Origin of the sequence: Verrucosispora sioxanthis, assembly GCF_010560025.1 — a bacterium.
Taxonomy (GTDB): Bacteria; Actinomycetota; Actinomycetes; order Mycobacteriales; family Micromonosporaceae; genus Micromonospora; species Micromonospora palythoicola.
Map to the genome: position 1 here is coordinate 171455 of NZ_SAIY01000004.1, position 56607 is coordinate 228061.

53 protein-coding genes and 3 pseudogenes (2 of these 56 only partly in view) are annotated in these 56607 nt (G+C 71.2%); 29 read left to right on the forward strand and 27 right to left on the reverse strand.

Translation table 11 applies throughout. The features are described from left to right. From ENC19_RS31410 to ENC19_RS13565, 3 genes and pseudogenes are all read left to right on the forward strand, one after another. Positions 1–744, forward strand: a pseudogene (locus tag ENC19_RS31410) (hypothetical protein); it begins 511 nt to the left of the window's first position. After that, positions 717–1430, forward strand: coding sequence for a response regulator transcription factor (locus ENC19_RS13560; protein WP_164447556.1), 714 nt, complete (start codon positions 717–719; stop codon positions 1428–1430). Before ENC19_RS31410 ends, ENC19_RS13560 begins: the two are co-directional and overlap by 28 nt. A 74-nt stretch (positions 1431–1504) precedes the next feature. Then, positions 1505–2206, forward strand: a complete 702-nt coding sequence (locus ENC19_RS13565; RefSeq protein WP_164447557.1) for a hypothetical protein — start codon at positions 1505–1507, stop codon at positions 2204–2206. A 27-nt stretch (positions 2207–2233) separates the two neighbouring features. Here ENC19_RS13565 and ENC19_RS13570 read toward each other — a convergent pair whose 3' ends face one another. The 8 genes from ENC19_RS13570 to ENC19_RS13605 form a co-directional block, all read right to left on the reverse strand. Next, positions 2234–2983 (reverse strand): lysophospholipid acyltransferase family protein, encoded by a 750-nt coding sequence (locus tag ENC19_RS13570; protein ID WP_164447558.1) that lies wholly within the window; start codon positions 2981–2983, stop codon positions 2234–2236. A gap of 112 nt (positions 2984–3095) precedes the next feature. Further along, positions 3096–5156: an amylo-alpha-1,6-glucosidase gene (locus tag ENC19_RS13575; RefSeq protein ID WP_164447559.1), complete on the reverse strand. Its 2061-nt coding sequence runs from the start codon at positions 5154–5156 to the stop codon at positions 3096–3098. Next, a complete protein-coding gene (locus ENC19_RS13580; protein ID WP_164447560.1) occupies positions 5156–5524 on the reverse strand; it encodes an SCP2 sterol-binding domain-containing protein in 369 nt (122 codons plus the stop codon). The genes ENC19_RS13575 and ENC19_RS13580 overlap by 1 nt, the downstream gene beginning before the upstream one ends. Positions 5525–5723: 199 nt before the next feature. After that, a complete protein-coding gene (locus ENC19_RS13585; RefSeq protein WP_093410484.1) occupies positions 5724–6140 on the reverse strand; it encodes a CBS domain-containing protein in 417 nt (138 codons plus the stop codon). Positions 6141–6207: 67 nt separating this feature from the next. After that, positions 6208–6648, reverse strand: coding sequence for a PPOX class F420-dependent oxidoreductase (locus ENC19_RS13590; protein ID WP_164447561.1), 441 nt, complete (start codon positions 6646–6648; stop codon positions 6208–6210). Between the two features lie 28 nt (positions 6649–6676). Then, positions 6677–7699 carry an aspartate-semialdehyde dehydrogenase gene (locus ENC19_RS13595; RefSeq protein WP_164447562.1) on the reverse strand — a complete coding sequence of 341 codons (1023 nt, stop codon included), beginning with the start codon at positions 7697–7699 and terminating at the stop codon, positions 6677–6679. 219 nt (positions 7700–7918) lie between these two features. Beyond that, entirely contained in the window at positions 7919–9271 is a 1353-nt protein-coding gene (locus ENC19_RS13600) for a M16 family metallopeptidase (RefSeq protein WP_164447563.1), read from the reverse strand. An 85-nt stretch (positions 9272–9356) separates the two neighbouring features. Next, the gene (locus tag ENC19_RS13605) at positions 9357–10649 is read right to left on the reverse strand and encodes a M16 family metallopeptidase (RefSeq protein ID WP_164447564.1); all 1293 of its coding nucleotides are present in this window, start codon (positions 10647–10649) and stop codon (positions 9357–9359) included. Positions 10650–10775: 126 nt separating this feature from the next. Here ENC19_RS13605 and ENC19_RS13610 point away from each other — a divergent pair, with 126 nt between their 5' ends. Then, positions 10776–11510, forward strand: a complete 735-nt coding sequence (locus tag ENC19_RS13610; protein WP_235944780.1) for a phosphodiesterase — start codon at positions 10776–10778, stop codon at positions 11508–11510. On the opposite strand, the gene ENC19_RS13615 is transcribed toward ENC19_RS13610, so the two are convergent. Together ENC19_RS13615 and ENC19_RS13620 are read right to left on the reverse strand one after the other, a co-directional pair. Beyond that, positions 11477–11692: a hypothetical protein gene (locus ENC19_RS13615; protein ID WP_164447565.1), complete on the reverse strand. Its 216-nt coding sequence runs from the start codon at positions 11690–11692 to the stop codon at positions 11477–11479. The genes ENC19_RS13610 and ENC19_RS13615 overlap by 34 nt on opposite strands. Positions 11693–11790: 98 nt before the next feature. Next, complete coding sequence (locus ENC19_RS13620) at positions 11791–12942, reverse strand: alkaline phosphatase PhoX (protein ID WP_164447566.1); 1152 nt, start codon at positions 12940–12942, stop codon at positions 11791–11793. 300 nt (positions 12943–13242) lie between these two features. Between ENC19_RS13620 and ENC19_RS13625 the strand changes: the two genes are divergently transcribed. The 3 genes from ENC19_RS13625 to ENC19_RS13635 all read left to right on the forward strand — a co-directional run bounded on the left by ENC19_RS13625 (position 13243) and on the right by ENC19_RS13635 (position 15086). Further along, positions 13243–14346, forward strand: coding sequence for a 3-deoxy-7-phosphoheptulonate synthase (locus ENC19_RS13625; RefSeq protein WP_164447567.1), 1104 nt, complete (start codon positions 13243–13245; stop codon positions 14344–14346). Positions 14347–14608: 262 nt separating this feature from the next. After that, complete coding sequence (locus ENC19_RS13630; protein WP_166458610.1) at positions 14609–14851, forward strand: hypothetical protein; 243 nt, start codon at positions 14609–14611, stop codon at positions 14849–14851. A 37-nt stretch (positions 14852–14888) separates the two neighbouring features. Beyond that, a complete protein-coding gene (locus tag ENC19_RS13635) occupies positions 14889–15086 on the forward strand; it encodes a hypothetical protein (RefSeq protein ID WP_164447568.1) in 198 nt (65 codons plus the stop codon). A gap of 93 nt (positions 15087–15179) precedes the next feature. On the opposite strand, the gene ENC19_RS13640 is transcribed toward ENC19_RS13635, so the two are convergent. From ENC19_RS13640 to ENC19_RS13650, 3 genes are all read right to left on the reverse strand, one after another. Continuing rightward, positions 15180–15713, reverse strand: coding sequence for a DUF1360 domain-containing protein (locus ENC19_RS13640; RefSeq protein WP_164447569.1), 534 nt, complete (start codon positions 15711–15713; stop codon positions 15180–15182). A gap of 61 nt (positions 15714–15774) precedes the next feature. Continuing rightward, complete coding sequence (locus ENC19_RS13645) at positions 15775–16098, reverse strand: SRPBCC family protein (protein WP_164447570.1); 324 nt, start codon at positions 16096–16098, stop codon at positions 15775–15777. Continuing rightward, positions 16098–16421 (reverse strand): DUF6158 family protein, encoded by a 324-nt coding sequence (locus tag ENC19_RS13650; RefSeq protein ID WP_164447571.1) that lies wholly within the window; start codon positions 16419–16421, stop codon positions 16098–16100. The genes ENC19_RS13645 and ENC19_RS13650 overlap by 1 nt, the downstream gene beginning before the upstream one ends. A gap of 120 nt (positions 16422–16541) precedes the next feature. Between ENC19_RS13650 and ENC19_RS13655 the strand changes: the two genes are divergently transcribed. Together ENC19_RS13655 and ENC19_RS13660 are read left to right on the forward strand one after the other, a co-directional pair. Next, on the forward strand, positions 16542–17003 hold the full coding sequence (locus ENC19_RS13655; protein WP_164447572.1) for a hypothetical protein: 462 nt from the start codon (positions 16542–16544) through the stop codon (positions 17001–17003). A 26-nt stretch (positions 17004–17029) separates the two neighbouring features. Continuing rightward, positions 17030–17365, forward strand: coding sequence for a DUF3817 domain-containing protein (locus tag ENC19_RS13660; RefSeq protein WP_164447573.1), 336 nt, complete (start codon positions 17030–17032; stop codon positions 17363–17365). A gap of 10 nt (positions 17366–17375) precedes the next feature. Here ENC19_RS13660 and ENC19_RS13665 read toward each other — a convergent pair whose 3' ends face one another. Beyond that, a complete protein-coding gene (locus ENC19_RS13665; RefSeq protein WP_281603173.1) occupies positions 17376–17903 on the reverse strand; it encodes a DUF6232 family protein in 528 nt (175 codons plus the stop codon). A 456-nt stretch (positions 17904–18359) separates the two neighbouring features. Here ENC19_RS13665 and ENC19_RS13670 point away from each other — a divergent pair, with 456 nt between their 5' ends. Then, positions 18360–19331, forward strand: coding sequence for a C40 family peptidase (locus ENC19_RS13670; protein ID WP_373688936.1), 972 nt, complete (start codon positions 18360–18362; stop codon positions 19329–19331). 111 nt (positions 19332–19442) lie between these two features. Here ENC19_RS13670 and ENC19_RS13675 read toward each other — a convergent pair whose 3' ends face one another. Next, positions 19443–20432, reverse strand: coding sequence for a sigma-70 family RNA polymerase sigma factor (locus ENC19_RS13675; RefSeq protein ID WP_208020903.1), 990 nt, complete (start codon positions 20430–20432; stop codon positions 19443–19445). Between the two features lie 571 nt (positions 20433–21003). Here ENC19_RS13675 and ENC19_RS13680 point away from each other — a divergent pair. Further along, positions 21004–21699 (forward strand): SDR family NAD(P)-dependent oxidoreductase, encoded by a 696-nt coding sequence (locus ENC19_RS13680; protein WP_164447576.1) that lies wholly within the window; start codon positions 21004–21006, stop codon positions 21697–21699. Here ENC19_RS13680 and ENC19_RS13685 read toward each other — a convergent pair. Further along, a complete protein-coding gene (locus ENC19_RS13685; protein ID WP_164447911.1) occupies positions 21684–22349 on the reverse strand; it encodes a dTMP kinase in 666 nt (221 codons plus the stop codon). The genes ENC19_RS13680 and ENC19_RS13685 overlap by 16 nt on opposite strands. Before the next feature lie 231 nt (positions 22350–22580). On the opposite strand from ENC19_RS13685, the gene ENC19_RS13690 reads away from it, so the two are divergent. Genes ENC19_RS13690 through ENC19_RS29310 form a run of 4 tightly spaced genes read left to right on the forward strand, consistent with a single transcriptional unit; the run spans position 22581 to position 24357 of the window. Beyond that, positions 22581–23165, forward strand: coding sequence for a nucleotidyltransferase (locus tag ENC19_RS13690; RefSeq protein ID WP_164447577.1), 585 nt, complete (start codon positions 22581–22583; stop codon positions 23163–23165). Further along, the gene (locus tag ENC19_RS13695; RefSeq protein ID WP_164447578.1) at positions 23162–23437 is read left to right on the forward strand and encodes a hypothetical protein; all 276 of its coding nucleotides are present in this window, start codon (positions 23162–23164) and stop codon (positions 23435–23437) included. Before ENC19_RS13690 ends, ENC19_RS13695 begins: the two co-directional genes overlap by 4 nt. A 9-nt stretch (positions 23438–23446) precedes the next feature. Beyond that, entirely contained in the window at positions 23447–24223 is a 777-nt protein-coding gene (locus tag ENC19_RS13700; protein WP_164447579.1) for a metallophosphoesterase family protein, read from the forward strand. Continuing rightward, entirely contained in the window at positions 24214–24357 is a 144-nt protein-coding gene (locus tag ENC19_RS29310; protein WP_018786997.1) for a GPGG-motif small membrane protein, read from the forward strand. The genes ENC19_RS13700 and ENC19_RS29310 overlap by 10 nt, the downstream gene beginning before the upstream one ends. A 189-nt stretch (positions 24358–24546) precedes the next feature. Here the strand turns inward: ENC19_RS29310 and ENC19_RS13705 are convergent, their stop codons facing one another. Further along, the gene (locus ENC19_RS13705) at positions 24547–25233 is read right to left on the reverse strand and encodes an SDR family NAD(P)-dependent oxidoreductase (protein WP_164447580.1); all 687 of its coding nucleotides are present in this window, start codon (positions 25231–25233) and stop codon (positions 24547–24549) included. A 139-nt stretch (positions 25234–25372) separates the two neighbouring features. On the opposite strand from ENC19_RS13705, the gene ENC19_RS13710 reads away from it, so the two are divergent. Next, on the forward strand, positions 25373–26221 hold the full coding sequence (locus ENC19_RS13710; RefSeq protein ID WP_164447581.1) for a helix-turn-helix domain-containing protein: 849 nt from the start codon (positions 25373–25375) through the stop codon (positions 26219–26221). A 113-nt stretch (positions 26222–26334) separates the two neighbouring features. Next, entirely contained in the window at positions 26335–26829 is a 495-nt protein-coding gene (locus ENC19_RS13715) for a TspO/MBR family protein (protein WP_164447582.1), read from the forward strand. 292 nt (positions 26830–27121) lie between these two features. On the opposite strand, the gene ENC19_RS13720 is transcribed toward ENC19_RS13715, so the two are convergent. Further along, positions 27122–27400 carry a hypothetical protein gene (locus tag ENC19_RS13720; RefSeq protein ID WP_164447583.1) on the reverse strand — a complete coding sequence of 93 codons (279 nt, stop codon included), beginning with the start codon at positions 27398–27400 and terminating at the stop codon, positions 27122–27124. Positions 27401–27436: 36 nt separating this feature from the next. Here ENC19_RS13720 and ENC19_RS13725 point away from each other — a divergent pair, with 36 nt between their 5' ends. Further along, entirely contained in the window at positions 27437–29473 is a 2037-nt protein-coding gene (locus ENC19_RS13725; protein WP_164447584.1) for a helix-turn-helix transcriptional regulator, read from the forward strand. On the opposite strand, the gene ENC19_RS13730 is transcribed toward ENC19_RS13725, so the two are convergent. Further along, positions 29450–30145 (reverse strand): isochorismatase family protein, encoded by a 696-nt coding sequence (locus tag ENC19_RS13730; RefSeq protein WP_164447912.1) that lies wholly within the window; start codon positions 30143–30145, stop codon positions 29450–29452. The two genes, ENC19_RS13725 and ENC19_RS13730, sit on opposite strands and share 24 nt — an antisense overlap. Before the next feature lie 2 nt (positions 30146–30147). Beyond that, positions 30148–31368, reverse strand: a complete 1221-nt coding sequence (locus tag ENC19_RS13735; protein ID WP_164447585.1) for a 3-deoxy-7-phosphoheptulonate synthase — start codon at positions 31366–31368, stop codon at positions 30148–30150. Between the two features lie 223 nt (positions 31369–31591). On the opposite strand from ENC19_RS13735, the gene ENC19_RS13740 reads away from it, so the two are divergent. The 8 genes from ENC19_RS13740 (at position 31592) to ENC19_RS13775 (ending at position 42837) form a co-directional block, all read left to right on the forward strand. After that, positions 31592–33511: an anthranilate synthase family protein gene (locus ENC19_RS13740; RefSeq protein ID WP_164447586.1), complete on the forward strand. Its 1920-nt coding sequence runs from the start codon at positions 31592–31594 to the stop codon at positions 33509–33511. Between the two features lie 17 nt (positions 33512–33528). Continuing rightward, the gene (locus tag ENC19_RS13745; protein WP_164447587.1) at positions 33529–34851 is read left to right on the forward strand and encodes a preATP grasp domain-containing protein; all 1323 of its coding nucleotides are present in this window, start codon (positions 33529–33531) and stop codon (positions 34849–34851) included. Between the two features lie 22 nt (positions 34852–34873). Then, positions 34874–36364, forward strand: coding sequence for an MFS transporter (locus ENC19_RS13750; RefSeq protein WP_164447588.1), 1491 nt, complete (start codon positions 34874–34876; stop codon positions 36362–36364). Between the two features lie 233 nt (positions 36365–36597). Beyond that, positions 36598–37947, forward strand: a complete 1350-nt coding sequence (locus ENC19_RS13755; RefSeq protein ID WP_164447589.1) for an ABC transporter substrate-binding protein — start codon at positions 36598–36600, stop codon at positions 37945–37947. 69 nt (positions 37948–38016) lie between these two features. Beyond that, on the forward strand, positions 38017–39069 hold the full coding sequence (locus ENC19_RS13760; RefSeq protein WP_164447590.1) for a carbohydrate ABC transporter permease: 1053 nt from the start codon (positions 38017–38019) through the stop codon (positions 39067–39069). Between the two features lies 1 nt (position 39070). Next, positions 39071–40036: a carbohydrate ABC transporter permease gene (locus ENC19_RS13765; protein ID WP_164447591.1), complete on the forward strand. Its 966-nt coding sequence runs from the start codon at positions 39071–39073 to the stop codon at positions 40034–40036. A 60-nt stretch (positions 40037–40096) separates the two neighbouring features. Then, positions 40097–41131, forward strand: a complete 1035-nt coding sequence (locus tag ENC19_RS13770) for a LacI family DNA-binding transcriptional regulator (RefSeq protein WP_164447592.1) — start codon at positions 40097–40099, stop codon at positions 41129–41131. 62 nt (positions 41132–41193) lie between these two features. Further along, complete coding sequence (locus ENC19_RS13775; protein WP_164447913.1) at positions 41194–42837, forward strand: glycoside hydrolase family 13 protein; 1644 nt, start codon at positions 41194–41196, stop codon at positions 42835–42837. Between the two features lie 24 nt (positions 42838–42861). On the opposite strand, the gene ENC19_RS13780 is transcribed toward ENC19_RS13775, so the two are convergent. The 3 genes and pseudogenes from ENC19_RS13780 to xylA all read right to left on the reverse strand — a co-directional run bounded on the left by ENC19_RS13780 (position 42862) and on the right by xylA (position 47086). Beyond that, positions 42862–44307 carry an MFS transporter gene (locus ENC19_RS13780; protein ID WP_164447593.1) on the reverse strand — a complete coding sequence of 482 codons (1446 nt, stop codon included), beginning with the start codon at positions 44305–44307 and terminating at the stop codon, positions 42862–42864. 132 nt (positions 44308–44439) lie between these two features. Next, positions 44440–45888 (reverse strand): annotated as a pseudogene (locus ENC19_RS13785) (xylulokinase). A gap of 10 nt (positions 45889–45898) precedes the next feature. After that, on the reverse strand, positions 45899–47086 hold the full coding sequence (gene xylA, locus ENC19_RS13790; protein ID WP_164447594.1) for a xylose isomerase: 1188 nt from the start codon (positions 47084–47086) through the stop codon (positions 45899–45901). A 49-nt stretch (positions 47087–47135) separates the two neighbouring features. Here xylA and ENC19_RS13795 point away from each other — a divergent pair, with 49 nt between their 5' ends. Beyond that, the gene (locus ENC19_RS13795; protein WP_164447595.1) at positions 47136–48395 is read left to right on the forward strand and encodes an ROK family protein; all 1260 of its coding nucleotides are present in this window, start codon (positions 47136–47138) and stop codon (positions 48393–48395) included. 128 nt (positions 48396–48523) lie between these two features. Beyond that, positions 48524–50185, forward strand: a complete 1662-nt coding sequence (locus ENC19_RS13800; RefSeq protein WP_208020896.1) for a PP2C family protein-serine/threonine phosphatase — start codon at positions 48524–48526, stop codon at positions 50183–50185. 33 nt (positions 50186–50218) lie between these two features. On the opposite strand, the gene ENC19_RS13805 is transcribed toward ENC19_RS13800, so the two are convergent. Continuing rightward, entirely contained in the window at positions 50219–50770 is a 552-nt protein-coding gene (locus ENC19_RS13805; RefSeq protein WP_235944782.1) for a MarR family winged helix-turn-helix transcriptional regulator, read from the reverse strand. Between the two features lie 350 nt (positions 50771–51120). Here ENC19_RS13805 and ENC19_RS30990 point away from each other — a divergent pair. Then, positions 51121–51957, forward strand: a pseudogene (locus ENC19_RS30990) (PP2C family protein-serine/threonine phosphatase); the annotation flags it as partial. Positions 51958–52002: 45 nt separating this feature from the next. On the opposite strand, the gene ENC19_RS13815 reads toward ENC19_RS30990, so the two are convergent. The 3 genes from ENC19_RS13815 to ENC19_RS13825 form a co-directional block, all read right to left on the reverse strand. Next, positions 52003–53487 (reverse strand): sugar transferase, encoded by a 1485-nt coding sequence (locus ENC19_RS13815; RefSeq protein ID WP_164447596.1) that lies wholly within the window; start codon positions 53485–53487, stop codon positions 52003–52005. Between the two features lie 206 nt (positions 53488–53693). After that, entirely contained in the window at positions 53694–55457 is a 1764-nt protein-coding gene (locus ENC19_RS13820) for a substrate-binding domain-containing protein (protein WP_164447597.1), read from the reverse strand. Positions 55458–55602: 145 nt separating this feature from the next. Continuing rightward, positions 55603–56607, reverse strand: the 3' portion of a protein-coding gene (locus ENC19_RS13825) for a lactonase family protein (protein ID WP_164447598.1). It continues 30 nt past the right edge of the window; the window shows 1005 of its 1035 coding nt (coding positions 31–1035); the start codon falls outside the window, past its right edge; the stop codon is at positions 55603–55605.

Genomic DNA, 56607 nt, shown 5'->3' on the forward strand with positions numbered 1-56607 from the left:
GGCCGGCTGCTGGTCCTGCTGGCCGCGCACGCGGCCACCGCGCTGACCGCCGTCGTGCTGCACGGCGCGACGCACGCCGCCGATCTGGCCCGGGCCACGATGGCTCTCTACGGCACGTCGTCGTTGCCGGTGGCGGTCTTCGCCGGGGCGGCGGCGCTCGCCGCGCTGTCCCGGCAGCGGGCCGCCACGGCGGCGACCACGAACGCGATGGTGGCCGAGCGGGAAGCCGCCGAACGCGCCCGGCACGAGCGGGGCGAGCGGCTGAACCTGGTCAGTCGCGCCGCCAGCGAGGTGCTCACCGAGTTGGCCCGCGGGCAGGCCGATCCGGCCGACCCGGAGGTCCAGCGCCGCTGCGTACGCGCTGCCGCTCGGCTGCGTCGCCTGATCGCCGAGTCCGACGACGTGCCCCACCCGCTGCTGCACGAACTGCGCGCCGCAGCCGATCTGGCCGAGCGCAACGGCCTGCCGATCGACCTGGTCACAATTGGTTCACCGCCACCGTTGCCGGTGCGGATCCGCCGGAGCCTGGCGGATCCGCTCACCGCCGGGCTCGCGGACGCACGGGACTGGGCCCGGCTGACCGTCGTCTCCAGCCCGGACGAGGTGGTGGTCAGCCTCGTCACCCCCGACCGGGAGGGCCCGGACGACCCCGGGCATCCGGTGCAGGACGACGACGGGCAGGTGGAGCACCTCTACGAACGGGACGGGAAGATCAGATGGACGCAGACGAGCTGGCACCGGTGACGCCGGGACGGCCCGTCGGTGTGGCGATCGTGGACGACCACCCGGTGGTCATCGACGGGGTGCGCGCCTGGCTCGCCACCGAGCCCCGACTGACCGTGCTGGCCACCGGTGACGATCCGGACGAGGTGTTGCGAGCGGCACCGCAGGCCGACGTGATCCTCCTCGACCTGCGATTACACGGACGGTTGGTGCTGGACAAGCTCGCCGAGCTGAGTTCCGCCGGACGGCGGGTGGTGGTCTACTCCGAACACTCCGACCCGGCGACGATGCTCGCCGCGTTGGACGCCGGGGCGGTGGCGTTCCTCGCCAAGCACGAAGGACGGGAACACTGCGTGGCGACCGTGCTGGACGCGGCGAGCGATCGGCCGTACGTCGCGCCGGCGTTGGCCGGCGCGATGGTCGGCGATCCGCGACCGGACCGGCCGGTGCTGTCCGACAAGGAACGTGAGGCGCTGCTGCTGTGGTTCCAGTCGATGTCCAAGGCGTCGGTGGCCCGGCGGATGCGGATCAGCGAGCACACCGTCAAGCAGTACGTCGACCGGGCGCGGATCAAGTACACGCGGGCCGGCCGCCCGGCCGCCACGAAGGCGGCGCTGCTCGCCCGGGCGATCGAGGACGGACTCGTCCGACCGGAGGAAATTGGTATCTACCGGTCGCGGGCGTCGACCGATCGGCCGACCCCCTAACGGGCGTCATGACAGCGGCGGACGTCTCGGCGAGGCTCATGCGTAGCAGCCGTCCGCACCGGAGGTTTCCGACGATGCACGATGACGCGTCTCCGTTCTTCATCGCGCCGCATCGGTTCGACGCGGTGGACGACGGTACCGGCCCGGTGCTGGACCGGCGGCACGAGCTGGTCCCGGCGAGCGGCGAGCACGTGCTCGACCGCCACCGGGTGGACGTGGCCGGGTATCTGCTCGGTCCCAGCGACGCCTACCGCGCCTGGTCGTTGCCCGCTCCGGTGGCGCTCACCGTCACCGACCACCGGCTGACGTACGTCGGCGGGGACCGGCAGCGCACCGACCTGGGTGCCAGGCGGCGCGGGACAGCCCGCCTGCCCGCACTGGTCAGCGGACAGATCCGCTGGCAGTGGCCGTCCCGGCTGGAGTTGGCGCCCGCCACCGGCGGCAACCCGGCGACGTTGCTGGTGGTCTGTGACGCGCTGCGGACGATCCGGCAGCCGGCGCTCGCCCTGGTCGGTCCCGGCGACCGGATCGGCGAACTCGCCCGGCAGCTGCGCCACGCGATCGCCACGTTCCGGCTGGTCCGGCCGGAGCTGGTGGACCTGTCCCCGCCGGAGCGGGACGCGCTGGCCCGGCTGACCCGGACCGCGTCGCTCAGCGGCACGGGCCGGGTGCTGCTGCCCGGTGCCCTGCCGGTGGAGTTCCACTCCCGCGAGGACTACTACCGGCCGAGGCACGCCGACGCGCAGCCGTACGACGCGGCGTCCGGCCAGCGGTAGGCCGCCGGCCCCGCAGGCTCGACCTGTTCAGCGGGGCGCGGAGCGCCGGTCGGCGGCGTCGAGCGCCGCCGCCTCCTGCGGGGTCGGCGCGCTGCCGCCGAGGTGCGCCGGCAACCACCACCGGTCCGCCGGTGCGGCCGGCTGGTCCGGGTACTCCCGCTGTGCCCGGTCGACAAGCGCGCTCAGCCGGGTACGCAGTTCCTCTGTCATCGTGGCGGGGTCCGGGTAGCCGGACGGGTCCATCGGCTCGCCGACCAGGATGGTGATCGGGGTGTGCCGGCGGGTGAGCGTACGCGGACGTCCCTTCGTCCACAGCCGCTGAGTGCCCCAGAGCGCGACCGGCAGCACCGGTACCTGCGCCTCGCGGGCCATCCGGGTGGCTCCGCTCTTGAGCTCCTTGACGGTGAAGGAGCGGCTGATCGTCGCCTCGGGAAACACGCCGACCACCTCACCCGAGCGCAGCGCGGCGACCGCGGCGGCGTACGAGTCGGCGCCGGCGCGCCGGTCCACCGGGATGTGCCGCATGCCGCGCATCAACGGCCCGGACACCCGGTGCCGGAACACCGACTCCTTGGCCATGAACCGGACGAGTCGCCGTGACTCGAGGGCACCAAGTCCGCAGAAGATGAAATCCAGGTAGCTGACGTGGTTGCTGGCCAGCACCGCCCCGCCGGTACGGGGAACGTGGTGGTCGCCCTCGACGGTGAGCCTGAGGTCGAGGACCCGGAACATCGTCTTGGCGGCGGCGATAACGGGCGGGTACACGAGTTCCGGCATTCCGGAACTTTACCCCGAGTAGGTTACGCACCGGTAGGGACGGTGGTCGCCGTGGTCCGCCGGAACGTGGCCGGATCACCCGTCGCCCGGTCGGGCGACCCGGCCACGCCGGTCACCCGCCGCGCGAGTGCAGGTCCACCCGGCCACGGGCGAAGGCGTCCACCCGCCCCCAGCGACCGGGGATGTCCAACACCTCGATCCGACCCATGCCGACCGGCAGCCGCGGCTCGACCGCCAGGTGCCCCTCGTGCGGCTCCAGACCGAGCATCGTACGCAGCAACAGCAGCGGGGCCCCCGTCGACCACGCCTGCGGACTGCACGCCGTCGGGTACTCCACCGGGAACTTCGTCTGCTCACGCGGGTAACCGCCGAACGCCTCGGGCAGCCGTCCGTCGAAGTACCGGGCCGCGTCCAGGATGCCGTTGGCGATCATGGCGGCCTCCTCGGCGAAGCCGTACCGGCGCAGACCCCAGGCGCAGAACGAGGTGTCGAAGGGCCAGACGGTGCCGTTGTGGTAGCCGATGGGGTTGTAACGCACCTCGCCCTCGGCCAGGGTCCGCACCCCCCAGCCGCTCCACAGCCGTGGCCCGACCAGGTGGTGGGCGATCTGCTCGGCCCGCTCGTCGTCGACGATCCCGCTCCAGAGCAGGTGGCCGATGTTGGAGCTGAGCACGTCGCACTGTCGTCCGTCCGGGTCCAGCGCGAGCGCGTAGTAGCCGCCGTCCTCGACCCACCAGTCCCGGTTGAACCGCTCCTTCAGGGCCGCGGCCTCCCGCTCCAACTGGTCGGCGTACGCCGGGTCGTCCCAGAACTCGCGGGCCAGCCGCGCGCCGCGCATCTTCGCGTCGTACGCGTACCCCTGCACCTCGCAGGTGGCCCGGGGGAACGGCGGCAGGGTGCCGTCGCGGTAGGAGATGGAGTCCCAGGAGTCCTTCCAGCACTGGTTCTCCAGGCCGGTGTCGGTGTTCCGCCGCTCGTACCAGATGTAGCCGTTGCCGACCAGATCGGCGTAGTCGTCGATCCACTTGAAGGCCCGGCGGCACTCCTGCTCCAACTCCTTGACCAGCGCGGCGTCTCCGCTCCACTGCTCGTACTCGTCGAGCAGCACCACGAACAGCGGCGTCGAGTCGACCGCGCCGTAGTACGGCGAGTGCGGTTGCTCCTCGAACGCGGCGCTCTCGCCGTACCGCATCTCGTGCAGGATCCGCCCGGGGTCCTCCTCCCGGAAGTCGTCGAACCGGGTGCCCTGCAGCGCCGCGAGGATCCGCAGCGTGGTCGCGCTCAGCTGCGGGGTGAACGGCAGCGTCTGCAGACAGGTCAGGATGCTGTCCCGGCCGAACATGGTCATGAACCACGGCAGGCCGGCGGCGGGCAGGGTCTGACCACCCAGCGACAGCGGCGAGAAGCGCAACGCGGCCAGGTCGACGATGCACTTGCGGTACGTGGCTGCCAACCGGTCGTGCTCGCTGTTCACCGTCGGCGCCTTGGCGATCCACTCCTCCAGGTCGTGTTGCAGGGCAAGCCGCTCGGTGCCGTGCGCCTGCAACCCGAGACGCAGATCCCGACCGCCCGGGCCGACCGCCAGGGTCTGCACGTCGATGTGGGTGTCCCACTGCTCGTTCGGTTCCAGGTGGATGGAGTACGCGAAGCCGTTGCGGTCGTACCGGGCCGGCGCGGAGGACGAGATGATCGTCTCGCGCTTGAAGTTGCCGCGCCGGTAGCCCAGGCGCAGCCGGTCCGGCTCGGCCTCGGAGTAGATCTCGCCCTTCTTGTTGAGAATCTCGTCCTTGACCTCGAACAGGTCGGCGAAGTCACAGGCGGCGTCCATCCGGATCTCCAGGTCGACCGCCTTCTCATCGTGGTTGAGGATGGTGATGTCCTCCCGGAAGCTCCCACCGACCGCCCGCTCCCGGATGATCGACAGTTTCGCGTCGACGTAGTGGGTGGCCAGCCCGGGCACCAGGAAGAAGCGCGACTCGTAGTACTGGAGGTCGTCGTAGGAGAGGGCGTTCAGCCGCTCGCCGTTGACCGTGAGCACCCACTTGGAGAGGAAGCGGGTGTCGATGGAGAACAGTCCCGTCGGTTCGGTCGGTGTCGCCTCGATGTCCCCGGTCGCCTCGCTGACGACGAAGTTGTTGCCGTCGAGGATCCGTACGGTGTGGCTGGGCGCCATCACTGCACCCCCTTCCGGTAGCGCTGCGGTCCCCGGGCGTACGGCGACCCGGGGAAGATCCGTTCGACCTGCACCACCAGGCGGGCGTCACCGGTGACCGTCATGTCCCCCCGCAGCAGCGCCGCCAGCCCGTTCTCCCGGCCGGTGACCAGTTCCTCGAACAGCGCGGGGCTGGTACCGACCACCGTGTCGGCCTCCACGTCCTGCCGGCTGACCTGGACGTTGCCCCGGTCGATCCGCATCAGCCAGTGCGTGGTCTGCGGCCCCTCGTGCAGGTCGAAGCGCAGGGATCCGGAGGTCTTCGCCAGCAGAGGCTCGTACCCCTGCTGGTCGAGGTCCTCGAAAAACCGCGTGGTCGCGTCCGCCATCGGGCCCCTCCTCCCAGTCGCTCATGTTCCGCAGGAGGGGTCCCCGAGGCCCGGTCGCTCAACCTCACCCGCTTGGGGTGAGGCCCGAGGATCGGGTCACCGGCGGTGACGACGGGCGACCGACGCTCGAGCGGCACGAAGCCGGCTCCCGACGGCTCGGGAACCGGCTTCGTCTCGACCTTCGCCTCGACGGAGGCGGTCAGTTGTTGGGGTCGTCCGCGCTGATGTCGGCCAGCACCGACTGGGGCTCGCGCTCGACCGCCAGATCGCCCATGGACACCAGGCCGATCAGTCGGCCGTCCTCCACCACGGGCAACCGCCGCACGGCGTACGTCCGCATCAGGTCGGCGGCGGCGACGGCGTCGTCGTACTGGCTCACCGTCACCACGTCCTTGGTGGTGATCTGGTTCAGTCGGGTGGTGTCCGGGTCCATGCTCTCCGCCACGCCTCGGACCGTGATGTCCCGGTCCGTGACGATGCCGACCACGTTGTCACCGTCGGTCACCACCACGTCACCGATCGCGGAGTCGCGCATCTCCTGGGCCGCCGCGACGAGCGTGGCGTTGCCGTCCATGGTCACCAACCGGGTCGTCATGAACTCTCCGACCGTTGTCATGGCGCCTCCCTCTGGGTGTCGGGCAACCAGGGGTCTACCCGACCACCGCGGGCAGTAACGTGACCGGTCAGCCGCGCGGCGGGATGCCGTACAGGCGCTCCACGCGCAGCCGCAGCACCAGCCGCCCCTCGGCCACCATGGCCCGGCGGTAGTCGTCCCAGTCCGGATGTTCCCCCCGCACCGCCCGGTAGAGATCGACCAGCTCGGCGACGGTGTCGTCGCCGGGCTCCGCCGCGACCGGGGTCAGCTCGGCCCGCACCTCCGCCACCGCGTACGACCAGCCGTCGTCGCTGGACACGTGGAAGCTGGCCCGGGGGTCGCGACGCAGGTTGGCGGTCTTCGCCCGCCCGTCGGTGACCGACACCCGGATCAGCCCGTTCGGACGGTCATAGGCGTAGACCACATTCGACAGCTGTGGCCGCCCGTCGCGTCTGATGGTCGCCAGCACCCCCAGCGACCGACTCGCGACGAGGTCACTGAGGGCGTTCCGGACGTGCTCGTCGGTCACAACCTTCTCCGATCGGTCGGACAGTGGTTCATCCCTCGGCCGCGACCAGCTCGGCCAGCTGCACGGCGTTGAGCGCGGCGCCCTTGCGCAGGTTGTCGCCGGAACAGAAGAGCGCCAGACCGTGCTCGACCGTCTCGTCGGCCCGGATCCGGCCGACGAACGTCGGGTCCTGGCCGGCCGCCTGCAACGGGGTCGGCACGTCGGAGAGCGCGACACCCGGCGCGTCGGCGAGCAGCTCGTACGCCCGCTGCGGGCTGATCGGCCGGGCGAACCGGGCGTTGAGCGCAAGCGAGTGACCGGTGAAGACCGGGACCCGCACGCAGGTGCCGGAGACCTTCAGGTCGGGGATCTCCAGAATCTTGCGGCTCTCGTTGCGGAGCTTCTGCTCCTCGTCGGTCTCCGCCGACCCGTCGTCGACGATCGAGCCGGCCAGCGGCAGCACGTTGAAGGCGATCGGCTGGGCGAACGAGCGGGGCGCGGGGAACTCCACCGCGCCGCCGTCGAAGGTGAGCCCGGTGGCGGTCTCGGCGACCTTGCGAACCTGCTCGTCCAGTTCGGCGACGCCGGCCAGGCCGGCGCCGGAGACCGCCTGATAGGTGGCGACGACCAGGGCGACCAGTTCCGCCTCGGCGTGCAGCGGGCGCAGCACCGGCATCGCGGCCATGGTGGTGCAGTTCGGGTTGGCGATGATGCCCTTTGGCCGGGCCGCGGCGGCGTGTGGGTTGACCTCGGCGACGACCAACGGCACCTCGGGGTCCATCCGGAACGCCGAGGAGTTGTCGATGACGACCGCACCCGCGGCGGCGACCCGTGGTGCCAACTCCTTGGCGGAACCCTTGCCGGCCGAGAAGAGCACGATGTCCAGCCCCGAGTAGTCCGCGGTGGCCGCGTCCTCGACCGTGATCTCCTCGCCGCGCCACGCGAGCGTGCGCCCGGCCGACCGCGCCGAGGCGAACAGCCGCAGCTGCTCCGCCGGGAAGTTCCGCTCCGCCAGCACCTGCCGCATCACGCCACCGACCTGGCCGGTGGCCCCCACAATGCCGATCCTCATGCCCGCGAGGCTACCCAGCCCGGCGCCCGGATCGGGAACGCTTTCCCACTGGCGGGGATCCCGACGGCAGGGCCGGACCGGACCGGTCCGGGACAGTCGCCCCTCGCCGGCCGGTTCCGCCGCAAGAACATCGTCGCGCCGCCCTCGCCGACCGCAGCATCTCAGCCCCGCCATCCTCGCCGCGACCGACGTCACACTTTCGGCCCAGCGGGTGGTCGATCACGTCCCGGAGGGGTGATCGGTCAGCTCGCCGAGACCGGTGGCCAGCAGCTCGTCCCTGATCACCGCGGCGTCGCCCTCCACCACCAGGGTCAGCGACTCCGGACGCAGGTGCGTGGCGGCGGCCGCCGAGACCTGGTCCACCTGGGCGCCGAGCAGCTCCTCCCGCAGCCGGGCGTGATAGTCGTCCGGCAGGTCGTGCACCACGAGCGTGCTCAGCGCCCCGGCGATCGCCCGAGGGCTCTGCAACTCGACCGAGAGCTGGCCCGCCCGCCAGGACCGGGCCACCGCCAGCTCGTCCTCGGTCACCCCGCCGGCCTGGGTACGCGCGATCTCGCCGACCGCCTCGACCAGCGCCGGTGCGGTGACGGCGGTCTGCACGCTCGAACTGACCGCGAACCGGCCGAACCGACGGGACGAGGCGAAGTCGCCCCGGATGCCGTACGTGTAGCCGCGGACCTCCCGAATGAGGTGGTTGAGGCGGGAGGTGAACGCGCCGCCGAGCACCGTGCCGGCGAGCGCGATCGGCACGTGGTCCGGGTGTGCCCGGTGCGGTCCGGGATGACCGAGCCGCAGCGTGGACTGCACCGATCCGGGCCGGTCGACGAGGATGATCCGTCGCTCGGAACGCACCGGCACCTCGATCGGCGTCCCCCGGTCCACCGGCCCACCGCCGGTGCCGGTGAACGCCGTGGCGGCGAGGGCGTCCAGGTCGAGCCGGTCCAGGTCACCGGCGACGACGAGGGTGCCCGGACGGATGAACCACTCCGAGTGGAAGACGGTCACGTCCTCCACGTCCAGGCCGGCCACCGAGTCGGGGTCGCCGTACATCGGACGGCCCCAACGGTTGCCGGCCCCGAACAGGTCGGCGCGCAACGCCGCGTCGGCCCGTGGCCCCGGGTTGGCCCAGTCCATCCGCAGCGCGGTCACCTCGTCGTCGCGGACCCGCCGCACGTCGTCCGGGTCCAGCCTCGGGGTACGCACCGCCTCGGCGAGCAGTTCCACCGCCGCGCCCAGGCGACCCACCGGCACCTGCACGCTCGCCTGGAAGGTGTCCCAGTCCAGCCCGGTCACCAACTCGGTGCCGAGCGCCTCAATCGCCAGCGCGTACGCGGTGGCGTCACGCTGGGTGGTGCCTTCCTCCAGCGCCTTGGCCAGCACCCCGCCGAGCCCTTCGCGGCCCACCGGTTCCCGACCGGCGCCCGCGTCGAGCAGCAGCATCGCCACGGCGAGGTTCTGCCCGGGCAGGTGCGCGGCAACGACGCCGCCACCAGCGACGGAGCGGCGGACCACCTGGGGAAAGCGGTAGGGGCGGGCCGTACCCGGACCGGGACGATCAGCGATCAGGGTCACCGGACGATCCTCTCGTTCGCGACTGCGGGGCTCACGGATGCCCGCCCACAGCACCCCACCGGGCGACGTCGCCCGCTGCTGGCGTTCACTGCTTGTCCTGCGGAAGGTAGGTGAGGGTCGCCCGGTCGTCGGCGCCGAGCACCTCGGCGGCCACCTCGGCGATCTGTTCGGCGGTCACCGCGAGCCAGGCCGGTAACCGCTCGGCCACCGTGGCCGGGTCGTCGAACTGGGTGGCGTACCGGCTCAGCGCGTCCGCCCGACCGTCCACCGTGGACATCTGTCGCCACCACGCGGTGGTCAGCAACGCCTTCGCCCGGTCCAGCTCGGCGGCGGTGACCGGCACGGTCGCCAGCTCGTCGACCACCTCGGCGAGCCCGGCGGCCAACCGCTCACCGCTCACCCCGGGACGGGCGGTGGCGGTGGCGATCAGCGGTGCCGGTGCGTGCGCCAGATCCACCCCGTACGCACCGACCAGATCGGGCTGGGCGATCCGTTCGCCATCGGCGAGCCGCTGGTAGAGCCGGCTGCCCCGACCGCTGCCGAGCACGGTGGCCAGCACGGTCACCACGTCGTAGCCGGGGCTGCCGAACGGGTGGGTGCGGTGCGCCACGTACACCCGGGGTGCCGGTACCTCGGTGACCACCGTCTCCTCGGCGGGGACTCCGGTGGGCGGCACGACCCGACCGTCGGGTGCCGCCGGGATCTCCGGCCGGGGCGGGATGCCGCCGAAGTACTTCTCGGCCAGCGCGACGACCTCGTCCACGGTGGTGTCGCCGACCACGCTGAGCACGGCGTTGTTCGGCGCGTAGTAGGTCTGGTGGAACGCCTGGAAGGTGGCCAGGTCGGCGGCGTTCAGATCGGCCATCGAGCCGATGGTGGCGTGATGGTACGGGTGACCTGGCGGGTAGAGCAGCGGCAGCAGCCGCAACCAGGCGTCGCCGTAGGGCACGTTCTCGTACCGCTGCCGACGCTCGTTCTTGACCACGTCCCGCTGGTTGTCGAGCGTCTCCTGGGTCAGTGCCGGCACCAGCCCGCCCATCCGGTCCGCCTCCAGCCAGAGCGCCAACTCGAGGTGCTCCGCCGGGACCGTCTCGAAGTAGTTGGTGCGGTCCGGGTTGGTGGTGGCGTTGAGCGAGCCGCCGGCCCCCTGGACCAGCCTCATGTGCTCGGTCTTCGCCACGTGCGTCGAGCCCTCGAACATCAGGTGCTCGAAGAGATGGGCGAAGCCGGTCTGTCCGGCCGGCTCGTGCCGGGAACCCACGTCGTACCAGAGGTTGACCGCGACCGCCGGGGCGGTGCGGTCCTCGCTGACCACCACGCGCAGGCCGTTGTCCAGTCGGGTCGTCGAGATCGGCCAGGGGTAACCGCTGTCGGGCATGCACCGACGCTATCCGATCTTCCGCCTCGGCAGGCCGCGGGACGCCCCACCGGCGAGCCGCGTCGACGGACGGGTCCGCGGAGCGGATGGCGGCATCGACGACAGGGCCCTGGGTATGCGGAAGACATGCCGACGATGTCCTGGCCGCCGCCCGCCGTCCTCACCGAACGAGCGGCACGGGCCGTGGCCCGGCTGCGCCGGGACCGGATGCTGCACCCGGCCGGCCGGTCCTTCGCCGGTGCGGTGCTCGTCTGGGGTACGTCCGGCCGGCCAACCGGTGTCCGGCTGCTCGACCGGCCCGGACAGTATCCGGCCACCGTCCGGCTCTCCAAGGGGACGCCCACCCCGGGCACCTGGCCCGACGTGCTCGGCCTGGCCGTGCGGTTCCACCGACCGCCCGGACGGCCGTTCGACCTCCTGGTCAGCTCCAGCGCCACGGCACCGGTGCTGCGGCATCTGCCGCTGCCGCGACGCCGGTTCACCGGCACGTACAGCTCGGTCATGTCCTACCGTGCCGGTCGGCGGCGGCTCTGGCTGGCCGCGCTGGCCGACCCGGAGTCACCCGACCTGGGCCAGGACCTGGCCGGCCTGTCCACCGCGGTGGCGGCCGGCCGGCCGAGGCTGGTCCTCGCCGTCGCCTCGGCCGCCGGACCGTGGCGGCCGTTCGGGCAGGTCACGATCGGCGATCAGCTCAGCGCGCGGGAGGACGCCGGGCTGGCCTTCGACCCGGTCGGCAACCTCCCGGAGGAGCTGCGCCTGGCCGGACCGCTGGCCTGGCTGCGCCAGCACACCTACCGAGGATCCCGCCGAGGGCGTGGCGCCACCGCTCAGTCCGGCGGTTCCACCGGGTTGACGGTCTGATCCGAGGTGCGCCGCTCCAACACCGTGTCGGGGGCGACGTTCTGGTTGGCCTCCCGGGCGTCGGACTCGGTGAGGATCGCGTCGGCCTGGGCCTGCGCGTCGTCGCTGCCGGCGGCCGCCTCCTCCGGTAGCAGGTGGGCGCGGGACTCCACCCGCTCCTGGTCGCTTCGCTCGTCAGTCATGGCGCTCCTCTTACCCCGCCCCCGTCTCCCCCACTCCGGCGCGGACGGGCCCCTCGCGTTGTCCGAGGGACCCTCCCGACCACCGCACAAACCCGTGGTCAGCGGAACGGGCCACGCACCTCGTAGGTGATGCCGCCGGACGAGGAGCCGGAGGTGCCGCGCTGGGACGAGAAGTACAGCCGGGTGCCGTCCGGTGAGAAGGCCGGCCCGCAGATCTCCGAGGAGGATTGACCGGTGATGCGCAGGAACGGGGCGACCACCCCGGCCGGCGTGATGATGTTGATCTCCATGTTGCCGCCGTCCTCGGCCACGTAGAGGTCACCCGAGCCGGTGCCGGTGATGTTATCCACCCCGGTCAGCGGTGCGGTGCCGGAGACCAGGGAGTCGTCGTACGCCAGGTCGATGCGTTGGTTGACCGCGTCGTACGCCCACACCCGGTTGTCGCCCTTGGTGGTGAACCAGCAGGTGCCGTCGTCGTACCAGCAGCCCTCGCCACCGTTGAACCGCTTGGCGCCGGAGACCTGACTGCGGGTCACCGTCGGCGACCCGTCCGGGTCCGGTACCCGCGCCCAGGTCACCGGGCCGCTGGTGGCGGACCCCGCGACCAGCACCTCCAGCGTCCCGGCCGAGAGGTTGCCCCAACTGTTCGGTCGGAACCGGTAGAAGCAGCCGTTGCTCTCGTCCTCGGTCAGGTAGATCACCCGACGGTCCGGGTCGCACGCGGCGGCCTCGTGCTTGAACCGTCCCATCGCCGGCCGCTGCACCGCCGCGGTACCGCCCTGCGGGTACGTCTCGTAGACGAACCCACGGTTGACCTCCTCGCAGGAGAGCCAGGTGCCCCACGGCGTGGCCCCACCGGCACAGTTCTGGTTGGTGTTGGCGAGGATCCGGTACGCCGAGGCGATGCTGCCGTCGGCGTTGAAGCGCACCGCCGAGGCACCGCCGCCCGGGGTGATCTCGGAGTTCGAGACGTAGATCCAGCCCGTGCCGGCGACGAAGCAGGCGCCCCCGTCGGGCGCGTCGTGCCAGGTGTACGACGTCCCGGAGACGGCCTGACGGGACCGGGCGATCACCCGGCTGGTGAATCCGGTGGGCAGCTGGATGCCGTTGCTGTCGGCGCTGCGCAGTGAGCCGTAGGGGCTGGGGCCGGGCTGGGCGGGTGCGGCCACGGCGGCGCCCGCCCAGAGGCTGCCGGAGAAGGCGGCGGCGCCACCGGCGACGGTGGCACGCAGGACGGTACGACGATCCATCGGGGACCTCCGGAGGAGCAGCGTTCGGTGGCGCTGAAATTACCGGCGGTTTTATCGATGTCGGTGAACACGAGGCGAGGCTTTGTCGACGGGAGGATGAGCGCTCGGGCATGGTCGGGTACGCTTACCGCCGTGACGCGCTCGTATCGATGGTTTAGGCAGCCGGCTCGGCCGGTGACCTCACCATGATCTGACGTCACCGAATTCGAGCCGGCCGGGCAGGAGCTTTCGTTCCTGCCCTTTCGCGTACGAGCAGCCGGCTCGACCCGGGCACCGGCCCCGGGTGCGGTCGGCGGAAGGATGCCCACCGTGACGACCCCGGAGAACCACCGGGTCATCGACCAGCGGATCGACCGTGTCGTACCGCTGACCACCCCGGCCCTGCTGCTGCACGAGCTGCCCCTGGACGACGCCCTCACGGCGGCCGTACTGACTGGCCGTCGGGCGGTCGGCCAGGTGCTCGACCGCACCGACGACCGCCTGCTGGTGGTGGTCGGGCCGTGCTCGGTCCACGACCCCGCCGCCGCCCTCGACTACGCGCACCGGCTCCGCGCGGCGGCCGAGCGGGTCAACGAGGACCTGCTCGTCGTGATGCGGGTGTACTTCGAGAAGCCGCGTTCCACGGTGGGCTGGAAGGGGCTGATCAACGATCCCGGGCTGGACGGCTCGGGTGACGTCAACACGGGGTTGCGCCGCGCCCGGGCGCTGCTGCTCGACGTGCTGCGTCTCGGCTTGCCGGTGGGCTGCGAGTTCCTCGACCCGATCACCCCGCAGTACATCGCGGACACCGTCGCGTGGGGGGCGATCGGGGCGCGCACCGTGGAGAGCCAGGTGCACCGCCAGCTCGCCTCCGGGCTGTCCATGCCGATCGGCATGAAAAACCGTCCCGACGGCAGCATCGCCACCGCGGTCGACGCGATCCGGGCGGCCGGCGTACCACACGTCTTCCCGGGCATCGACGTCTCCGGCACGCCGGCGATCATGCACACCCGGGGCAACGCGGACGGCCACCTGGTGCTGCGGGGCGGTGGCGGCCGGCCGAACTACGACGCCGAGTCGGTGGCCGGTGCGCTGGACCTGCTGCGCGCCGCGGGGCTGCCGGAGCGGCTGGTGGTGGATGCCAGCCACGCCAACAGCGGCAAGGACCACCGCAACCAGCCCGCGGTCGCCGCCGACGTGGCCGGGCAGATCGCCACCGGCCAGCGCGGCATCGTGGGGATCATGCTGGAGAGCTTCCTGGTACCGGGTCGACAGGACCTCGACCCCACCCGCGAACTCACCTACGGCCAGTCGGTCACCGACGCCTGCATCGGCTGGGACACCACCGACGAGGTGCTCGCCGAACTGGCCGCCGCCGTCCGCACCCGCCGCGCCGCCGCCCCCTCCCTCCCCACCCCCGCCTGACCCTCACCTACAGCCGTGTTGATCATGAGGTTAGCGGCAGTGGTCGATCTCCACGGTGCCGCCAACCTCATGATCAACGCAGGTGGACGGGTGGGTGGGGGTGTTTTGGGGGGTCGGGGGTGGGTAGGTCACGGGGGTGAGTGACGACGTACCCGTGACCGAGGCAGCCACGGAACCCACGACGCAGGCTCGGCTGCCCGAGGCCATCCTGGCCGACGTGCCCGTGGTGGACACCGCCGCGCTCGATCCGCCCACCACCGACCTGCCCGGCACGGCCGCCGCGGTCGGGGACGAGGTGGAGACCGAGCAGGTGGACACCCGTCCGCTCGACGAACTGCTCGACGACCTCTACCACGGTCAGGAGCGGATCAGTCAGGTGGACATCTACCGCCACGCGGTCGCCGCGGAACTGCCGGCGCAGTTGCTGTCCCGGCTCAACGCGCTGCCACCGGGCGAGTACGCGGTCGACGAGGTGACCGACCTGCTGGGTGGCTCGGCGGGATGACCGGCCGGCCGCTGCCGGCGACGAGGAGAGGAACGCGATGACGCAGCGCGAGGAAGATCAGCACCCCCACCCGCCCGCGCTCGGCCAGCCACCGGAGGGGACGGACACCCTGCCGGAGCCAGACTTCGCCAACGAGCACGACCGCACCGCCGTCGACCGGGACATCGTCACCGGTGCCGACGAGGACGAGCGGGAACCGGAGTCGCCCCGCGGCTGGTCCGGCATGCAGCGCTGAGTTGCCGGCCGGGCCGCCGGAGATCCGGTCGGCCGGTCGGAACGAGGTCGGCCCGCGATTCGGGCCGACCTCGTCGTAGGTACCTGCCGTCCGTCAATCCTCCCCGCCGCCACCCTCGGCTGCCTGCTGGGCCACCGCGTACCCCATCTGCAGGAAGTCGGAGGCCGCCACCGCGGTCAGCGCCGTGGCGACGAGCCGGGTCAGTCGTGGCGCGAGCACCAGTCCGCCGGTCAGGCCGGTGGCCACCCACACGGCCAGGCAGAACGGGCAGCTGAGCAGTTCGCCGATGGCGTGGCGGGTGGAACTGCCCGAGTCGCGTACCTGCTCCATCACCTCGCCGCTGCCGATCGGCCGGTCGTAGCGGGTGAACGGGGCACGCAACGGACTGGTCACCGCGTCCTTGGACAGCAGCCGACTGAGCTTGTGGGTGGCGATGGCGAGCAGCACCACGTCCGACGTGCTGGGTCGCTCGGGCACGGTCCGCCCGGTCACCCGCACCACGCCGGCGATCGCACCGGTCACCGCGGCGTAGGTCCCCATCGCCGCCAGGTAACCACCCAGCGGGCGGTGCTCGTGCGGCGCGTACGCCTGGCGCAACCGCGCCACCTTCTGCTTCAGATCGCTCACCCGGCCTCCTCTTCGGGTCACGCTTCGACTCCGCCGCGGTCCGGCGGCAGGTCTGCTCGGATCAGCCGGCCTGCAGGTTGTCGGCCACCTCGCGGGCCAGGCTGTCAAGTGCCTCGTCCGCCAGCCGGTCGACGTCCTCGCCGCCCCCGCCGATCTCCAGCCGGAGGCGGGAGCCACCGGCGTCGACCGGCTCCACCCGCAGTTCGGCCGACCAGTCGGCGCCTCGGGCGGTCCAACGGGCGCGCAGCTGCTCGGCCTCGACCTCCTGGGCCGGGTCGTTCGACAGCAACGGCTCGGGCAGCCACGAGGAGATCCGGTCGGGATCGGTGGCCGTGTTGAACACGACCTCCGGAGGCGCGGACACTCCCCGCTCGGCGTCCGCCATCACGCGTCCCGCAGCCGGCTCGGGTCGACCTCACGCCCCGGATGGCGGGCGAGGTACTCGGTCTCCAGCTCGGCGGTGCGGCGCAGGTGATTGGCGAGCGCCGAATCGGTGGCGTGGCGCAGCGTGTCCAGTCGGGTGCGGTGCAGGCTCTGCATCTCCCGGATGAGATCCTCTTCGCCCAGTTCCGCCGGATCGATGCCGAGCAGATCCGCCTCGGGCGCGGGCGTCGGCGTCCGGTCGTCGCCCCACTCAGGAATCCGCTGCTCGGGGCTCACCTCCGTACCGCCGGTGGGAAATCCGTCCGGTCGTCCCGATGCCGTCATCTCGCCCCCTCGTCCGTCCTGGGCTGGCGTCTGTACGGTTGCCCACCTCGGGTGTTGCCAAACCACGAGGCACTACGACACCGCGTCGGAGAAGGCGGCCGGCTTCGGTACCCTCGTGGCATGAAGCGGCTCTGGACCCCGGCGTGGATCGCTCGCCACGTGGCCATGGTCGTGCTGGTGACCACCTTCCTCGGCCTCGGCTGGTGGCAGGTCAGCCGCGCAGCGGCGGGCAACGCCATCAGCTGGGGTTACGCCGTGGAGTGGCCGATCTTCGCGGGCTTCGTGGTCTTCGTCTGGTGGCGCGAGGTGCGTCACACGCTACGAACGGCCGCTGCGCAGGACGAGGACGCGGCCGCGCCGGCGTCCGCCGATCACCGGGGCGAGGCCGCCGGGCCCGACGGTGTCACCGCGGCCGACGCGATCGACGCCAAGCCCTCACGGCCGGGGATCCGACGCCCGGTGCGGGTCGCCCGGGTCGGCGCCGGGCCCGGTGCGGACGACGCCGAGCTGGCCGCCTACAACCGCTACCTGTCATGGTTGAACGCCAATCCGGGCGCGAAGCCCGGCGACTATCCCGGCTGAACCGGGCCCGGAAGGACGGACGAGAAGTGCGCGCTGCCCTCACCCGCTACCGCGTGATCGCCTGGGTCGTCGGCGTGGTGCTGATCCTGCTGGTCGTGATCGGCATGCCGCTCAAGTACGGCTTCCACAACCCGGTCGTGGTGGAGACCGTGGGCCAGGCACACGGCTTCCTCTACATGGTGTATCTCGTCGCCGCGTTCGACCTGTCCCGGCGGGCCGACTGGCCGCTCAAGCGGATGATCCTGGTGATGCTGGCCGGCACCGTTCCGTTCGTCTCCTTCTGGGCGGAGCGGCGGGTGAGCGCGCTGGTCACCGCCGAGCAGCGGGAGCGCGAGCACGCGCCCGAGCCGATCGCCGGCTAGCGACCCGCCCTCACCGTCGCGGTCGCCACGGTTCGGCACCCGCCAGCGGGTCCTCCCAGCCGCCGTAGCTGTTCATCTCGCGGGCCCGGCGCAGCGCCCGGCTCACCTGGCCGAACTGGTGCTCGTCGTCGCTGCTGAACAACAGTTCGTCGCTGCCCGCCCGGCGACCCCACAGCTCGTACGCCGGTGGGCGCCAGCGGTCGCCCGCCACCGCGAGCAGCACCGGCACGAGAAACACGGCGCCGAGCAGGAGGTACGCCCCGGCGGTGAGCCGTTGCAGCCCGCCGGTGAACCCGAGCAGCAGTCCCACCCCGCCGATCACCACCGTCGAGGTCAGCACGGCCCGGGTCGCCGCCCGGTCGTGTGGCCCCCGGGTGCTGTGCAGATGGGTCAGCTCGGCGACGCGCCAACTGCTGCGCCCGACGGTGAACCGGTCGACCGTGACGATGATCCCGGGCCGCGCGTAGAGCAACGGCGGCCCGGTGCCGGTGCCTCGGGGTGTCCGTGGCGGTCGCGTCGTCGCGCCATCAGGATTCACGACCCCTCCTTCCACGGCTGGCATCGGGTGGATCACCGCCAGCCGGAGACATCGACACCGGTTGACGGGATTCCCGGCCGCGCGATTCATTGTGGGCCGCCCGCGCCACTCCGGCTCGGGCGTTTCCGATGGTCAGAGGCCTGCCAGTGACATGTGGTGCCGGAAACGGCGCACCAAGTCCGGCTTGTCGGTCAAAACGGCCCGGCATCCGACGTCATATGCCGGGAGCGACCAGTCCGACATATCGCCGATAACCGCCTTGGCGCTGTTCGTGACCTGCGTCCTCCGCCACAGCGCCACCATTGGTCCCGACTTTCTCTGCGGATGACATGCGTCCCGTACTAGGTTGGGCGGGTCGGTCCGGCCGGCCGCCGTCCACCGGGACGGCACCGGGCCGTCGCCGCCGCGGAGCCTCAGCCGCCCGCGCCGGCCGCCGGGAGAGGAGCATTCGGGCTCTTGTCGTCCCTGACGCACACGCTGCGCGCCCTGACGGCCGCCGCCTTCACCCTGGCGCTGCTCATGCCGGCGACGGTGGCTCGGGCCGAGCCTTCCCCCGCCGAACTCACCCGGAGGATCGAGAAGTCCTCCGTCGAGTTGGAACGCGTGGTGGAGGCCCACAACGAGCTGCGGGAGAAGATCAAGGACAACCGTGCCGCGGTGGAGCGGTTGCAGGACCGGATCGGTCCGCTGGAGCAGCAGGCCGAGCAGAGCCGGGCGGACGTCGGCGAGATGGCGGTGACCGCGTACAAGACCGGCACCCTGGGCACCGTCGACGCGCTGCTGCACGGTGGTGACTCCACCGCGGTACTGGACCGGCTCGGCACGCTGGACCACCTGACCCGGCAGCGGCAGGCCACCATCGCCGGCTATACCGCCGACCAGCGGCGGCTGCTCGACGAGAAGACCCGGCTGGACGTCACGCTCAGCCGGCAGGCGGCGCAGTCACGCGAGCTGTCCTCGGCGAAGAAGCGCATCGAGCGCGATCTCGCCAAGCTCTACGAGCTGCGCCGGCAGGCGTACGGCCGGGCGACCGAACGACCGACGAACCGGGCCAGCAGCGCCCAGGACGCACCCGCCGTCTCCGGCAAGGCCGGCGTCGCCGTCCGGTACGCCTACGGCGCGCTGGGCAAGCCGTACGCCTGGGGCCAGGACGGGCCGGGCAGTTACGACTGCTCCGGGCTGACCTCGGCGGCCTGGCGGGCGGCCGGCCGATCCCTGCCACACAACACCCGCATGCAGTGGGGAGCGGTGGCCCACATCAGTCGCGGTGAGCTGCGCCCCGGCGATCTGGTCTTCTACCGCAGCCTCGGTCACGTCGCCATCTACGTCGGCGACGGGCAGGTCATCCATGCACCGACCTTCGGCCGCAACGTGGAGAAGCGATCCGTGGACCTGATGTCGCCGTACGGGTACGGGCGGGTGCGCTGACCCACCGGCCTCGACGAGCCGATCCGGCGGCGTCCCGGCCGCCAACGACAGACGGCGAACGGCCGGCGTCCCCCTATCGGACGCCGGCCGTTCGCCGTTATTGTCTCCCGCTCAGGCCGCCTGCAGACCCTCCGCTCGGGCCAGCTCGCGGAGCCGGCCGAGCGCCTGGATCTCCAACTGCCGGATCCGCTCACGGGACAGCGAGAACCGCGAGGCCACCTCGGTCAGCGAGTGCTCACGGCCGTCCTCCAGCCCGTACCGGGCCCGCATGATGCCGGCCGAACGGTCGTCCAGGTGGTTGAGCAGCCCTTCGATCCGCTGCCGCTCCAACCCGGTGAGCACGATCTCCTCCGGGGACGGAGCGTCGCTGTCGGCGACCAGGTCGCCGAGGTTGGTGTCGCCGTCGTCGCCGACCGGCGTGTCCAGCGACACGGTGTCCTGCGACCAGCGGACCAGTTCGTTGACCCGCTCGACGGTGACCCCCAGCGCCGCCGCGATCTGCTCCGGCTCCGGGTCGCCGCCCAGCTCACGGGTGAGCTGCCGGGCCACGTTACGCATCCGGTTGACGTCCTCGACCAGGTGCACCGGCAGCCGCACGGTGCGCTCCTGCTGGGCGATCGCCCGGCTGATGGCCTGGCGGATCCACCACGTCGCATAGGTCGAGAACTTGTACCCGCGTTCGTAGTCGAACTTCTCGACCGCCCGGACCAGACCGGTGTTGCCTTCCTGGATCAGATCCAGCATCGGCATGCCGGAGCGGACGTAACGTCGGGCGATCGACACGACCAGGCGCAGATTCGCCCGGATGAACAGGTCCTTGGCCCGTTCCCCGTCGGCGACCAGCCGCTCCAGTTCCTCCCGGGTGACCCCGTCGGGGGCGCGGTCCTCGCCGATCAGGTGCTCGGCGTAGAGGCCGGCCTCGATCGCCTTGGAGAGATCGACCTCCTTGGCGGCGTCCAGCAGCGGCGTCCGGGAGATCTCGTGCAGGTAGACTCCGACCAGGTCGCGCTCCTCGGCGACCTCGTCAGTTCGCATTCCGATGTTCTTGTCCACGGTGCCCACGGTCCCCTCGCTCGCGCCGGTTGCCCGGTTCCTTGCCATCCCCACGCCCATCAGCCCTCCCCCGTAACCTCCGCTGTGCCCATCGGTGCTGACATCTACACAACAGATGAGACGTGTCGGGGATTCCATGTCGTGGGTCGAAAGTGTCACGAATGCCTGATAATCCGCTGAGAGCAGCGTCCATGTTTGCTGTCAGCACCCTGCCTGGCTGTCGCCGGCCGGCACCTCGTGAGGTCGACGGATCGACGGATCGCCGTCCGTCCCGGTCCATGGCAGCACTGCCCGGCCGACAGTCGCAGCGACCCGGGTCACCACCGTGCTGCGATCCTGGTCACTGCCTGATACGCGTACGTGGACCGCTCGGTTCATCCACGCCGGTGGTAATACCCCACGCCCTGGTGAACAATCCATGCGCCGGTTCTATGCCCGCGGCGACAGCGCGCATCGGCCGGCTGTCCCGTTTCCGACGCGAGGACCGGCCCACCACCTGCGGTCCGGTGTCCACCCGGATGAGGACGTCACCGGCGCAGGAGATCGGCGTCTCCAGTTCGGTCAGGGCGACCGTCGGGGCCCAGCTCCCGACGACCGGCCATCGCACTAACCTCAGGTCATGGCGAATCGCAGTGTGTTGGTCACCGGGGCCACGGGCGGGCTGGGCAGGGCGGTCAGCGCCGCCTTCTCGGCGGCGGGGTGGCGCGTGGTCGCGCCCCAGCGCCGACGACCGGACCCGGTGGACGGACCCGAGGGCGACGCTCCGGTCCGGATCGTCGCGGACCTGACCGACCCGCAGGACGCCGCCCGGGTGGCCGAGGTCGCGGCCGGCGATCCCGAGGCTCCGCTGCGCGCGGTGGTCAACCTGGTCGGCGGATACGCCAGCGGCGGCCTGTTGCACGAGACGCCGATCGAGGACTTCGAACGGATGCTGACCATCAATCTCCGCCCGACCCACCTGGTCACCCGTGCCGCGCTGCCCCACCTGGTCGCCGCCGGCGGTGGCGCGGTGGTCTGTGTCGCGGCCCGGGCGGCTCTCGCGCCCTTTCCCGGGGTCGCCGGCTACGTCACGGCGAAAGCCGCCGTGCTCGGCTTCGCCGCCGCGGTCGCGACGGAGTACAAGGCGGCCGGGGTCCGCTGCAACTCGGTGCTGCCGAGTGTCATCGACACCCCGACCAACCGCGACGCGATGCCGGACGCCGACCACACCCGTTGGGTGGACCCGGCCGAGATCGCGTCGGTGATCCGCTTCCTCGCCTCGGACGAGTCGGCACCCACCAGCGGCGCCGCCGTACCGGTCTACGGACGGGCCTGAAGTGGGACCAGTTCCGTCACCGGCGCGGCCGCCCCTGCCGGCAAGGTAGCGGTCGGCTCGTTCCCGGCCGTCAGCCAGGCGTTCAGGTGCTCGCGGATCTCCCGGGCCAGTTCCTCGGCCGGGAGATCCGCGTCGACCGGCACGAACGTCGGATACTCCGGCAGCGTGCGGTAGGCCAGGTCGGCGGCGGCCAGAAAGCCCAGGCTCTCGTGGTCGGTGCCCCGACGCTCGATGCGCCGGTACGCCTCGGTCGGCTCGACGGTCAGCAGGAACGTCAGCTGCGGTCGGGGGAAGAGTCGGTAGGTGGCCCGGATCATCCGCTCCCAGCGGTGCCCGCCGTGTGCCCGCAGACTGGCGTACTGGCAGGCCGCGTAGCGGTCCATCACGGCCACCCGACCGGTGCACAGGCCACCGAGCAGTGTCATCGCGATGGCCAGCCAGCGCAGCACGGACTCCACCAGGAGCATTCCGTCCCGGCCGAGGAGACTCTGGGCATCCGACCGACCGAGTCGGTGCGCCACCCGGCCGAGCCAGCGCCGGCCACCGGCGTTGCGGTGGTAGGTGGCTGGGTGCCCGGCCGCGGTGAGTGCCTCGGCGAGCTGGTACGCCTGGGTGGTCTTGCCCGAACCGTCGATGCCGATCAAGGCGATGGTACGGAGCCGCCCCCTGCCGCAGCGGACTCCCGTCGAATCGGGCGCTCCCGTCGATCTGGCCACCCTCGAAAGGTTATCCGACAGCCGCACGACGGCCGCACCATAGATCCGGTTTGCGCCCTGTTCATCCCCTTGCGCGCGCCGCGCAGGTGTGGGCGACCGGAATGCCGGGTACCGATCGGAGATCCCACCGGATGGCACCCCCGACGAGTCGACGGGAGAGGCGAGATGGCCGAGCGCGACGACGAGACTCTCCTACACACCCTCAAGAAGGTCGCCGCCGTGCTCAAACAGTCCGAGATCCCGTTCGCGCTCGGCGGCAGCTTCGCCGTGTACGCGCACGGCGGGCACTCCAGCGAGCACGACGTCGACTTCCTCATCCGCGAGTCCGACGTCGAACCCGCGCTGGAGGCGCTGGGGCAGGCCGGTTTCACCGCCGAGCGGCCACCGGAGGACTGGCTGGTGAAGGTCTTCGACGGTGGCCGGATGGTGGACCTGATCCACCGCCCGATCGAGACGCCGGTGACCGAGGAGACCTTCGCCGACACGGTCGTACGCCCGGTCGACGCCATCCACATGCCGGTGCTGTCGGCCACCCAGTTGATGGTGCACAAGTTGCTCAGCTTCTCCCAGCACTACTGCGACTTCGCCCGCGGGCTGCCGCTGGCCCGTTCGCTGCGTGAGCAGATCGACTGGGAACGGGTACGCAAGGAGACGCAGCACTCGCCGTACGCCGAGTCGTTCCTGGTGCTGCTGGACAGGCTGGACGTCGTGCCCTACTCCGGCACGGCCGACGGGAAGGGGAGACCGTGACCGCGCACCGCGACTCCGGCGCCGGGCCGCCGGACGAGTACGTCGAGGCGGAGATCCACCGGCTGCTCACCGAGGATCCGGCCGTCGCCGAACAGGGAATCACCGTGGTCCGTACTGAACGCGCTCTCGTGCTGCACGGCGAGGTCGAGAGCGCGCACCGGCGGGAGGAGATCCTGCGCCGGGTGGCCGATCGCTTCCCGGACGTGCCGATCACCAGTGACATCGGGGTGGTCCGCACGCAGGCGCCCACGGAGATCGAGCAACTGCCCTGAGGAGGTTCGATGGTTATCCGGATCGCCGCCGTGGGCGACGTGCATCTGGACGAGGACGTGGTCGGCCGGTTCCGGCCGGCACTTGAGCAACTACCGGGCAACGTCGACGCGCTGCTGCTCGCCGGCGACCTGACCCGGCACGGCACCGAGGCCGAGGCCCGCTGCGTGGCCCGGGAATTCGGCGGCCTGGGCGTGCCGGTGATCGCCGTGCTGGGCAACCACGATCATCAGTGCGACCAGGTGCCCCAGGTGATCGGGGCGTTGGAGGAGGCGGGCATCACCGTCCTGGAGGGCGACGGGGTGGTGCTGGACTGCCCGGGTGGCCGCCTCGGCGTCGCCGGGGTGAAGGGCTTCGGTGGCGGTTTCGCCGGCCGGTGCGCCAGCGACTTCGGCGAGCCGGAGATGAAGGCGTTCGTACGCACCACGACCGAGAGCGCCGACCGGCTGAGCGAGGCACTGCGCTCGCTGGACTGCGACGTGCTGGTGGCCCTCACCCACTACGCCCCGGTGCCGGACACCCTGGCCGGCGAGCCGTTGGAGATCTACCCGTTCCTCGGCTGCTACCAGCTGGGGCAGGCCGTCGACGCCGCGCCGACCGCGCTCGCCCTGCACGGGCACGCCCATCACGGCACCGAGCGGGGCACCACCCCGGGCGGGGTCCGCGTCCGCAACGTGGCACACCCGGTCATCAAGCAGGCGTACAGCGTCTTCCACCTGGGCGATCACCTTGATCAAGGCGAGGTTTCCGGAGTCGCCGCCGGGGGTATTCAGCAACCATGGAGCTGATTCTCTGGATTCTCGCAGTCGTACTGGTGGTCGCCGGCATCCTCGCGCTGTTCCGCCGGCAGATCCTCTGGGGCATCGTCCTCATCGTCGTCGGGCTGCTCGTCGGCCCGGGTGGGGTCAGCATCTTCAGTTGACCTGGCGACGCAGGGCGTCGCTCACCGGACCCGCCGGGGTCGTCGCGACCGGTACTCCGTCCTCCCGACAGGAGTCACCGGACGTGGCGGCCCCGGCGTGCTTGTCGTCAGTCGGTCGGGGGACCGCGCCCGCCCCGGTCGCCGTCGACCCGCCCCGCGACAGGACGGCCTGGCCCCCCGTCTGCGGCCTTACCAGGGCAGCTCCCCGGCCTCGTCCTGGAAGGTACCGGTCGGACCGTCGACGCCGAGGGTCGCCAGTCGCACGACCGTTCTGGCGCTTTCCGCCGCAGGTCGTCCGCCGCCGACCGCCGCGGTCAGATCGGTGGCGGTGAAGCCCGGCTCGAGTGCGTTGAACCTGATGCCCGGCTGGGATTTGGCGTACTGGACCGTCAGCATGGTGGCCGCCGTCTTGGACGCCGAATAGAGCGGAACCGACAGATGGAATTCCGGCCGTTCGGGATTGTTCACTGCCCAGAACGAACCCGCACTGCTCGACACGGTGACCACCGTAGGGTTCGCGGATCTGCGTAGCAGGGGAAGTGCCGCCTCCGTGACGCGCACGATTCCCACCACGTTGGTGTCGAAGACCCGCAGTGCCGTGGGACCGTCGGTGACGCCGTCGCCGAGGATGCCCGCGTTGTGCACCAGCACGTCGAGCCGACCCTCGGCGGCGTCGATCGCCGCCAACGCGCTGGTCACCAAGGCGTCGTCGGTCACATCGAGTTGCACGAACCGCGCGCCGAGCGCTGCGGCGGCCTTCTCCCCGCGCCCGACATCACGCGCGCCGACGTAAACGGCGTGACCCAATTCCAGTAGGTGCCTGGCGGTCTCGAAGCCAATTCCCTTGTTCGCCCCGGTGATCAGCGTGACGCTCATGCTCTTCCTCCCGAAATACGCGGCCCGTGCGGACCGTTCGAAACGGTATGGGCAGCTACTCGCCACAGCCGGAGCCCCGTCGAACCCGGGGTGTGACAGGACCCCCTCTGCCCGCCGCGCACAGCCCTAGGCTGGCCGCGTGAACGCGACGAAGAACGCTCTTGGTGCGTACCTGCGGGCGCGACGCGAGCTGGTCACACCTCAGCAGGCCGGCATCCCCGACGTCGGCGTACGGCGCGTGCCCGGGCTGCGGCGTGAGGAGGTCGCCATGCTGGCGGGCATCAGCGCCGACTACTACCTACGGTTGGAGCGGGGCCGCGACCGCAACCCGTCCGCGCAGGTGCTCGAATCGATCGCCCGCGTGCTCCGCCTCAACGGCGACCACGTCGCCCATCTGCGGACACTGGTGTCGCAGACACCCCGGCAACGCCGGGCCAGACGACACCCGGAGACGCCGCCGCCCGGCGCGCTCAAACTCTTGGACTCCCTCGTCCAGCCCGCCTTCATCGAGGGGCGCTACTTCGACATCCTGGCCTCGAACGCTCATGCCAGGGCGCTCTCCCCCCGCCTCGCCGTAGGCGGCAACCAACTGAGAGACATGTTCCTGGATCCGGCCGAACAGGCTCTGCACCCGGACTGGGAGAGCATGACGGAGTGCCTGATCGCCAACCTCCGACAGGCCGTGGGCAACGACATCGACGATCCGCGCTTCGTCGAACTCGCTGGTGAACTCTCCCAGGGCAGTGTCCTGTTCCGCGAACTCTGGGCCCGCCACGAGGTACGCGGGCAGCGTGGGACGACGATCCGGATCAACCATCCGCAGGTCGGCGGGCTGACCCTGAACCGAGAACGACTGGGCATCGGTGGGGCCGAGCACCTGATGCTCGTCGTGTACCACGCAGACGCCGGGTCAGACGACGCGGACAGGTTGGCCCTGATTGCCTCGGCGGGCCTACCCACCGCGCCCCGGGTCGACAGCTTCGGGTAAATCAACAGCTGAGCCGGCCACCGCGCTGTCCGGGCCCACCGAAGATGGCCCCTGGGCCCGACGAGGACCCTCCGGAAGGTTTGCCGCCCCGACTCGGCGGAGAACCACCGACCATGCGGACGAGTACGGAGCAGACCCGACGAAACGGTGCCGGCAAGTGGTGGGCGCTCGCCGGTTTCGCGGTGGCCGTCCTGGCCGCCGCCGTGATCGGCAACCTGGCCGCCTCGGGCGCCGCCGACCAGTACGCGAACCTCGACCGGCCCGCGTGGTCGCCGCCGTCCTGGCTCTTCGGCCCGGTCTGGAGCATCCTCTACGCGACGATCGCGGTAGCCGCCTGGCTGGTCTGGCGCCGGGTGGGCTTCGGTGTGGCCCTCGGCGCGTGGGTGGTCCAACTCGTGCTCAACGCCGCCTGGACGCCGCTTTTCTTCGCCGGTGACCGGTACGGGTTGGCCTTCGCCGAGATCATCCTGTTGTGGCTGGCGATCGGCGTGACCGTCCTGCTGTTCGCCCGGGCGAGTCGGGTGGCGGCGGTGCTGTTGCTGCCCTACTGGGCGTGGGTGACCTTCGCCGCGGCCCTCAACTACTCGATCTGGCAGCTCAACACCTGACCGGGGGCGGGCCAGCCGCCGAACGGCGACCACGGCAGCCACCGCAACGATCTGGCGTTGTTTCGGCGGGCCAACCGTCCGGCGGCGCTGATCATTCTGCCTACCGAAGATCTCTCAATCACCGTCGGTGCCGGTCACCGTGGCCCCGGCCCGAAGAGGTCTCACAATTCGTCACAGCCAATGCACGCTTCGTCACTGATTGGTGGCACAATCGTCGAGCAGTCGCCATCAATGCGGGGGAGCGCTGGTGTCAGAGCCCGTCAGACTCTATGACCGTGCGTACGAACGAGACCTAACCCACCAGTTGCTCCGTGACGTCGCACAAGGTGCCAGCCGGGTACTCCTGATCGAAGGCGCCCCGGGCACCGGCAAGACGACGCTGTTGAAAATTTCCCGGCAGTTCGCGGTCGAGTTGGGCATAGTCGTCGCGTCCATCGACACTTTCTCGAGCATCGAGCTGGGCACCGGCGGGCGTCCGCTCGGTCAGCAGCCCCCGGAACAGCCGATACTGATCATTATTGACGATGCCCACTCGGTCGACCCGACGCTCGTCCGCACTCTCAATCTGCATCTACGGCGGCTGGCCGAACGTCCCATGGCCCTATTCATGTCCCGTACTCCGGGCCTGGGTCCACCCGAGTTGGACCGCGCACTCGCCGCGTACGACGAGTTGATCGACCGGGTCAGCTTGGACGTGCTCTCCGAGGACGCCGTGCACGAACTCGTCGGCGATCTGCTGGGCGGGCCGCCGCCACCGGCGGTGCTGGGCCTGGCGGCCAACGCCGGTGGCAATCCGAGGCTGGTCATCGACCTGGTCGAAGGGTTGCGCGAGGAGGGCCGGCTCGACTCCGACGACGCGCATCGGGTGCCGGCCCGGGTGCGGCGCTCGGTCAACCGGGTCCTGGCCGGGCTTTCGGTGCAGGCCCAGCAGGTGACCCGGGTGGGTGCCGTGGTCGGGCACTCGCTCCTACTCGAACACGTCGCCCGCGCCCTGGACACCAGCACCGCTTCCCTGCTGGTGCCGCTCGCCGAGGTCATGGGTGCGGGCCTGATGCGGTACGAGGACGAGCACGTCACCTTCCACAACCGGATCATTCGGATGGCGGTGCTGGACGCCATCCCGCTGCCGGTCCGCCGGGCACTGAGCCACGAGATCGCGCAACTCGTGAACACCCCGGAGTCGGCGGCCACCGAACCCGCTCTCCAGGACCTCCGCCCGGCGGGGACGGTGGACGCGGTGCGCAGCCTCGTCGCCGCGGGATACGTACGGGAGGCCATCGACCTCGCCCGGCGGGTACTCGACAGTCCGATGGAGCCTGCGCTGGCCGCCGAGATCCGATCCGTGCAGGCCGAGCTGCTGGTTGTCAGCGGGCAGGCTCAGGCCGGTGTCCGGGAAGCTGAGGCCGCCCTTGCCACCCCGGGCCTCAGCCACGAATTGGCTGAGGCCGTCGGGGCCACCCGGCTGCTCGGGCTCCTCTGCCTCAACCCCGCACTCGCGCACACCGCGATCGACGACGAAAGAGGCGAAACCACGACGCGACCCATCGGGCCGCTCGGCGCGATGGCGACGGCAGTCCGCTCGGATATCGCGTGGACTGCCGGAGACATCGCGGCGGGACTGCGGCTGGGGCGGGCTGCGGCCCGGTCGTCGGACGAGACCGTGCCCTGGCCGCGCCTAGCGCTGGCGGACAAGCTGGTGGGGATCGGGGAATTCGCCGAGGCCGAGGCGATCCTGGACGCCACCGAGGCACAGTTGGCACGCCAGCACCTCAGGGCGTACCTCGTCCCGTGCGCGACCATCCGCGCGATGGCCCGGTTCCGGTCCGGTCACCTGGACGAGGCCGAGCAGCACGCCAGACACGCGGTGACCATCGGCGATCGATTCAACACCCTGTTGCTCGTGCCGCTGGCATATACCGTGCTCGCCCGGCTTGCGCTGCTCTCCGGCAACTTGCGGAACGCCGAGAAGTATCTGCGACAGTACCGGCGCAGGTCAGCCTCCGGGCAGGGGTATCCCCACTCTCCGCAGTTCGATTTCGTCGAACTGCTCGTGGTTGCCGCACGGGACGGGTTGGGCTGCGCCGGCAAGCTGCTCGGCGGCCCGATGGTCGGGCTGGTCCGGCGGATCCCGCTGATGCTGCAGGAACCGGCCGCGTCCGCGTGGTGTGTCCGCGCGGCCCAGGCCGCCGACGACCCGCAGTTGGCCGCTCTCGCAGTGGCTGCGGTGGAGTCCCTGGCTGCGGCCAATCCCGACTTTCCGACTGTCGCGACAGCCGCAAGACACGCCAGCAGCGCCCACGAGGGAACGTTGGCGGGCATCGCCCACGCGGCGGTGGAACACCGGGATCAGTGGGCTCGCGATCTTGCTCGAACGGATCTTGAGACGCTCGTGTTGCGGCTGGAACGGGGCAGGCCAGACGGACCGGCGGGAAATGACCGACCGCCGGTCCGGCTGACCACGCTGACCGCGACCGAGCTGCGGGTCGCCCGACTTGTGGCCGCAGGTTTGACCAACCGCCAGGCAGCCGTTCAGCTCAACGTGTCGTCGCACACCGTCAACTACCACCTCCGCGGCATCTACCGGAAGCTCGACATCACCTCCCGTCTGGAGCTCGTGGCACTACGGCCTCAGCTCATGGAATGAGCGGCGACGGCTGTCCAGATCGGAGAGGACTGCCGCGGTGAGCGGGGTTGCCGCGCATCGCTCGGCCGCGAGGGTGAGCGCCAGCCGGTGGTACGCCACGGTCAGGTCGGCGACGGCGTCGGCCACCAGAAAGGGTTGGATGTCGTGCGAGAAGGCGTCCAGCGCGCTCACCAGACATCCCATATGGGCGTACACACCGCACACGAGCAGTTGGTCCCGACCCCACGAGCGGAGCAGATCGAGCAGCGGCGTGCGGTGGAAGGCGCTGTATCGCCACTTGGTCAGTACCGTGTCCGCCACGTCGGGCGCCAGCTCATCCACGATCGCCCGGTGCTCGGGCGCCGCGCTCATTCCCTGTCCCCAGAAATCCGCCAGCAGCCCCCGATCCTGTTGACTCATGGAGCCTGGCTGCGCGGTGTAGACCACCGGTACGCCCTGCCGCGTGCACTCGTCGCGCAGTTCTCGCACGTTCCTGAGCAGGTCGACCGTCGGTGCCACCCGCTCCGGAAACGGCGCCAGGAAGTACCGCTGCATGTCGTGGATCAGCAGTACCGTCCGCCGGGAGTCCGGCCGCCAGGGCACGACCTGCGGCGGAAGCTCGTCGGCGGTGGGCATGGAATAGGCCGCGATCGGCGGGATGGCGGCCCGCCTCGGCTCGGCGATGGTCGTCATGGTCACCTCCACGCACCTGCCACAGCGAGCGCCTGCTCTGGATTCAACCGGGGATCACACAGTGTGGTGTACCGCTCGACCGGGCTGCTCAGCTCGGTCTCGTCGGCCACGCACTCGCGTACCTCGAAAGGGGTGGTTTCCAGGTGTAGCCCGCCCGCGACGCCACCGGCCGCCGCGACCGCCGCCTGAAACTCGTCGACCTCGCGGAGGATGGCGTTGAGCATCCGCGTCTTGCGGCCGTCCGCCGCGCTCACGGTGTTGGCGTGCATCGGGTCGCAGAGCCAGATGACCGGGTGGCCGGCGGCCCGCACGGCCGCGACCAGTCGGGGCAGTCGAGTTCCGACCGCCTCGGCACCGTGGCGGGAGATGAAGGTCAACCGTCCCGGATCCCGCTGCGGATCCAGCCGATCGGCCAGGGCGAGCACCTCCGCCGGAGTGGCCGTCTTGCCGATCTTGCAGGCGACCGGATTGGCCAGTGCGGCCAGCAGGTTGACGTGCGCACCATTCACGTCACGGGTCCGCTCGCCTATCCAGGGCCAGTGCGTCGAGGTGAGGTAGTACGCTCCGTCGTCGTGCCGGCGTACCTGCGGTGCCTCGTAGGCCAGCACGAGGGCCTCGTGACTGGTCCACACCCGCGCCTCCGGCACCGGGTGCCACAGCTGACGCGCGGCCCGACGGGCGGCCTCGAAGCAGAGCCGCATCCTAGTGGGATCCGGACGGCGGGCCGCCGGGTCGGGGCGCGGGTCGTTGACCAGCGGCCCCCGGTAGGCCGGAAGCGCTTGTCCGTCCACCCACTCCGTCGCAGCCGAGCGGGGCTTGGCGAACTGCCCAGCGATCCGACCGACCTTCAGCACGGGTAGCGCGGTCCGCATCTGGACCACTCCGGCCAGGGCCTGCAACAGCCCCACCTTGCGAGCGACGTGCTCCGGCGTGCACTCGGCCGGATCCTCGGCGCAGTCACCGGCCTGCACCACATGCATCCGCCCCTGCGCCACATCGGCGAGCAGAGCGCGCAGCACCCGTGTCTCATCCGGCTCGACCAGCGGCGGCTGTCGCAGCAGTTCGATCCGGGTCCGGTCGACGAGATCCGGATCCGCCCAGGGCGGTTGTTGGGCGGCGGGCAGGCGCTGCGCACGGGCCGCCGGGGGGGCAAGCCGTGGCGCGGTATCAGCCCCGAGAGGTGCTGTCGAGACCGATCGAGGGGCAACCGTCTGTAATGCCATGTCGTTGACTCCTCCATCTGGTGATGCGGACGAGATCCAGCCCTGTCGACAGGCAGAAAGAACGCTAACGAGTCGAGGGCCGCCGTCACCTACCCCCGTGGGTAGACACGTCCGGGCCCCGCCACGGCCTCCCGCCGCCGGCGCTACCCGATCGCGTAGGGACGGCCCGGTCTGCGCCGGACAACCTGTCATGGGACACCGATGACGAGAGGAGGCAACCGCTGTGCGAGAGACACCCACCGTCGATCTGCCGGCGCTCCGCGCAGGGCAGTACGAGGACTTTGCACTGCTGTACCGTCCCCAGGCCAACGGCGACCAGGTCGAACTCCTGGCGGGCACAGTAGGCCGGATCGAGCGGCTGGCCGAGCTACCCGCGCCGACCGAGGCCGACCAGGCGGGGATCCATTCGCTGGTGGTGGTGCCCTTCCGGCAGGCGCACGAGCAGGGCTACGACTGCCGGGACGACGGGAGCCCGCTGCTCGTGCTGAACGTGCGGGCAACCGGGATGACGAGCCGGTCGGAGCTGCTGCGCCAGTTGCCCGACGCTCCGGTCGGGTTGACCGACGGCGGCTTCGATGACGGCGACGACGAATACGCCGAGACCATCCGCCGCGTCGTCCGGGACGAGATCGGCCGCGGCGAGGGGGCGAACTTCGTCATCCGCCGGACGTTCCGTGCCCTCCTGTCGGACGCTTCGATCGACACGGCGCTCAGCGTGTTTCGCAGGCTGCTCTCCGCCGAGCACGGCGCCTACTGGACGTTCCTGGTCCGCGCGGGCGGGCACACCTTCGTCGGCGCCAGCCCGGAACAGCACGTGGGCGTGGTCGACGGACAGGTGACCATGAACCCGATCAGCGGCACCTACCGGTTCGGATCGACCGGACCAAGCCCGGACGAGGTGCTGCGTTTCCTCGCCGACGAGAAGGAAGTCGACGAGCTGTTCATGGTGGTCGACGAGGAACTGAAGATGATGGCCCGCATCTGTGACCGCGGGGGTCGGGTCATCGGGCCCTACCTCAAGCAGATGGCCCGGATCGCGCATACCGAGTACCTGCTGGCCGGACGGAGCGGCCTCGACGTACGGGACCTGCTGCGGGAAACGATGTTCGCGCCGACGGTCACCGGCAGCCCGGTGGAGAGCGCGTTCCGGGTCATCAGTCGACACGAGTCGACCGGTCGGGGCTACTACAGCGGGGTCCTGGCACTGATCGGGCTCGACGGTGCCGGACGGCAGACGCTCGACTCGGCGATCATGATTCGGACGATGCATCTGAACCCGGGCGGCGAGTTGTCAATCGGGGTCGGTGCCACACTCGTCCGGCACTCCGATCCGCACGCCGAGGTAGCCGAGACCCACGCCAAGATCGCCGCCCTGCTGGATGCGCTCCAGGGCTCCGCCCGTACGCCCCGCCCCGCCCCCGCCCGGACGGCACCCGAGCTGAGTGACATTCCGCATGTGCGCCGGGCGCTGCGCCGCCGCAATCGGCGCCTCGCCCGCTTCTGGCTGGACGATCCGGACCGGCGCCACCCAGAGTCCGGACGGCTCACCGACCGGCGGATCCTGGTGATCGACGCTGAGGACCAGTTCACCACGATGCTCGCCCAGCAGTTCCGATCGCTCGGCCCGCAGGTGACAGTGGTGCCGTGGCATCGGCCGGTCGAGTTCGACGCGGCCGATCTGGTGGTTGTCGGTCCCGGGCCGGGCGACCCGCGTCAGTACGACAACCCGAAGATCGCTCGCCTCCGCTCACTCACCGCCCAGCTGCTGTCCACCGAACGCCGGTTCGTCTCCATCTGCCTGGGCCATCAGGTACTCGCTGATCTGCTCGGCTACGCGCTGATTCGCAAATCAGCGCCGAACCAGGGCCGTCAGGCCACCATCGAGTTGTTCGGACGGCCACGCCGGGTTGGCTTCTACAACACCTTCGCCGCCCTGGCCACCACGTCGCAGCCGGACGAAGAGTACGGGCCGGTGGAGGCGAGCTTCGATCCGCGAACCGGAGAGATCCACAGCCTCCGCGCCGCCCGTTTCCAGTCCCTGCAATTCCACCCCGAGTCGGTGCTGAGCATCGACGGTCTCGACGTTCTCGCCGAGATCCTGCACGAACTCCTCTCCGCCGAAGCCGTCGTCAACCACCGCTAGTACCAACAGGAGGACCGATGCCCAAGCTGATTCTCGCCAACGTCGACGGGCTGGCGATGAGCGGCAGCCCGCGTGACGAGGAGGACTACCGGTACAGCGCGATGGCCGCGGAACGGTTGCTGGTCATGGTCACCGAGGAGGACCTGATCGTGCTGCCGCAGCAGCCGTCACCGGCTTTCCTGGCCTACACCAACGCCCTGCTCGGTCGCAGCGTCAGCGACAAGCAGGTCATCGTTCCCGCCGGCGGCAACGATGGGCTGATCTGGTCGCACCAAGCGCTCAACGACGGTGACGTACGACGCCAAATCGAGCGCCGCGTCGGGTCGGTGCAGGGCTGGGACCTGGTCGCGTTCTTCCTCGACCGGCCCGCGATCACCCTCGCGGACACGCTCGGCCTGCGTCTGCCCGCCACCGCGGGCTACCTGCGCTCCGGTGGGGCGGAGTCACTGAACAGCAAGGTGGTGTTCCGGGAGATCGCCGCGGCCTCCGGCGCACCGCTGGCCCCCGGCCGAATCGCCGCCAACCCCGCCGAGCTGGCCGACGCCATGGTCGAGCTGCTTCCAGCCACTGGCCACGTGATCATCAAGCAGGACATAAACCTGGGCGGCGTCGGCAACACCGTGGTCACCCGGAGCGAGCGTCGTGACTTCGCCGGCTCCCGCAGCACCCTACGGGTGGACGACGATGCCGACCTGCCGGCCGTCGCGGCACGACTCTGGCCCTCGGTCGCCATCGGTCTCAACACCCGGGTGGTGGTGGAGTCCTACTTTCCCGACGCCCGCCCGCTGTGCTGCGAGTTCTTCGTCCACGGTCCGGGACGGGCACCGGATCTGCTGAACTTCGGCGAGATGCGGATGGCACCGGTCTTCGTCGGCCTGGAGCTGCACGGCGGCACCGTCAGCGACGTGGACTCCGCCATGATGGTCGCCCAGTGCGCGCAGATCGCCCGAGCCGCCGGCGAGCGGGGGTTCTACGGGTACCTCAACGTGGATTCCCTGCTGACCGCAGGCGGGGACGTCATGCTCAGCGAGATCAACGGGCGGATGGGCGGCTGCACGCACATCGACGTGCTGTGCCGCGCCCTGCTGGGACCTCGATACGCCCGCACCCATGCCCTGGTCACCCGCAACCGGGTACGCGTGTCGTCGTTCAGCGAAGCCCTGCGGGCACTGGCGGACGCCGGCCTGCTGTTCGACCACGGGCGGACCGAGGGGATCGTCTTCGCCGCCGAGGCCGTCGCAAGCACCGGAACCGTTGAGTACATCGCCATCGCCCGCACCTTGGCGGACGCCCGCCGGTTGGCCGCCGCCACCGACGCTGCCCTGCCGCTCGCACACTGATCTGTTACGGAGGTTCCTTGCCATGCAGCCGGAAACCACCGCGAGGAGCGCTGGCGTCGCGGCGCTCGTCGCTCTGGCCGTGACCGACTTCCTCGTCATGCTCGACGGTCTCCTCGTCACCGTGATCCTCCCCGACATCCAGCGCGAACTCGGGTTCTCCCAGGCCGACCTGGGCTGGGTGGTCACCGGGTACGTCCTGGTCTTCGCCGGCTGCATGCTGCTGGCCGGCCGGATCGCCGACCTGTACGGACGCCGCCTGCTCCTGCTGATCGGCTACGCGCTGTTCGGGGTCGGCGCGCTGCTCGGCGGGCTGGCCGACAGCGCCTGGATGCTGATCGCCAGCCGGGCGATCCAGGGTCTCGGCGCGGCGGCGATGACCCCCGCCGGGCTGTCGCTGCTGACTGTGGCGTTTCCGAGCGGCCGGGCGCGGGACCGGGCGCTCGGCGTCTGGGCCGCCGCGGGCTCGATCGGTATTCCCTCCGGTGCGCTGCTGGGCGGGCTGGTCGCGGGCGCCTGGGGCTGGCGCTGGGTCATCCTGATCAACGTACCCGCCGCAGTGATCGGTGGTCTGCTGGCGCTGCGCAGTCTTGAGGAGAGCAAGCTCCCCCGGGCCCAGCGCCACCTGGACCTGCCCGGCGCGGCGACCGTCACCGGCGGCCTGGCGGCACTGATCCTCGCGCTGACCCAGCTCGAACCGATGCTGCGTGGCGCGCCGACCATTCTCGGCGGCGCGGCGGGGTTCGTCGTGCCGCTGGCTGTCGGGATCCTGCTACTCGCCATCTTCGCCGCGATCGAGAGTCGTACCGCTCACCCGCTCGTCTCGCTACGCCTGCTGCGGGTGCCGGGAATCGTTCGTGCCAACATCGCCGCCGCAGGGCTGCCGGTCGGACTTGGCGCGATGATGTTCATCGCCACCCAGTACCTGCAGGCAATCCGCGGTCTGACACCGTGGGAGACCGGTCTGACGTATCTGGCCCTCGCGCTGCCGGTCACCGTGTTCAGTCCGGTCGCGGCACGCCTGTTGGGGTGGCTCGGTCGCCGGCGCACCGCCGCGCTCGGCTTCGCCCTGCAGGCGACCGGCCTGTTACTTTTCCTGACCGTCGGCCCGGACAGCAGCCTGCTCGGCACCGTGCTGCCGGCCTTCGCCATCACCGGTGCGGGCGCTCCGATCGCGTACATCCCGGTGACCGGGGCCGCCGTCGAGGATGTCGGCGACGACAGCGGGCTCGCGTCGGGTCTCTACAACACCACCCAGCAGGTGTCGAACACGATCGCCCTGGCCGCGATGGCAGCCGCCGTCGCGATCGGCAGCTCCGCCGCGGAGAGCGGCGGCGTGGCCACCTCGGTCACGGTGGACGGGGTACGCGCCGGCTTCGGCGCCGCCGCTGTGCTGGCGCTCGGTGCGGCCGTCGCCTCGCTGTTCCTCCGCCGGGAGGGAGCGGTGACCGCCTCCGCCGTACGGGAGACCACGGAACAGGGCCGGGAGCCGGAACTCGCCAGGGCCGAGCCGTGACCCGCTCGAGGCGGCCCGCCACGGTCGGTCGCGGCAACCGGGACGGACCGTCGACCCGACGGCCATTGGCGGGCAAACCGCCGCCGAGCTCGGTGAACATTGCCGGATTGTTACCGCGCCGTGTCCGGTAAGGGGGTGGACCCGAGCGAATGCAAACGCTTACATGTGGGGACGACCTATCGGACCGGCGCATGTACGGCTCTCCGAAAGCGCCGGCAAGGAAGGAGAACAGCATGGCGTCTGCCAGACTGCGCCAGGCTTTCGCGATCACCGGCGTCCTGGGGCTGGCGCTCAGCGCCACCGCCTGCGGCACCGGAAGCAGCAGCAATGACGGCGGCAGCAGCAACGCCGGTTCCGCGGAGTGCGCCCCGTACGAGAACTACCAGGGCCACGAGGGCAAGAAGGTGACGATCTACTCGTCCATCCGGGAGATCGAGGCCGAACGCCTCGCGGAATCGTGGAAGCAGTTCGAGGACTGCACCGGCATCGACATCGACCACACGGGTAACGCCGAGTTCGAGGCGCAACTCCCCGTCCGGGTCGACGGCGGCAACGCCCCCGACCTGGCCTTCATCCCCCAGCCCGGTCTGCTGCAGCGGTTCGCTGAGCAGGGCCAGATCAAGGCGGCCAGCGCCGAGACCAAGGCGATGGCCGAGGCCAACTACCCGGCCGACTGGCTGAAGTACAGCACCGTCAACGGCACCTTCTACGCCGCACCGCTCGGCTCGAACGTGAAGTCGTTCGTCTGGTACTCGCCGGCCATGTTCCAGGAGAAGGGCTGGTCCGTCCCGACCACCTGGGACGACCTGATCAAGCTCAGCGACACGATCGCGGACAGCGGCATCAAGCCGTGGTGCGCCGGCATCGAGTCCGGTGACGCCACCGGCTGGCCGGCCACTGACTGGATCGAAGACCTGATGCTCCGTACGCAGACCCCCGAGGTCTACGACCAGTGGACGACCCACCAGATCCCGTTCAACGACCCCCGGGTCGCCGAAGCGGTGGACCGCGCCGGCACCATCCTGAAGAACGAGAAGTACGTCAACGGTGGATTCGGCGGCGTACGCAGTATCGCCACCACGGCCTTCCAGGACGGTGGCTTGCCGATCACTCAGGGTAAGTGCGCGCTGCACCGGCAGGCGTCGTTCTACGCCAACCAGTGGCCGGAGGGCACCAAGGTCGCCGAGGACGGCGACGTCTTCGCGTTCTACTTCCCGGCCATCGACCCGGCCAAGGGTAAGCCGGTACTCGGCGGCGGCGAATTCGTGACGGCCTTCGCCGACCGTCCCGAGGTGCAGGCGGTGCAGACGTACCTCGCCTCCGGCGAGCACGCCAACAGCCGCGCGAAGATCGGCGACTGGGTGTCCGCGAACAACAAGCTCGACCTGGCCAACGTGGCCAACCCGATCGACAAGCTGTCGGTGGAGCTCCTCCAGGACGACAGCACGGTCTTCCGGTTCGACGGTTCCGACCTGATGCCCGCCGCCGTCGGTGCCGGGACCTTCTGGAAGGGCATGGTCGAGTGGATCAACGGCGGGAACACCGCCAACGTCCTGCAGGGCATCGAGAGCAGCTGGAAGTAATTCCGGCGGTGGGCCGGTCCGCCTGGGCGGACCGGCCCACCGGCTCTTATGAGGACCCGGGGAGGGTTGATGGAGTTCGACTTTGCCGAGCAGGCACCCAAACTGATCATGCTGCTGTGGGGGCTGGTCGCCTTCGCGGTGGTGATCGGCGGACTGCTGGTGCTGCTCGACGCGGTGCCGGCCTTCTTCGCGCGGCGACGCGAGGCGCGGTTCGTGGCCGCCACCGCCAACGGGGCACCGCCGCCCGGGCGGCCCAGGTCCCGCGAGGGGCTGTTCGCCACGTTCTTCCTCTTACCGACGGTGGTGCTGCTGCTGATCGGCCTGGTCGTCCCGGCGCTCCGGACCACCCTGCTGTCCTTCATGGACGGCGGCAGCCAGAACTTCGTCGGTCTGGACAACTACCGCTGGATGTTCGCCGACGACTCGATCGTGCGGGTGCTGCTCAACACCCTGGTCTGGGTGACCCTCGTTCCGCTCGTCGCCACCTCGATCGGCCTGCTCTACGCCGTCCTGGTCGACCGGGCCCGGCTGGAGGTGGTGGCGAAATCGCTGATCTTCATGCCGATGGCCATCTCGTTCGTCGGCGCCAGCATCATCTGGCGGTTCGTTTACGCCTACCGGGGGCAGGGAGAGGAGCAGATCGGTCTGCTCAACCAGATCATGGTCAGCCTCGGCGCCGAACCCCGGCAGTGGTTGCTCGACTCGCCGCTGAACACGCTGCTGCTCATCGTGATCATGGTGTGGATCCAGGCCGGTTTCGCGATGGTGGTGCTCTCCGCGGCGATCAAGTCCATCCCGGCCGACATCGTCGAGGCGGCCCGCCTGGACGGGGTGAATCCCTGGCAGATGTTCTGGCAGGTCACGCTGCCCAGCATCCGGCCCGCACTGATCGTGGTGGTGGTCACCATCTCGATCGCCACACTGAAGGTCTTCGACATCGTCCGCACCTCGACCAACGGCAACTACGACACCAGCGTGATCGCGAACGAGATGTACAACCAGGCGTTCCGGTACGGCCAGAACGGGCAGGGCTCCGCACTGGCGGTCTTCCTCTTCGTGCTCGTGATCCCAATCGTGATCTTCCAGATCCGCAACCTGCGTCAGCAGCGGCGGGAGGGCTGAGATGACCACCACCACTCCCCCGGTCGCCGCCGGCACCCAGGCCGTGGACAAGCGGTCCACCCGGGTGTCCCGGGTACGCAAGCGGCTCAATACCCGAATCGCGACCGTGTGCGCGATCGTCATCGCGATCGTCTGGACGATCCCGACCTTCGGTCTGTTCGTCTCCTCGTTCCGGCCGGAGGATCAGCTCAAGACCACCGGCTGGTGGACCTTTTTCCGCGATCCGCAGTTCACGCTCCAGAACTACCAGGACGTGCTGTTCGGGCAGTCCGCCTCCTCGGGCAGGCTCGCCAGTTACTTCATCAACTCGCTGGTGATCACCGTGCCGTCGGTGCTGTTCCCGCTCGCGTTCGCGGCGCTGGCCGCGTACGCACTCGCGTGGATCAACTTCCGGGGCCGGGACTGGTTGTACATCGGCATCTTCGCGCTCCAGATCGTGCCGCTGCAGATGGCCCTGGTGCCGCTGCTGAGCTTCTTCTCCCGCGGAGTCAGCCTGGGCGGCGTCACCCTGCTGCCCGCCTGGAACCTCGACGGCGCGCAGAACTTCGCCCAGGTGTGGTTCGCGCACACCTGCTTCGCGCTGCCCTTCGCCGTGTTCCTGCTGCACAACTTCATCTCGCAACTGCCGAAGGATCTGATGGAGGCGGCCCGGGTCGACGGGGCCACCCACCCCAGGATCTTCCGCACCATCGTGCTACCCCTGGTTGCCCCGGCGCTTGCCGCGTTCGGCATCTTCCAGTTCCTCTGGGTCTGGAACGACCTGCTGGTGGCGCTCATCTTCGCCGGCGGCGGCGAGGGCACCGCGCCACTCACCGTCCGCCTCGCCGAACTGGCGGGCACCCGTGGCAACGAGTGGCAACGGTTGACCGCCGGAGCGTTCGTCTCGATCGTCGTACCGCTGATCGTGTTCCTGTCGTTGCAGCGCTACTTCGTTCGTGGGCTGCTCGCCGGCAGCGTCAAGGGTTGATCCGCCGTGGTGCCGTCGCCATCGGCGGCGGCACCAGGCGGGACGTGAGCGGGGTGTCACGTGACGAAGATCGACGATGTCGCCCGGCTGGCCGGCGTCTCCACGGCCACCGTCTCCCGCGCGTTGCGCGGGCTGCCGACGGTGTCGGCGGCGACCCGCAGCCGGGTGCTCGCCGCCGCCGAGCAGTTGCAGTACGCCGTGTCGCCGAGCGCCTCACGGCTGGCCGGTGGCCGGACCGGCACCGTCGCGGTGGTGGTTCCCCGGATCACCCGGTGGTTCTTCGGGGTGGTCGTCGAGGCGGCCGAGGACTTCTTCCACCGGGCCGGATACGACCTGCTGCTGTACAACCTGGGTGGGCGGGAGCAGAACCGGCAGCGCGTCCTGTACGCCACCCACCTGCACAAGCGGGTGGACGCGATCATGCTGGTCGCCACCCCGCTGCGGGCCACCGACGTGACCGCCCTGGCCGCGCTCGACCTGCCCGGCGTCACCATCAGCTCCGGTACCACCGTGCCGGGCTGGCCCTGCGTGCGGATCGACGACGTGGCGGCGGCGCGGACCGCCACCCGGCACCTGCTGGATCTGGGGCACCGCCGGATCGCGCACATCTCCGGTGACCCCGACGACGAACTCGCCTTCAGCGCTCATCTCGACCGGCGCCGGGGGCATCAGGAGGCGTTGCGCGCGGCCGGGTTGCAGCCGGACCCGAGCCTCGACGTGGAGTCGAGTTTCGACATCGCCGGCGGCACCCGGGCCACCGAGGAACTGCTCCGCCGGGGCGACCCACCGACGGCCATCTTCGCCGCCTGCGACGAGATGGCGATGGGCGCGCTTACCGCGCTGCGCGACGCCGGTCTGCGGGTGCCTCAGGACGTCAGCGTGATCGGCATCGACGACCACGCCCTCTCCGGGGTGCTGGGGTTGAGCACCATCGCCCAACCTGCGGTGGAGCAGGGTCGGTTGGCCGCTCAACTGCTGCTCGACCCCCTCTGCGGACGAGCCCTCGACGCCGACGTGAGCAAACCCGATTCGTCGGTGATCCTGGACACTCGGCTGGTCGTACGTGATTCGACCGCGCCCGCCCGGGCAAACTGAACGACAGCCAGCACGCCGTCGGGGCCGACCGGGCCCGGACGGCTCGACCATGGGAGCACGCTCTGAACCACGACGCGACGCACCAGAACCCCGCGACCGGCTGGTGGACGGAGGCGGTGATCTACCAGATCTATCCCCGCTCGTTCGCCGACTCGGATGGCGACGGCATCGGCGACCTGCCCGGGATCACCGCCCGCCTCGGCCATCTGGCGGAGTTGGGCGTCGACGCCGTCTGGCTCTCCCCCTTCTATCCGTCCCCGCAGGCCGACGCCGGCTACGACGTGGCCGACTACCGGGACGTCGAGCCGCTGTTCGGCACGCTCGCCGACGCCGACGACCTGATCGCGAAGGCCCACGCCAACGGGTTGCGGGTCATCGTCGACCTGGTGCCCAATCACACCTCCGCGGCGCACGCCTGGTTCCAGGCCGCCCTGGCCGCCGGTCCGGGCAGCGCCGAGCGGGAGCGGTACATCTTCCGCGAGGGCCGCGGACCGGGCGGTGCCGAGCCGCCCAACGACTGGCAGAGCGTCTTCGGCGGCCCGGCCTGGACCCGGGTGCCCGACGGCCAGTGGTACCTGCACCTGTTCGACACCGCGCAGCCCGATCTCAACTGGGACAATCCCGAGGTCCCCGCCGAGTTCCTGGACGTGCTGCGGTTCTGGCTGGACCGTGGCGTCGACGGCTTCCGGGTGGACGTGGCGCACGGTCTGATCAAGCAGGCCGACCTGGCCGACTGGCAGGAGCCGCAGGAGATCCTATCCGGGCAGGAGGCGGACAAGCCCCGCCCGCCGATGTGGGACCAGGACGGCGTGCACGAGGTCTACCGTGAGTGGCGGCGGCTGCTGGACGGTTACCCCGGCGAGCGGATCCTGGTGGCCGAGGCGTGGGTGGAGCCGGCGGAGCGGCTGGTCCGCTACGTACGCCCCGACGAGATGCACCAGGCGTTCAACTTCGAGTACCTGCTCGCCGCGTGGACGGCTCCCGCCCAGTACGCGGTGATCACCCGATCGCTGGAGGCCACCGATTCGGTCGGCGCGCCCACCACCTGGGTGCTCTCCAACCATGACGTGGTACGCCACGCGTCCCGGCTCGGGCTGCCGATCGGTAAGCCCCGACGCAACGGCATCGGTGTCGGCGACGAGCAGCCGGACGCCGCCACCGGGCTGCGGCGAGCCCGGGCGGCCACCCTGCTGATGCTGGCCCTGCCCGGCTCGGCCTACCTCTACCAGGGTGAGGAGCTCGGGTTGCCGGAGCACACCACCCTGCCCGACGCGGCGCGGCAGGACCCGACCTGGGAGCGCAGCGGGCACACCCAGCGGGGCCGCGACGGGTGCCGGGTGCCGATCCCGTGGGAGGCCGACGCGCCCTCGTACGGCTTCGGGCCGACCGACGCGAGCTGGCTGCCGCAGCCGCCGGTCTGGGCCGAGTACGCGCTGGACCGTCAGCGCGGGGTGCCCGGCTCGACGTACGAGCTGTACCGGGAGGCGTTGCGGCTGCGCCGCGCGTACGGACTCGGTCGGGGCACCCTGGAGTGGCTCGCTTCCGGCGACGAGGTGCTGTCCTTCCGCAACGGTGACCTGGTGGTGTTCACCAACTTCGGGGCCGCCGCCGCCCCGGTGCCCGAGGGCGAGGTGGTGCACAGCAGCGGCCCGCTGAACGAGGACGGTTCCGTGCCCACCGACGTGACCGTCTGGGTCGAGGTCTAGGCGAGAGCGTGGTGCGGAACTGCCCTACGCGGGCGGTTCCGCACCAGGATCCTTTCGGCCGCGGGCGTGCAGCAGCTGTCGGACGTCGGCGATGTCCTTGGGTGAGGTGCGGGCGGCGAGCCAGTACATGACGCCGGTGGGGATGAAGAAGAGCTGGAAGGCGGCCAGCCCGACGGCGTAGTTCAGCGGCGGCGGGAAGGCCACCCGCAGCCCGTGGAACGCCACCCCGACCAGGCCGTTGCCGGCCGCCCGCCCCACCCCGTTGACCAGGTTGCCGAGGCTGTAGACGGTGCCCCGGTTCTCCGGCGGGTTGACGTCGGCGATCAGCGCGAACCAGTTCGGCGAGTTCGCCGACGTGAGCGCCAGGGCCAGCACCGCGGCGAGCAGGCTGAGCCCGACCGTCGGTTCGCTCACCACGCTGGCCAGCACCGCACCGACGATCGCGCCGGTGCCGGCCCCGTCGGGCACGTCGATGCGCATCGGTACGAAGAACAACACCAGGTAGAACGGAAGCGCCGCGAAGATGCCGACGGAGGCGACCATCGCCCGGCCCGAGGGCGTACGCCGTTGCAGCGCGTCGCCGATCAACCCGCCGACGATGGAGAAGACCCCACCGAGTTGGAACAGCGTGGCGAAGACGCTGCCCACCACGATGGCGGTCGCCGCGGTGTAGCCCTGGTCCTCGGCCCGCTCGCGGAAGAGCACCGGCAGCCAGACCAGCGATCCGAAGGCGGCCTGCGCGGTGAGGCCCTGGAGGATGAGCCAACGGTTGGTCCGTCGGCCCAGGATGACGGGCAGGTCGGTCCGGCTGATCCGGTAGTCGTAGTCGTCGCCGGCGGCGAGCGCGGCGGCAAGTGCCGGCTCGCTCTGACCGCGCCGGATGTCGTAGGTGAACAGGTAGGCCGCCGTGGCGGCCAACCCGACCACGGTGAGCACCAGGAACGGCCGACGCCAGTCGGTCGCGCCGAGCAGCCCGCCGACGAGGGTGCCGGCCAGGGTGCCGACCCCCTGGGAGAGCCCCCAGAAACTCATCACCAGGCCTCGACGGCGCGGCGTGATGAGATCGGTGACCACCGAGTAACCGACCGACCCGACCGCACCGAGACCCACCGCGGCGAGCAGTTGCGCGGCCAGGAAGGTGGGGTAGTTGCCGGCCAGTGCGCTGCCGCCCAACCCGGCCGCCCAGAGCAGCGTGCCGATCATGAGCAACGGTTTGCGGTTGGTCCGGTCTCCGAAGTACGCCCAACCCACCGCCGCCACCGCGCTGATCAGGAAGCTGATCGCGGTGACCAGGCCGAGCAGCCGTTGCGGCACCTCGAAGGAGTCGGCGATCGCGCCGTACAGCGGCGGCACCAGACCGATCGCCACGTTGTCCAGCGAGGCGAGCAGCACGAAGACCACGACGCTGTAGAGCCGGCGCGGCGCACTGCTGCCCCACCCCCGCACGGGTCCGCGTCTGGTCGAGGTCATGCGGGCAGCCAACCAGGGCGGGATAACGAGCCGATCACCGGGTCACCTCGCGGCGCGGCCGAGATCGTGCTCGGTCCCGGATCGGGTGGCTCCTCGTCACGTGCGGGCCACCCGACCCGGGAGCGGGCGTGGTCAGCCCTGGGACAACCGGTCCAGATGGCGTTCCCGGGCCTGCGCGTAGCGCTCCCGGATGCCGGGCACCGGTTCAGCGGCGTACTCCTGCGTGCCGGACGGTGTCCAGGACGGCGGCTCCCCCGTGCCCAGGGCCAACCACGCGGCCTGCCGGGCGGCACCGTCGGCGACGTACTCGCCGGGCGGTGGGACCACCACCGGGCAGCCGAAGACCTGCGCCGCGATGCGACGCACCGCCGCCGAGCGGGCACCGCCGCCGACCAGGATCACCCGACGTACTGTCGCGCCGTGGGCGGCGAGCGCGTCGAGCCCGTCGGCGAGGGCGCAGAGCATCCCTCCACGGCGGCCCGGGCCAGGTGCGCCGGGGTCGAGGTGCGCAGGGTCAGCCGTGCACCGCACCGGTGGCGTCCGGCCGGTTCGGGGTCCGTTCTCCCTCCAGGTACGGAACCATGACCAGCCCGTCCGCGCCGGGCGGCGCGGACAGCGCCAGGTCGGCCAGCTCGTCCAGACTGACCCGCAGCATCGCGGCCGCGGCGTCCAGCACCCGGGCCGCGTTCAGCGTGCAGACCAGCGGCAGGAACCGGCCGGTCACGTCGGCGAAGCCGGCGACGATGCCGCTCGGATCGGCCGCCGGGGCGTCCGCGACGCTGAAGACCGTGCCGGAGGTACCGATCGACACCACCACGTCGCCCGGGCGGGCACCGACGCCGAAGCCGGCGGCGGCGTTGTCGCCCGCGCCCGGCCCGAGCAGCGCCGCGTTCGGGTCGGCGGCGAAACGGCACCGGACAACGCCGCCGGAGCCAACCGGCCGGCGGTCTCGGCGGGGCCGAGCACCGTGGGCACCCGCACCGCCCGGCCGAGCGCCCGTTCCAGCAGGTCCGGCCGGTACTCGCCGGTGGCCGGGGACCAGTAGCCGGTGCCGCTGGCGTCGCTGCGGTCGGTACGCAGCGCGTCCAGCCCGGGAGCACCGGCCAGCCGCCAGGTCAACCAGTCGTGCGGCAGGCAGACCGCCGCCACCCGGTCGGCGTTCGCGGGCTCGTTGCGGGCCAGCCAGCGCAGCTTGGTGACGGTGAAGCTGGCCACCGGCACGCTGCCCACCGCGTCGGCCCAGAACCGGCGGCCGGCCTCCCCCTCGCCCGCCTCCTGGATCAGCTCGGCCGCCGCACCGGCCGACCGGGTGTCGTTCCACAGCAGCGCCGGCCGGATCACCGACGGCAGGTGGCGCAGCAGCCGGAAGGCCAGGACGGCCACGGAGACCGAGGCGACGTCGGCCAGCCCGCCGGCGGCGTCGATCGCCGTCCGGAGGGCCGACCACCAGGCCGACGGGTCGACCTCGGTGCCGTCCGGGTGCGGTGCCCGGCCCTGCCGGACCAGGGCACCGGTCTCCGCGTCCCGGACGACCACCTTGCAGGACTGGGTGGAGGAGTCCACCCCGGCGACGAGCGGCATGCCGACCGCCTCAGCGCGCGCCGAGCAGGTGCTCGACGGCGAGCTGGTTCAGCCGGACGAAACCGAAGCCCCTGGCGGCCACCGCGTCGACGTCGAACTCCTCGAACGCGCTGGTGTCGGCGAGCAGCTCGGTGTAGCCCTCGCCCTCGCCGAGGGTCGGCACGCCCAGCTCGGCGACCTTGCTGGCGGCCAGCGCCTCGGCCACCTCCGGGTCGGCCCGGAACGCCGCGGCCCGCTCCTTGAGCAGCAGGTAGGTGCTCATGTTGGCGGCGGCCGAGGCCCAGACACCGTCGACGTCCTCGGTGCGCGAGGGCTTGTAGTCGAAGTGGCGGGGGCCGTCGTAGCCGGGGCCGCCGGCCGTGCCGCCGTGCTCCAGCAGGTCGACCAGGGCGAAGGCGTTGAGCAGGTCGCCGTGACCGAAGACCAGGTCCTGGTCGTACTTGACGCCACGCTGACCGTTGAGGTCGATGTGGAACAGCTTGCCCTGCCAGAGCGCCTGGGCGATGCCGTGGACGAAGTTCAGCCCGGCCATCTGCTCGTGGCCGACCTCCGGGTTCAGGCCGACCCGCTCCGGGTGGGCGAGGGTGGAGATGAACGCCAGGGCGTGCCCGACGGTGGGCAGCAGGATGTCACCGCGCGGCTCGTTCGGCTTGGGCTCCAGCGCGAAGCGCAGGTCGTAGCCGCGGTCGATGACGTACTGGCAGAGCAGGTCCACCGCCTCGCGGTAGCGCTCCAGCGCGGCCTGGACGTCCTTGGCGACGTCGTACTCGCCGCCCTCCCGGCCGCCCCACATGACGAAGGTCTTCGCGCCCAGCTCGGCGGCGAGATCGATGTTGCGCAGCACCTTGCGCAACGCGTACCGCCGGACGTCGCGGTCGTTGCTGGTGAAGCCACCGTCCTTGAAGACCGGCTGCTGGAACAGGTCGGTGGTGACCATCGGTACCACCAGGCCGGTCTCGTCGAGCGCCTTGCGGAACCGGGCGATCTGGGCGTCCCGGGTGGCGGCGTCCGCGCCGAACGGCACCAGGTCGTCGTCGTGGAAGGTGACGCCGTACGCGCCCAGCTCGGCGAGCCGGTGCACCGACTCCACCGGATCCAACGCGGCTCGGGTGGCGTGGCCGAACGGGTCGCGGCCCTGCCAGCCGACCGTCCAGAGCCCGAAGGAGAACTTGTCGGCAGGGGTGGGACGGGGTGCCATGGCAGACCTCCGGTGGTGTCATCCGCTATTTGTTCAGTGGTTGAATTAAATGACTGCGGTGTGGCAGTGTCAAGGGGTGACCTCACCCGCAGCCCCGGCCGGCGCGGTGCGGCAGGGCAGCCTGCGTGAGCTGAATCTCGCCCTCGTGCTCGGCCGCATCGCCGCCGCCCGTCGCCCCCCGTCGCGGGCGGCGCTGGCCGCCGACACCGGCCTCACCCGGGCCACCGTGTCGGCCGTGGTGGAGGACCTCGTCGCCGGCCGGCTCGTCACCGAGGCGGATCCGACGCCACGGGCCGGTGCCGGTCGTCCGGCGCGCGGTCTGATGCTGGCCGGCGACGGTCCGGCCGGTCTCGGCCTGGAGATCAACGTCGACTACCTCGCCGCGTGCGTCGTCGACCTCTCCGGTCAGGTCTGGCACCACACCGTGCACCGGGCCGACCTGCGACCCGTGTCACCGGCCGAGGCTCTCGGCCAGCTCGCCGAGCTGGCCCGCCGGGCCCGCGTCGACGCCGAGGCCCACGGTTTGACCCTGGCCGGTGCCGCCCTGGGGGTGCCCGGCCTGGTCGACGACGCCGGGCGGGTCCGCCTCGCGCCGAACCTGGGCTGGCGGGACGTGCCGGTGCCGGAACTGCTGGCCGACCATCCCCCACTGACCGAGCGGGTCGACGGGGTGCCGCCCCTGGTGGTGGACAACGAGGCCAACCTCGCCGCGTTGGGCGAGCTGCATGCCGGTGCCGCGCCGGGCAGCTTCCTGCACATCTCCGGCGAGGTCGGCATCGGTGCGGGCATCGTCCTCGACGGCGCGCTGTTCCGGGGGACCCGTGGTTGGAGCGGCGAGATCGGGCACATCCCGGTCCGCCCGGACGGGCCACCCTGCCGCTGCGGCGGCCGGGGCTGTCTGGAGCTCTACGCCGGGCAGGAGGCGATCCTGTCCGCCGCCGGCCTGGCCGGCGCGGACCTGCCCGCCGACCGGGCCTCGACCCGGCTGACCCAGCTCGCCGTCGCCGAGCATCCCGCCGTGCTGCGCGCCCTGGCCGAGGCCGGTACGGCGATCGGGGTCACCGTGGCGAGCGTGGTCAACCTGCTGGACCTCGACACGGTGGTGCTCGGCGGTGGCTATGCCCCGCTCACCGGCTGGCTCCGGCCGCCCGTACTCGCCGAGATCGAACGCCGGGTGCTCACCGCGGCGTGGTCGCCGGTCACCGTCCGACCGGCCACCCTGGGCGCCACCGCCGCGGCGGTGGGAGCGGCCGGCTCGGTGGTACGTCGAATCATCGCTCGCCCCGGCGGCTGGCTGGCCCGGCTCTGACGCGCTCGACCGGGGCACCTCGGCAACGGCTCGGTACGCTTGTTCGCAGGCAACCAACCGTGACCCCCCGAGGAGTGCACCACCGGTATGCGTACTGGTCGACAGTGCCTGGAGCCGGGCGTCCGCCGATGACCAGCACCCGACCCGGCCCCATCGCCGGCGTGGCCGGCGAAGACCGGTCGGAGCGCACCGCCGCCGAGGCGCCGCGCCCCACGTCACCCGTGGACGCCGACCTCGCCCGTGAGCTCCTCGACGGGCTCGGTGAGGCGGTGCTGACCACCGACGACGCCGGGCTGGTCGTGCTGGTGAACGCGATGGCCGGAGAGTTGCTGCCGGAGATCGTCGTCGGCACCGACCTGACCGGTTGTCCGCTCGCGGCCCTGGCGGCCGCAACCGCCACCGGTGCGGACGACTTCGATGCCGAGCACCTCGGTCGGCGACTGCGCGGGGTCCGCCGCACGCTCGGTGGTAACCGGTCCGCCTGGTACGTGCGGGACGTCACCGACGAGCACGCCCGCGAGACGGAGCTGCTCGCCGAGCGCCGGCGTACCCGGTTCCTGGCCGACGCCGGCCGTCAGCTCGGCCTGGCACTGGAGGGTGACCAGGCGCTGCACGCCGTGGCCACCCTGCCCGTGCCCTACCTGGCCGACCTGGCCTTGGTGGTGTACCTGCCACCGACACCCACCGAGCATCGGCCGCACTGGGTCCGGCAGACCGTTGACCACAGCGCGCCGGCCAGCGGAACGGTCGGCTGGGACGTGGTCACTGCCGTACCCGGACTCGTCGAGGCCCTCGACGGCGAGCCCGCCGACCCACGACCCTGGCCGGCCATCGCACGGGAGGGAATCGACCAGTTGGTCCCGGCGGAGCTCGACCCGAGCGCCCTGCTGGTCAGCCCGATCCCCGGCGCCGGTCGGACGGCCGGCGCCCTGGTGCTGCTCCGCCGATCGGGGCGGGCCGGCTTCGACCGCCGCGACGTCGAGCTGGTCCGGGAGTTCGCCGCCCGAGCCGGTGCCGCCCTGGCCACCGCGCAACTGCACGACGAACAGAGCCACCTCGCCCGGGTTCTCCAGCACAGCCTGCTGCCGCCGCGGCTGCCCACGGTGGCCGGCGTGCGCCTGGCCGGGGGCTACCGCGCGGCCGGGGACGGACTGCGCATCGGTGGCGACTTCTACGACGTCCTGCCGACCGGCGACGGTGCGCTGTTCGCCGTCGGCGACGTCTGCGGCAAGGGCGTGGGTGCGGCCGTGCTCACCGGCCGGGTACGCCAGTCGTTGAAGACCCTACGACTGGTCGAACGGCAACCGCAGGAACTGCTCCGGCTGCTCGACCGGGCACTGCTCGACCTGCCGGACACGAACCGGCGCGGACAGTTCACCACCCTGCTGCTGGGCGCCCTGCGCGTCGGACCCGAGGGCGAACTGCGGTTGCGGATCGCCGGGGGCGGGCATCCGGCACCCCTCGTGGTGCGTGCCGACGGAACGGTGGCCGCACTTCAGGTGGGCGGAATGCCGGTCGGTGCGTTGCCCGGTGCCCGGTTCGCCGCCGCCGACCTTCGGCTGGGCCCCGGCGAACTGCTCTTCACCCGCACCGACGGGGTCGCCGATGCCCGGGGCGGCCCGCACGGCGCGGAGGTCTTCGGCGAGCGGCGGCTACGCCGGACGCTGGCGGCCGGCGCCGGGCTGCCCCCGGCGACGCTCGTCGACCGCGTGCTTCGGGAGATCGACACGTGGTGTGCCGGGCACCGCCACGACGACATCGCGATGCTGGCGATCGGTCCCGCGGACTGACCCGGGCGGCAGCACCGACGGTAGCCGGCCCGGTCAGGCCGTCCGGAAGACGGAGGCCTCCCCCGCTGCCCAGCCACGCGGTGCCGCCTCGACGGCCTCCCGGCCTTCCGGCTGTTCCGCACGTGGTTCCTCGGGCTGCGGCACCAGCGGCGACACCGGTCGTACGACCCGAGCGCGGGCGGCCTCGTCAAAGGCACGGAGCCCGCGTAGCAGCGCCTCCCGGGCTTCGGGAGTCATGTCGGCCAGGATCGCCGCCAGGTGCTGACGACGGTCGTCGCGCAGCTCAGCCAGCAACCGGCAGGCCTCGGCGGTCAGATGCAGCGAGATCTCCCGCCGATCGGCGCGGCCCGGCTCCCGCTCCAGCATTCCAGCGGCGACCAGCCGGTCACACAGTCGGCTGGCCGACGAGAGCAGCATGTCCAGACCGGCGGCGAGGCGCCGCAGGTTTATCCCGTCATGCCGTTCGACGAGCATGACGGCGCGAAGCTGGGCGGTGGAGATGCGGTTGGCCGTCCGTTCCCGCGCACCGTCCCAGACCGTCAGCAGGGCACCTGCCGCGGCATCCAGCTCGGCAGCCATACTCATCTCGGGTCCCGGTGGACCATGCAGTTCCGCCATGGTGCGCCTGAGCGTACCCCGATTCCGTCGGTGGTTGGGCTTGTGATCAAGGAGGGACCATGAGCGAGCCGGTCGACAAGGGCCGCGCGGCCATCACCGCCGCGCCCGTGGACCTCCTCGTGACGCGCGTCGGGGAGCTGTTCGAGCGGGAGTACGGCATCACCGACACCGATCTCCTCCAGGTCGACTACCGGCTGGCGGCGCTGCTGCCGCTGGGCGGCGGGGACGCGGTGACCACGCCCGGGCACCCGGCCTGGCGCTGCTTCGACCACCAGAGCCCGACCCACGCCGACGGCATCGGGTACCTGCCGGTGAGCATGCGTGGCGAACGGCGGGGTGTGCTCCGGGTCACGCCGGTCACCGAAGCCCGACTTGCCGAGCTGGCGGAGGTCGCCACCGCGCTGGCCCACGAGCTGGCCGCCGTCGACGCCGGCACGGACGTGTACCGGGTGGCCCGGCGCAGTCGCCGACTCACCCTCGCCGCCGAGGTGCAGTGGGAACTGCTGCCGGGGCGTAGCCGGCTGCGTCCCTCCTTCAGCCTCGCCGGTCAGCTGGAGCCGGCGTACGCGGTGCGTGGCGACAGCTTCGACTGGTCCGACGACGGGGAGCGGGTCTGGCTGGCCACCATCAACGGGATGGGTGAGGGGGTCGCCGCGTCCATGCTCACCACCCTCGCGACCTGTGCGCTGCGCAACGCCCGCCGGGCCGGCATTCCCCTGGCCGACCAGGCCGCCCTCGCCGACCAGGCGATCTACGACCTGCACCGGGGTGAGCAGTACCTCGCGACCCTGCTGCTCGAACTGGATCTGCGCACCGGGCGGCTCACCGCCGTCGACGCCGGCTCGCCCCGGCTCGTGCTGCTCCGGGACGGCGAGGTCAGCATCCAGCCGCTGGAGGAGCAGTTCCCGCTCGGCATGTTCGAGGGAACCAACTACCGCGAGCAGTTCGTCCAGCTCCAGCGCGGCGACCGACTGTTCATGATCAGTGACGGGGTGATCGAGGCGGCCGGGAGCGCCGAGCAGTACGGTCAGACCGCGCTGGACCGGATGTTGCGCCGGACCGCACCGATGGCGGCGCTGGACGCCGTCCGCTCCCTGCTCGGCGACCTACGGGCCTTCGTCGCCGGTGATCTCACCGACGACGCCGTCGTGGTCTGCCTGGACTGGCTCGGCCCGCAGCCGCGAGACCTGCCCGCCGGGTCAGTACGCGCCGCGGCTGTTCACCACCGCGCCGACGGTCTTCCACAGGATCGTCAGGTCGGCGGCGAGCGACCAGTTCTCCACGTAGTAGAGGTCGAGCCGGATGCCGTCCTCCCAGCTCAGATCGGAGCGGCCGCTGACCTGCCAGAGCCCGGTCATCCCCGGCTTGACCAGTAGCCGACGGGCGACGTCGCCGTCGTAACGGGCGACCTCGGAGGGCAGCGGCGGCCGGGGACCGACCAGGCTCATCTGCCCCAGCAGGACGTTCACCAGTTGCGGCAACTCGTCCAGTGACCACTTGCGCAACAGCCGACCGACCCGGGTCACCCGGGGGTCGTCCCGCATCTTGAACAACAGGCCGTCGGTCTCGTTGCGGGCGGCCAACTCCGCCAGCAGCACGTCCGCGTTGACCACCATGGTGCGGAACTTGAAGACGCCGAACTCCTGGCCGCCCTGCCCGACCCGAATCTGGCGGAACAGCACCGGGCCTCGGCTGTCCAGTTTCACGGCCAACGCGATGACCACCAGCAGGGGCAGCAGCAGGGCCAGGGCGACAAGCGACATCGACCGGTCGACGAACCCCTTGACCAGCTTGCGGACACCACGGAACTCGGGGGCCTCCACGTGGATCAGTGGCAGGCCGGCGACGGGCCGGGTGTGGATGCGCGGGCCGGCCACGTCGGTCAGCGCCGGAGCCAGCACCAGGTCGATGCCGGTGCCCTCCAGTTGCCAACCGAGCCGACGCAGCCGGGTCGCGGTCAGCTCCCCGCAGGCGGTGACGGCGACCGTGTCCGCGCCGATCGCGGCGGCGGCCTCCGGGATGGCCCGGAACGAGCCGACCACCGGCACGTCGCCGAGCCGCTGGGCGACCGGGGCGAGCAGGGCGTCCGGGATGCAGGCACCGACGACCTGGTAGCCGGCGTAGGGCTCGCGGCGCAGGGTGTGCACCAGCTCCAGCACGTGGGCGGTGTCACCGACCACCAGCACCCGCCGCGACCAGCCCGACCCCTGCGATCGCGCGCGGTGCAGGCGCTTACGGGCGGCGAACCGGGCCACCTCCAGACCGATCGTGCCCACCGCGAAGGTGATGGCCAGGAAGCCCCGGGAGACCCCGACGTCGGCGACGTAGCCCGCGATCGCGGTGGCGCCGGCCAGCCGCAGACTCGCCATGCTCACCCGCCGGTACTCGTCCGCACCGTAACCCACCACCCGGTCGTCGTAGCAGCGCAGGGCCTTCAGCGAGACCAGCCAGGCCAGCACGAGCGCCGGGGCGACCAGGACGTACGGCACCGGGCCGCGGGGTGCGGCCTCACCGAACCGGACGGCGTAGCCGACCAGCACCGCCACCGCCAGCACGGCGGTGTCCAGCACCACGAGCGTCCGGACGTACGCCCGCTGGTCGGTGCGCACCGGTCGCCCCGGCGCCGGGGCATTCTGCGGTCGCGATGACGATCTGACCGGGGTCAACAGCGTCGCCGAGGTCACCGGCCCTCCCACTTCGCTCGCCGACGGCACGGGCCCGGCCGGGAAGGTCGGGTCTGCCGATGCACGACGACATCCTGCCTTGACAACCATGACTACCAATTGCTTCCGACGTATTGCCGTCAGTTTCCAAGGCGTAGGACAACGAGAAAGGGGCCTGTGGTACCGGCGGAATCGGTACCACAGGCCCCTTTTCGGGGTGTCTCAGGTCAGGCGGGTGCCTTCCGCAGCGCGATCGCCCGGAGGAAGATGTCACCGATCTTGGTGGGATCCGTGGCGACGAACGCACCGCCACCGGCGCTCTTCGCGATGGTGTCCAGCTCCGACTTGCTGACCTCGGTGCCGATACCGATGATGATCACCTGGATCGGCTGTTCCGGATCCTTGATCCGCTTGAGCTCGGCGAGCAGGGCCTTCTGGGAGATGCCGTCGGCGTCCTCGTTCTTGCCGTCGGTGAACAGCACGATCGAGTTGACCTTGCCTGGTTCCCAGTTCGCCTGGACGTCCTTGTACGCGGCCAGCAGCGTGTCGTACAGGCCGGTGTCGCCGCTGGACGAGTCGACCCGGTCCAGGCCCCGCTCCAACTCGCTGCGCTGCCGCGACAACGGCGCGATCGGCACCAACTCCTGGTAGTCCCGCGAGCCCACCAGGTTCGTCGAGAAGACCCACAGGCCGATCGACCAGGAGTCGTCGAACAGGTTCAGCCCGCGCCGGGCCGCCTCCGTGGTGACCTGCTGTCGGGTCGCCCCGTTGGCGGTCGGCACCTCGTTCTTCATCGAGCCGGAGACGTCGATGATGCAGAGCATCCGGCCGGACAGGGTGGCGATGGACCAGCTGGAGACCGCGCGCTCCACCGCGTCCGGCGCCAGCCCACCGGCGGCGACGCCGCCCTGGGCCGGAGGCGCGACGGAAGCGTCCCCACCGGCCGGGCTCGGCGCGCCCTGCGGCGCGTCGAAACCGGTGCCCCAGTTGCCGTCCGGCGCCCGCAGCGACTGCGCGGCCAGCTTGTCCTTGAACGACGTCGTGGTCAGCGCCTCGAAAAGCACCCCGGCGGCGGACGCCTTGGCCGGCTCGATCCCGGGCAGCACCGCGTACGGGTAGTCCAGCGGCAGTGGCGCCGGCTTCAGGTAGAGCGCCGCCAGCGGCACCGGAGGCTTCCGGGCGTTGTACTGGATGACGTCCTCCTCGGACAGCGCCGCCGCACCGAGGGCGCTGGCCAGGGTGGTGGCGTCGCTGGCCGTCGGGAACTTGGCGAGCAGGTCCTGGCGCAGCGCCGAGGCGCCCGCGGCCAACGCCCGCAGCGCGCCGACGCGCTCCTGCTCGGCGGTCTCGCCACCGGTCGACGCCGCGGCGGTCATCATCGACAACAGGCCGGACAGTCCGGCGGCGTCCCGGGTCGGCTCCACGATGCCGGTCTTCAGCGGCCGATCACTGTTGAGGCGCGTCAGCAGGTCGGTCCAGCCGAGCTCCTGCTGCGGCCAGCCCAACCGGGTGGCGATCGGCTCCGGCATGGCGACCACCACCGGGCTGCTCGCGATGGACGAGCCGTTGCCGGGCTCGAACGCCGCCGCGCCGCCGGTCTTGAGTCGCAGCAGCCAGGTCGAGGAGTCCGGAATCCAGACGTCCGGGCTCACCGCAGTGCCACTGGCCTGGCCCACCCCGGCCAGGATCGCGCCGTGCTTGGCGGACACCACCGCGGCCACCTCGACCGGGTCGGAGGCGGCGACCGTCACATCGATGCACGTTCCATCGACTGCGGCCCCCTTCTCCTCCCACTCGGTGGCCGCCTGGTCGACCGCCGGGGCGAGCTCGCTGGCCACCGCGACGGACAGCTCGATCTTGCCCGAGCAGTCCTGGCCGGCGAGTTGGCGATAGCCGACCCACCCGCCAGCGGTGACGACGAGTACGCCGACCGCTGCTGCGGCGGCGGCACCGTGAATACTTGAACGCATGCGATGGCGGCCTGCTGACACGCAGACCATCTTGCGTATCCGACCGTTGTACTGCCATGGCCGTTCGGACGAAAGTTACAGAGGAGAAACAGTTCACCGCGATTCGGTTACTTTGAGTGATGAGTCAGCGGCGTAATGTGGATGTATCTATGTCCGAGCCACACGATCAGGGCAGAACGCAAGTAGGGCTCGCAATCGGTAGCGGCTCGCCGATGGCCACCGGCACACCGGTGGCCGGTTCGACCCGGAACGTGCGCACCATGTCCGCCCGTTCGTCGGCGACGTACAGGTGTTCGCCGATCAGGGCGAAGTGACGGGGCCACTCGCCGCCGGTCTCCACCTCCGCCACCAGTTCCGGCAGGTCCGCGCCGAGGGCGAAGACCGTCACCGTGCCGACGCCCCGGTTCGCGACGTAGAGGAAGCGGCCGTCCGGACCGATTCCGATCTCGGACGGCTGGACATGCCCGCCCCGGTCGCTGGCGTCGACCCGGCCACGTTGGTGCAGCGCCCCGTCGGTCAGCTCGTAGGCCAGCACCGAGCCGTCCAGCTCCCCCGAGACGTAGCAACGCCGCCCGTCGGGGTGCCGGGCCAGGTGCCGGGGGCCAACCCCGGGCGCGGTTCGCACCCGGGGCGCGCGTGGCACCAGTCGTCCGGTGGCGCTGTCCAGGTCGTACCGGTAGATCGAGTCGGTGCCCAGATCGACCGCCAGCAACGGCGACGCACCCGTGCCCGGCGAGACCATGTGGGCGTGCGCCCGCTCCTGGCGTTCGGGGTCGGCCCCGTGTCCCTGATGCGCCACCACATCGGTGCGCTCGCCCGGCACCCCGTCGGCGTCGAGCGGGAAGACCGTCACGCTGCCGCCGCCGTAGTTGGCCACGAACAGGTGACCACCGTCGGGCGCGACCGCCAGGTGACACGGCTCCGCTCCGCCGGTGGGCCACGAGCCGATCGGGGACAGCTCACCGTCGGTCCCGGCCAGCCATGCGCTGATCCGGCCGTCGGGCAGTTCGTTCACCGCGTACAGCACGGGTCGCGTCGGGTGGCGGGCGAGGAAGGAGGGCGAGTCGGTGACCGCGACGGTGCCCAGCGACGTCAGCTCGCCGGTACGCGGATCCCGCCGGGCGGCGACGATGCCGGTGCCGCGCCCACCGCTGGGCGCGGTGTACCCGCC

Excerpts from the sequence above, each read along its gene's own strand:
- ENC19_RS13560 (WP_164447556.1), top strand. The coding sequence starts at position 717 with ATGGACGCAGACGAGCTGGCACCGGTGACGCCGGGACGGCCCGTCGGT.
- ENC19_RS13565 (WP_164447557.1), top strand. The coding sequence starts at position 1,505 with ATGCACGATGACGCGTCTCCGTTCTTCATCGCGCCGCATCGGTTCGAC.
- ENC19_RS13570 (WP_164447558.1), bottom strand. The coding sequence starts at position 2,983 with ATGCCGGAACTCGTGTACCCGCCCGTTATCGCCGCCGCCAAGACGATG.
- ENC19_RS13575 (WP_164447559.1), bottom strand. The coding sequence starts at position 5,156 with ATGGCGCCCAGCCACACCGTACGGATCCTCGACGGCAACAACTTCGTC.
- ENC19_RS13580 (WP_164447560.1), bottom strand. The coding sequence starts at position 5,524 with ATGGCGGACGCGACCACGCGGTTTTTCGAGGACCTCGACCAGCAGGGG.
- ENC19_RS13585 (WP_093410484.1), bottom strand. The coding sequence starts at position 6,140 with ATGACAACGGTCGGAGAGTTCATGACGACCCGGTTGGTGACCATGGAC.
- ENC19_RS13595 (WP_164447562.1), bottom strand. The coding sequence starts at position 7,699 with ATGAGGATCGGCATTGTGGGGGCCACCGGCCAGGTCGGTGGCGTGATG.
- ENC19_RS13605 (WP_164447564.1), bottom strand. The coding sequence starts at position 10,649 with ATGCCCGACAGCGGTTACCCCTGGCCGATCTCGACGACCCGACTGGAC.
- ENC19_RS13610 (WP_235944780.1), top strand. The coding sequence starts at position 10,776 with ATGCCGACGATGTCCTGGCCGCCGCCCGCCGTCCTCACCGAACGAGCG.
- ENC19_RS13615 (WP_164447565.1), bottom strand. The coding sequence starts at position 11,692 with ATGACTGACGAGCGAAGCGACCAGGAGCGGGTGGAGTCCCGCGCCCAC.
- ENC19_RS13620 (WP_164447566.1), bottom strand. The coding sequence starts at position 12,942 with ATGGATCGTCGTACCGTCCTGCGTGCCACCGTCGCCGGTGGCGCCGCC.
- ENC19_RS13625 (WP_164447567.1), top strand. The coding sequence starts at position 13,243 with ATGCCCACCGTGACGACCCCGGAGAACCACCGGGTCATCGACCAGCGG.
- ENC19_RS13635 (WP_164447568.1), top strand. The coding sequence starts at position 14,889 with ATGACGCAGCGCGAGGAAGATCAGCACCCCCACCCGCCCGCGCTCGGC.
- ENC19_RS13645 (WP_164447570.1), bottom strand. The coding sequence starts at position 16,098 with ATGGCGGACGCCGAGCGGGGAGTGTCCGCGCCTCCGGAGGTCGTGTTC.
- ENC19_RS13650 (WP_164447571.1), bottom strand. The coding sequence starts at position 16,421 with ATGACGGCATCGGGACGACCGGACGGATTTCCCACCGGCGGTACGGAG.
- ENC19_RS13655 (WP_164447572.1), top strand. The coding sequence starts at position 16,542 with ATGAAGCGGCTCTGGACCCCGGCGTGGATCGCTCGCCACGTGGCCATG.
- ENC19_RS13675 (WP_208020903.1), bottom strand. The coding sequence starts at position 20,432 with ATGGCAAGGAACCGGGCAACCGGCGCGAGCGAGGGGACCGTGGGCACC.
- ENC19_RS13680 (WP_164447576.1), top strand. The coding sequence starts at position 21,004 with ATGGCGAATCGCAGTGTGTTGGTCACCGGGGCCACGGGCGGGCTGGGC.
- ENC19_RS13690 (WP_164447577.1), top strand. The coding sequence starts at position 22,581 with ATGGCCGAGCGCGACGACGAGACTCTCCTACACACCCTCAAGAAGGTC.
- ENC19_RS13700 (WP_164447579.1), top strand. The coding sequence starts at position 23,447 with ATGGTTATCCGGATCGCCGCCGTGGGCGACGTGCATCTGGACGAGGAC.
- ENC19_RS29310 (WP_018786997.1), top strand. The coding sequence starts at position 24,214 with ATGGAGCTGATTCTCTGGATTCTCGCAGTCGTACTGGTGGTCGCCGGC.
- ENC19_RS13705 (WP_164447580.1), bottom strand. The coding sequence starts at position 25,233 with ATGAGCGTCACGCTGATCACCGGGGCGAACAAGGGAATTGGCTTCGAG.
- ENC19_RS13715 (WP_164447582.1), top strand. The coding sequence starts at position 26,335 with ATGCGGACGAGTACGGAGCAGACCCGACGAAACGGTGCCGGCAAGTGG.
- ENC19_RS13720 (WP_164447583.1), bottom strand. The coding sequence starts at position 27,400 with ATGCAGATTGAGAGTGCGGACGAGCGTCGGGTCGACCGAGTGGGCATC.
- ENC19_RS13725 (WP_164447584.1), top strand. The coding sequence starts at position 27,437 with ATGTCCCGTACTCCGGGCCTGGGTCCACCCGAGTTGGACCGCGCACTC.
- ENC19_RS13730 (WP_164447912.1), bottom strand. The coding sequence starts at position 30,145 with ATGACGACCATCGCCGAGCCGAGGCGGGCCGCCATCCCGCCGATCGCG.
- ENC19_RS13735 (WP_164447585.1), bottom strand. The coding sequence starts at position 31,368 with ATGGCATTACAGACGGTTGCCCCTCGATCGGTCTCGACAGCACCTCTC.
- ENC19_RS13745 (WP_164447587.1), top strand. The coding sequence starts at position 33,529 with ATGCCCAAGCTGATTCTCGCCAACGTCGACGGGCTGGCGATGAGCGGC.
- ENC19_RS13750 (WP_164447588.1), top strand. The coding sequence starts at position 34,874 with ATGCAGCCGGAAACCACCGCGAGGAGCGCTGGCGTCGCGGCGCTCGTC.
- ENC19_RS13755 (WP_164447589.1), top strand. The coding sequence starts at position 36,598 with ATGGCGTCTGCCAGACTGCGCCAGGCTTTCGCGATCACCGGCGTCCTG.
- ENC19_RS13760 (WP_164447590.1), top strand. The coding sequence starts at position 38,017 with ATGGAGTTCGACTTTGCCGAGCAGGCACCCAAACTGATCATGCTGCTG.
- ENC19_RS13765 (WP_164447591.1), top strand. The coding sequence starts at position 39,071 with ATGACCACCACCACTCCCCCGGTCGCCGCCGGCACCCAGGCCGTGGAC.
- ENC19_RS13780 (WP_164447593.1), bottom strand. The coding sequence starts at position 44,307 with ATGACCTCGACCAGACGCGGACCCGTGCGGGGGTGGGGCAGCAGTGCG.
- xylA (WP_164447594.1), bottom strand. The coding sequence starts at position 47,086 with ATGGCACCCCGTCCCACCCCTGCCGACAAGTTCTCCTTCGGGCTCTGG.
- ENC19_RS13795 (WP_164447595.1), top strand. The coding sequence starts at position 47,136 with ATGACTGCGGTGTGGCAGTGTCAAGGGGTGACCTCACCCGCAGCCCCG.
- ENC19_RS13800 (WP_208020896.1), top strand. The coding sequence starts at position 48,524 with ATGACCAGCACCCGACCCGGCCCCATCGCCGGCGTGGCCGGCGAAGAC.
- ENC19_RS13805 (WP_235944782.1), bottom strand. The coding sequence starts at position 50,770 with ATGAGTATGGCTGCCGAGCTGGATGCCGCGGCAGGTGCCCTGCTGACG.